At 63.7% G+C, this 50,678-nt stretch carries 48 protein-coding genes and 1 tRNA gene; 16 read left to right on the forward strand and 33 right to left on the reverse strand.

Features of this window, described 5'->3' with window-relative positions; all coding sequences use genetic code 11:
* A partial coding sequence (locus V7D69_RS06135; protein WP_333605351.1) for an ATP-grasp domain-containing protein occupies positions 1 to 419 on the reverse strand: 419 nt, incomplete at its 3' end.
* Positions 420 to 576: 157 nt separating this feature from the next.
* Here V7D69_RS06135 and V7D69_RS06140 point away from each other — a divergent pair.
* Positions 577 to 1,371 carry a 3'(2'),5'-bisphosphate nucleotidase CysQ gene (locus tag V7D69_RS06140; RefSeq protein WP_333605352.1) on the forward strand — a complete coding sequence of 265 codons (795 nt, stop codon included), beginning with the start codon at positions 577 to 579 and terminating at the stop codon, positions 1,369 to 1,371.
* Between the two features lie 71 nt (positions 1,372 to 1,442).
* Here V7D69_RS06140 and V7D69_RS06145 read toward each other — a convergent pair whose 3' ends face one another.
* Positions 1,443 to 2,117: an OmpA family protein gene (locus V7D69_RS06145; protein ID WP_333605353.1), complete on the reverse strand. Its 675-nt coding sequence runs from the start codon at positions 2,115 to 2,117 to the stop codon at positions 1,443 to 1,445.
* A 192-nt stretch (positions 2,118 to 2,309) separates the two neighbouring features.
* Between V7D69_RS06145 and V7D69_RS06150 the strand changes: the two genes are divergently transcribed.
* Positions 2,310 to 3,644: a hemolysin family protein gene (locus tag V7D69_RS06150; RefSeq protein ID WP_324062650.1), complete on the forward strand. Its 1,335-nt coding sequence runs from the start codon at positions 2,310 to 2,312 to the stop codon at positions 3,642 to 3,644.
* Positions 3,645 to 3,699: 55 nt separating this feature from the next.
* On the opposite strand, the gene V7D69_RS06155 is transcribed toward V7D69_RS06150, so the two are convergent.
* The 9 genes from V7D69_RS06155 to V7D69_RS06195 form a co-directional block, all read right to left on the reverse strand.
* Positions 3,700 to 4,116 carry a DUF3035 domain-containing protein gene (locus tag V7D69_RS06155; protein WP_324062632.1) on the reverse strand — a complete coding sequence of 139 codons (417 nt, stop codon included), beginning with the start codon at positions 4,114 to 4,116 and terminating at the stop codon, positions 3,700 to 3,702.
* 4 nt (positions 4,117 to 4,120) lie between these two features.
* Positions 4,121 to 4,636 (reverse strand): signal peptidase II, encoded by a 516-nt coding sequence (gene lspA / locus V7D69_RS06160; RefSeq protein WP_333605354.1) that lies wholly within the window; start codon positions 4,634 to 4,636, stop codon positions 4,121 to 4,123.
* Positions 4,633 to 7,830: an isoleucine--tRNA ligase gene (locus V7D69_RS06165; RefSeq protein WP_324062635.1), complete on the reverse strand. Its 3,198-nt coding sequence runs from the start codon at positions 7,828 to 7,830 to the stop codon at positions 4,633 to 4,635. The genes lspA and V7D69_RS06165 overlap by 4 nt, the downstream gene beginning before the upstream one ends.
* A gap of 173 nt (positions 7,831 to 8,003) precedes the next feature.
* Positions 8,004 to 8,936, reverse strand: a complete 933-nt coding sequence (locus tag V7D69_RS06170) for a bifunctional riboflavin kinase/FAD synthetase (protein WP_324062638.1) — start codon at positions 8,934 to 8,936, stop codon at positions 8,004 to 8,006.
* Positions 8,933 to 9,433, reverse strand: a complete 501-nt coding sequence (locus V7D69_RS06175; RefSeq protein WP_324062640.1) for a dihydrofolate reductase — start codon at positions 9,431 to 9,433, stop codon at positions 8,933 to 8,935. The genes V7D69_RS06170 and V7D69_RS06175 overlap by 4 nt, the downstream gene beginning before the upstream one ends.
* A gap of 13 nt (positions 9,434 to 9,446) precedes the next feature.
* Positions 9,447 to 10,505, reverse strand: a complete 1,059-nt coding sequence (locus tag V7D69_RS06180) for a 5-(carboxyamino)imidazole ribonucleotide synthase (RefSeq protein WP_324062642.1) — start codon at positions 10,503 to 10,505, stop codon at positions 9,447 to 9,449.
* Positions 10,506 to 10,511: 6 nt separating this feature from the next.
* Complete coding sequence (gene purE, locus V7D69_RS06185; RefSeq protein WP_324062644.1) at positions 10,512 to 11,003, reverse strand: 5-(carboxyamino)imidazole ribonucleotide mutase; 492 nt, start codon at positions 11,001 to 11,003, stop codon at positions 10,512 to 10,514.
* A 1-nt stretch (position 11,004) separates the two neighbouring features.
* Entirely contained in the window at positions 11,005 to 11,691 is a 687-nt protein-coding gene (gene gpmA, locus V7D69_RS06190; RefSeq protein WP_324062646.1) for a 2,3-diphosphoglycerate-dependent phosphoglycerate mutase, read from the reverse strand.
* Positions 11,692 to 11,730: 39 nt separating this feature from the next.
* Positions 11,731 to 11,898, reverse strand: coding sequence for a hypothetical protein (locus V7D69_RS06195; RefSeq protein WP_324062647.1), 168 nt, complete (start codon positions 11,896 to 11,898; stop codon positions 11,731 to 11,733).
* Between the two features lie 109 nt (positions 11,899 to 12,007).
* On the opposite strand from V7D69_RS06195, the gene V7D69_RS06200 reads away from it, so the two are divergent.
* Positions 12,008 to 12,082, forward strand: a tRNA-Thr gene (locus tag V7D69_RS06200).
* Between the two features lie 37 nt (positions 12,083 to 12,119).
* Here V7D69_RS06200 and V7D69_RS06205 read toward each other — a convergent pair.
* Genes V7D69_RS06205 through V7D69_RS06215 form a run of 3 tightly spaced genes read right to left on the reverse strand, consistent with a single transcriptional unit; the run spans position 12,120 to position 16,642 of the window.
* Positions 12,120 to 12,848 (reverse strand): VOC family protein, encoded by a 729-nt coding sequence (locus V7D69_RS06205; protein WP_333605355.1) that lies wholly within the window; start codon positions 12,846 to 12,848, stop codon positions 12,120 to 12,122.
* Between the two features lie 12 nt (positions 12,849 to 12,860).
* A complete protein-coding gene (locus V7D69_RS06210) occupies positions 12,861 to 14,348 on the reverse strand; it encodes an amidohydrolase (protein ID WP_333605356.1) in 1,488 nt (495 codons plus the stop codon).
* An 11-nt stretch (positions 14,349 to 14,359) separates the two neighbouring features.
* A complete protein-coding gene (locus tag V7D69_RS06215) occupies positions 14,360 to 16,642 on the reverse strand; it encodes a TonB-dependent receptor (RefSeq protein WP_324064648.1) in 2,283 nt (760 codons plus the stop codon).
* A 201-nt stretch (positions 16,643 to 16,843) separates the two neighbouring features.
* Here V7D69_RS06215 and V7D69_RS06220 point away from each other — a divergent pair, with 201 nt between their 5' ends.
* Entirely contained in the window at positions 16,844 to 17,479 is a 636-nt protein-coding gene (locus tag V7D69_RS06220) for a lytic transglycosylase domain-containing protein (RefSeq protein WP_324064647.1), read from the forward strand.
* 13 nt (positions 17,480 to 17,492) lie between these two features.
* Here the strand turns inward: V7D69_RS06220 and trpS are convergent, their stop codons facing one another.
* From trpS to secB, 3 genes are all read right to left on the reverse strand, one after another.
* Positions 17,493 to 18,512, reverse strand: a complete 1,020-nt coding sequence (trpS, locus tag V7D69_RS06225) for a tryptophan--tRNA ligase (protein ID WP_324064646.1) — start codon at positions 18,510 to 18,512, stop codon at positions 17,493 to 17,495.
* Between the two features lie 188 nt (positions 18,513 to 18,700).
* Entirely contained in the window at positions 18,701 to 20,278 is a 1,578-nt protein-coding gene (gene murJ / locus V7D69_RS06230; RefSeq protein WP_324061258.1) for a murein biosynthesis integral membrane protein MurJ, read from the reverse strand.
* Positions 20,279 to 20,320: 42 nt separating this feature from the next.
* The gene (secB, locus tag V7D69_RS06235; RefSeq protein ID WP_324061259.1) at positions 20,321 to 20,839 is read right to left on the reverse strand and encodes a protein-export chaperone SecB; all 519 of its coding nucleotides are present in this window, start codon (positions 20,837 to 20,839) and stop codon (positions 20,321 to 20,323) included.
* Positions 20,840 to 21,097: 258 nt separating this feature from the next.
* On the opposite strand from secB, the gene V7D69_RS06240 reads away from it, so the two are divergent.
* The 3 genes from V7D69_RS06240 to V7D69_RS06250 are packed head-to-tail and all read left to right on the forward strand — an operon-like array spanning position 21,098 to position 23,638.
* The gene (locus V7D69_RS06240; RefSeq protein ID WP_333605357.1) at positions 21,098 to 21,799 is read left to right on the forward strand and encodes a Tim44/TimA family putative adaptor protein; all 702 of its coding nucleotides are present in this window, start codon (positions 21,098 to 21,100) and stop codon (positions 21,797 to 21,799) included.
* Between the two features lie 55 nt (positions 21,800 to 21,854).
* On the forward strand, positions 21,855 to 23,060 hold the full coding sequence (mltA, locus tag V7D69_RS06245) for a murein transglycosylase A (protein WP_414690923.1): 1,206 nt from the start codon (positions 21,855 to 21,857) through the stop codon (positions 23,058 to 23,060).
* Positions 23,057 to 23,638: a Smr/MutS family protein gene (locus tag V7D69_RS06250; RefSeq protein ID WP_333605358.1), complete on the forward strand. Its 582-nt coding sequence runs from the start codon at positions 23,057 to 23,059 to the stop codon at positions 23,636 to 23,638. Before mltA ends, V7D69_RS06250 begins: the two co-directional genes overlap by 4 nt.
* A gap of 33 nt (positions 23,639 to 23,671) precedes the next feature.
* Here V7D69_RS06250 and ahpF read toward each other — a convergent pair whose 3' ends face one another.
* From ahpF to bioF, 7 genes are all read right to left on the reverse strand, one after another.
* Positions 23,672 to 25,261 (reverse strand): alkyl hydroperoxide reductase subunit F, encoded by a 1,590-nt coding sequence (gene ahpF / locus V7D69_RS06255; protein WP_333605359.1) that lies wholly within the window; start codon positions 25,259 to 25,261, stop codon positions 23,672 to 23,674.
* A gap of 126 nt (positions 25,262 to 25,387) precedes the next feature.
* Positions 25,388 to 25,954 (reverse strand): alkyl hydroperoxide reductase subunit C, encoded by a 567-nt coding sequence (ahpC, locus tag V7D69_RS06260; RefSeq protein ID WP_324062091.1) that lies wholly within the window; start codon positions 25,952 to 25,954, stop codon positions 25,388 to 25,390.
* 163 nt (positions 25,955 to 26,117) lie between these two features.
* Positions 26,118 to 27,386: an adenosylmethionine--8-amino-7-oxononanoate transaminase gene (locus V7D69_RS06265; protein WP_333605360.1), complete on the reverse strand. Its 1,269-nt coding sequence runs from the start codon at positions 27,384 to 27,386 to the stop codon at positions 26,118 to 26,120.
* Complete coding sequence (gene bioD / locus V7D69_RS06270) at positions 27,383 to 28,018, reverse strand: dethiobiotin synthase (RefSeq protein WP_324062748.1); 636 nt, start codon at positions 28,016 to 28,018, stop codon at positions 27,383 to 27,385. Before bioD ends, V7D69_RS06265 begins: the two co-directional genes overlap by 4 nt.
* Positions 28,019 to 28,023: 5 nt before the next feature.
* Positions 28,024 to 28,779: a methyltransferase domain-containing protein gene (locus V7D69_RS06275; protein ID WP_324062745.1), complete on the reverse strand. Its 756-nt coding sequence runs from the start codon at positions 28,777 to 28,779 to the stop codon at positions 28,024 to 28,026.
* Positions 28,776 to 29,396: an alpha/beta fold hydrolase gene (locus tag V7D69_RS06280; RefSeq protein WP_324062743.1), complete on the reverse strand. Its 621-nt coding sequence runs from the start codon at positions 29,394 to 29,396 to the stop codon at positions 28,776 to 28,778. The genes V7D69_RS06275 and V7D69_RS06280 overlap by 4 nt, the downstream gene beginning before the upstream one ends.
* Positions 29,393 to 30,556 carry an 8-amino-7-oxononanoate synthase gene (gene bioF, locus V7D69_RS06285; protein WP_333605361.1) on the reverse strand — a complete coding sequence of 388 codons (1,164 nt, stop codon included), beginning with the start codon at positions 30,554 to 30,556 and terminating at the stop codon, positions 29,393 to 29,395. The genes V7D69_RS06280 and bioF overlap by 4 nt, the downstream gene beginning before the upstream one ends.
* A gap of 270 nt (positions 30,557 to 30,826) precedes the next feature.
* On the opposite strand from bioF, the gene V7D69_RS06290 reads away from it, so the two are divergent.
* The 4 genes from V7D69_RS06290 (at position 30,827) to V7D69_RS06305 (ending at position 35,722) form a co-directional block, all read left to right on the forward strand.
* A complete protein-coding gene (locus V7D69_RS06290; protein WP_324062739.1) occupies positions 30,827 to 31,789 on the forward strand; it encodes a GAF domain-containing protein in 963 nt (320 codons plus the stop codon).
* A 75-nt stretch (positions 31,790 to 31,864) separates the two neighbouring features.
* Entirely contained in the window at positions 31,865 to 33,133 is a 1,269-nt protein-coding gene (locus V7D69_RS06295) for a chloride channel protein (protein ID WP_324062737.1), read from the forward strand.
* A gap of 197 nt (positions 33,134 to 33,330) precedes the next feature.
* Entirely contained in the window at positions 33,331 to 34,848 is a 1,518-nt protein-coding gene (adh, locus tag V7D69_RS06300; RefSeq protein ID WP_414690964.1) for an aldehyde dehydrogenase, read from the forward strand.
* A 145-nt stretch (positions 34,849 to 34,993) separates the two neighbouring features.
* Positions 34,994 to 35,722, forward strand: a complete 729-nt coding sequence (locus V7D69_RS06305; RefSeq protein ID WP_324062734.1) for a TorF family putative porin — start codon at positions 34,994 to 34,996, stop codon at positions 35,720 to 35,722.
* A gap of 58 nt (positions 35,723 to 35,780) precedes the next feature.
* On the opposite strand, the gene phbB is transcribed toward V7D69_RS06305, so the two are convergent.
* Both phbB and V7D69_RS06315 read right to left on the reverse strand, forming a co-directional pair.
* Positions 35,781 to 36,503 carry an acetoacetyl-CoA reductase gene (gene phbB, locus V7D69_RS06310; RefSeq protein WP_324062732.1) on the reverse strand — a complete coding sequence of 241 codons (723 nt, stop codon included), beginning with the start codon at positions 36,501 to 36,503 and terminating at the stop codon, positions 35,781 to 35,783.
* 135 nt (positions 36,504 to 36,638) lie between these two features.
* Positions 36,639 to 37,349 (reverse strand): hypothetical protein, encoded by a 711-nt coding sequence (locus tag V7D69_RS06315; protein ID WP_324062730.1) that lies wholly within the window; start codon positions 37,347 to 37,349, stop codon positions 36,639 to 36,641.
* Between the two features lie 332 nt (positions 37,350 to 37,681).
* Here V7D69_RS06315 and V7D69_RS06320 point away from each other — a divergent pair, with 332 nt between their 5' ends.
* From V7D69_RS06320 to holA, 4 genes are all read left to right on the forward strand, one after another.
* Positions 37,682 to 38,149: a DUF3576 domain-containing protein gene (locus V7D69_RS06320; protein ID WP_324062728.1), complete on the forward strand. Its 468-nt coding sequence runs from the start codon at positions 37,682 to 37,684 to the stop codon at positions 38,147 to 38,149.
* 75 nt (positions 38,150 to 38,224) lie between these two features.
* The gene (gene leuS, locus V7D69_RS06325) at positions 38,225 to 40,744 is read left to right on the forward strand and encodes a leucine--tRNA ligase (RefSeq protein ID WP_333605362.1); all 2,520 of its coding nucleotides are present in this window, start codon (positions 38,225 to 38,227) and stop codon (positions 40,742 to 40,744) included.
* Between the two features lie 29 nt (positions 40,745 to 40,773).
* A complete protein-coding gene (gene lptE / locus V7D69_RS06330; RefSeq protein WP_324062724.1) occupies positions 40,774 to 41,253 on the forward strand; it encodes an LPS assembly lipoprotein LptE in 480 nt (159 codons plus the stop codon).
* Positions 41,254 to 41,333: 80 nt separating this feature from the next.
* Entirely contained in the window at positions 41,334 to 42,380 is a 1,047-nt protein-coding gene (gene holA, locus V7D69_RS06335; protein ID WP_324062722.1) for a DNA polymerase III subunit delta, read from the forward strand.
* A gap of 35 nt (positions 42,381 to 42,415) precedes the next feature.
* Here holA and V7D69_RS06340 read toward each other — a convergent pair whose 3' ends face one another.
* Genes V7D69_RS06340 through V7D69_RS06350 form a run of 3 tightly spaced genes read right to left on the reverse strand, consistent with a single transcriptional unit; the run spans position 42,416 to position 44,242 of the window.
* Positions 42,416 to 42,934 (reverse strand): LptA/OstA family protein, encoded by a 519-nt coding sequence (locus V7D69_RS06340; RefSeq protein WP_324062721.1) that lies wholly within the window; start codon positions 42,932 to 42,934, stop codon positions 42,416 to 42,418.
* The gene (lptC, locus tag V7D69_RS06345; protein WP_324062719.1) at positions 42,931 to 43,578 is read right to left on the reverse strand and encodes an LPS export ABC transporter periplasmic protein LptC; all 648 of its coding nucleotides are present in this window, start codon (positions 43,576 to 43,578) and stop codon (positions 42,931 to 42,933) included. The genes V7D69_RS06340 and lptC overlap by 4 nt, the downstream gene beginning before the upstream one ends.
* Positions 43,579 to 43,618: 40 nt before the next feature.
* On the reverse strand, positions 43,619 to 44,242 hold the full coding sequence (locus tag V7D69_RS06350; protein ID WP_324062717.1) for a ribonuclease D: 624 nt from the start codon (positions 44,240 to 44,242) through the stop codon (positions 43,619 to 43,621).
* 90 nt (positions 44,243 to 44,332) lie between these two features.
* On the opposite strand from V7D69_RS06350, the gene ung reads away from it, so the two are divergent.
* Entirely contained in the window at positions 44,333 to 45,022 is a 690-nt protein-coding gene (gene ung / locus V7D69_RS06355) for a uracil-DNA glycosylase (protein WP_324062715.1), read from the forward strand.
* Positions 45,023 to 45,172: 150 nt separating this feature from the next.
* Here ung and V7D69_RS06360 read toward each other — a convergent pair whose 3' ends face one another.
* The 4 genes from V7D69_RS06360 to gltB all read right to left on the reverse strand — a co-directional run.
* On the reverse strand, positions 45,173 to 45,496 hold the full coding sequence (locus V7D69_RS06360) for a helix-turn-helix domain-containing protein (protein WP_324062714.1): 324 nt from the start codon (positions 45,494 to 45,496) through the stop codon (positions 45,173 to 45,175).
* On the reverse strand, positions 45,480 to 45,860 hold the full coding sequence (locus tag V7D69_RS06365; RefSeq protein ID WP_333605363.1) for a type II toxin-antitoxin system RelE/ParE family toxin: 381 nt from the start codon (positions 45,858 to 45,860) through the stop codon (positions 45,480 to 45,482). The genes V7D69_RS06360 and V7D69_RS06365 overlap by 17 nt, the downstream gene beginning before the upstream one ends.
* Positions 45,861 to 46,066: 206 nt before the next feature.
* A complete protein-coding gene (locus V7D69_RS06370) occupies positions 46,067 to 47,500 on the reverse strand; it encodes a glutamate synthase subunit beta (RefSeq protein ID WP_324061304.1) in 1,434 nt (477 codons plus the stop codon).
* 19 nt (positions 47,501 to 47,519) lie between these two features.
* A partial coding sequence (gltB, locus tag V7D69_RS06375; protein ID WP_333605364.1) for a glutamate synthase large subunit occupies positions 47,520 to 50,678 on the reverse strand: 3,159 nt, incomplete at its 5' end.

Here is a 50,678-nt window from a genome sequence, read left to right on the forward strand (position 1 = left end):
CCGCCTTCGGTGGAGGCGATCACGGCGACGCGGCCGGTCTTGCGGTCAACCAGCATCGACAGGTAATATTCCTTGGCGATATCCACGCCGTCCGTCACATAAAGACGGTTGACCTGCTTGCCCGCTTCGCCGGTCTGGATGGTGACGAGCGTGTTGCCGAGCATTTCCCTGGCGAAAGCTTCCACTTCTTCCACCGACTTGGCGAGGCGCACGCCGCCCTTGGCGTCAGCCGGCAGTTCCTTGAACTTGCCCTTGCCGCGCCCGCCGGCGTGGATTTGCGCCTTCACGACGTAGAGCGGTCCGGGCAATTGCTTGGCGGCGGCGACGGCTTCTTCAACCGTGAGCGCGGGGATGCCGGCGGGAATGCCCACACCATATTTCGCGAGCAATTCCTTGGCCTGATATTCGTGAATGTTCATCGCTGATTCGCTTTCTGCTGGCGTTTTCCTAGGTAAGGCGCGGGGGAGCCGGTATTTTGCAGCGCCGCATAAGCACATCCCCGCGTGCTTGAAAAGTCCCGTCACCCACGCAATCTCATGGGCACGCATTGCGACATCCTTCAGGAAGCCTCCATTCATGATCGATCGCCGGAAACTTGAAGCCATAGTCCGCGAAGCCGGCCGGATCGCGCTTGCCGGCTGGCCTGGCGACGGCCATGCGTTGGATCATTGGGAGAAGTCTCCGGGCAATCCCGTCTGTTCGATTGATCTCGAAGTCGATTCGTTCCTGAAACAGGAATTGCGCGCGCTTCTGCCCAAGGCCGGCTGGCTTTCGGAAGAGACGGTCGACGAGCCCGCCCGGCTTCAGGAAACGCTGGTCTGGCTGGTCGACCCCATTGACGGGACGCGCGATTTTATTCGTGGGCACGCCGGGTGGGCTGTGTCCGTGGCGTTGGTCAACGCTGGCCGCCCGGTATTGGGCTATCTTCACGCCCCAGCCCGGCGGCGCGAGGAAGGCGGCGAGTTCTGGTCCGGAGAGGCAGGGAAGGGCGCCTGGCGCAATGGCGCGCCGCTTTCCGCCAGCCGCCGCCCGGAGCTTGCCGGGGCGCGCGTCCCGGCGCGCAAGCTCGCGCCCGAGGATGCCGATCTGCGATTGGTGCATCAGCCTAATTCGATCGCCTTGCGCATGGCGATGGTGGCCGCTGACGAGGCCGATCTTCTGGCCACGCTGCGCTGGGGGTATGAGTGGGACGTCGCGGCGGCCGGCCTGATCGCTCGCGAAGCCGGCGCCGCCGTGACGGATGCCTTCGGGCGGCCGCTCGATTACAACAAGCGTGATCCGCGCGCTTTCGGCGTTCTATGCGCCTCTCCCGCCATTCATGAGGCCGCGGTGGAGCGACTGGCCGGACGGGCTGCGCAGTTTTCGGTTTGAAAATGGCATGTGAAGAAGGGGCCGACGCACTCGAAGGCCGGCCCCTTCTTCGATCCCGCGAACGCGGAAACTTACCTTGCGGCCTTGGCCTCCTCAGAGGTGACCGGCGTGATCTTGATCTCGACACGGCGATTGAGCGCACGTCCTTCAGGCGTGTCGTTGGTCGCGACGGGATAGTTCTTGCCCATGCCCTGAGTCTGAATGCGCGTCGAGCTGACGCCGCGCATGATGAGATAGCGGGCCACCGCATCTGCGCGCCGCTTTGAAAGATCCATGTTGTAGGCATCGGAACCGGTGGAATCGGTATGGCCGTAAATGTCGATCAGGCTGTTGGGATACTGGTTCATCGACTGCGCGACTTTGTCGAGCGTGGTCTGGAACGACGGACTGATAACCGTCGAATCCACCGCGAACGTTACGTCCGGTAGATTGACGAGAATGCCGTTGCCTTCCTGCGTCACATCGACGCCGGAGCCTGCAGTCTGTTCCTTCAGCTCCTTGATCTGCTTATCCATCTGATATCCGACCACGCCCCCGGCGACGCCGCCCAGGCCCGCGCCGACGATGCGCCCGGTCTTGCCGCCAATGACGCCGCCCAGCAGATAGCCGAGCCCGGCTCCGCCGATGCCGCCGATCGCCGTGCGCGACACCTTCTTCTCGCCGGTGTTGGGATCCGTGACGCAGCCGGATACCACGATCAGCGAAAGCGCTGCGGCGCTCGACATAATCAGACGCGATTTCAACATGTTCTCGTCCCTTCCCTGGTGGACATCATGGCTACGGTACGTGTGCTAGTGAACATTAACGGTCGATGGATAATGTTGTCAGAACTCGTTCAATTGACCTACGTTCCCGCCATGCCGTCAGGTTCGGGAACCGCGGCGTGGGCACAGCGGCCCTTCGCGAACGGTGCAATCTCTGCTAGCGCTGCCGGTATTGTGACGCCGTTTCCCTGGACCGACCTTTTCATCATAGCCGGGCTGATCCTGCTCAATGGCCTGTTCTCGATGTCGGAACTGGCCATCGTGTCCGCTCGTCCGGCCCGCCTCAAGCTGTCGGCTGACAAAGGCAGCAGAGCCGCGCGGACCGCGATCGATCTGGCCGCCGATCCGGGCAAGTTCCTCTCGACAGTCCAGATCGGGATAACCCTGATCGGCATTGTCGCGGGCGCTTATTCCGGCGCCAGCCTGGGTTCTCCAGTGGGGCAGCGGCTTGAGATGCTGGGTCTGCCCGCTCGCTTTGCGGACGAGTTGGGCTTCGTGCTGGTGATTATCGCCACGACTTACGCCAGCCTGGTGGTGGGTGAACTTGTGCCCAAGCAACTGGCCCTGCGTATGGCTGAGCCGGTGGCGTTGACCATGGCGCGACCGATGTTCTGGATGGCGCGAGCAATGGCGCCGTTCGTCTGGCTTCTGGACAGGTCCTCCGGCGTGATTTTGCGCCTGTTCTCGATCCGTGGCGGCGGGCAGGAGCAATTGACGGCCGAAGAACTGCACATGATCTTTGCCGAGGCGACCCGCTCCGGCGTGCTGGAGGAGGAGGAGCGGGCGATGATGGCTGGCGTGATGCGTCTTGCCGATCGTCCGGTGCGCGAACTGATGACGCCGCGCAACCAGATCGACTGGATCGATGCGGGTGCGGACGAAGTCACGCTGCGCACTAAGATCGAGGCTTCGCCGCATTCGCTGCTGCCAGTGGCGGATGAAGCATCTTCCGACAATATTGTCGGCATCGTCAAGGTGCGCGAAGTGCTGGCGGCGCTGGTCGCCGGGCGCGAGGTGAACATTCGCGCGATGATGAAGAAGGCGGAGGTCATCCCTGACCAGCTTGATGCGATGGACGCCTTGCGCAAGCTGCAGACCGCCGAAGTGGCGATGGCGGTGGTGCATGATGAATACGGGCACCTCGAAGGTCTTGTCACTCCGTCCGACGTGCTGGCCGCGCTGGCGGGCACGTTCGTCGCGCACCAGGATGAAGGCGATAAACCGATGGTCGTCGAACGCGAGGACGGTTCGCTCTTGATTTCGGGCGCGATGCCGGCCGATGCCATGGCTGACCGGTTGGACATGGCGCTGCCCGAAGACCGGGAGTTCGCCACCGTCGCCGGCTATGTGCTGGCAGTGCTCAAGAAAGTGCCTCGGGAGGGAGAGCATTTCTCTGGGCAGGGCTGGCGCTTTGAGGTCGTCGATATGGACGGCCTGCGGATCGATAAGATCCTCGTAGAGCGCGAGGAGGAAGAAGAAGATGGCGACGGGGTGAGCGGCGAGGGCTGAAACGCAAAAGGCCGGACGTTGGCCCGGCCTTTTCACGAATGATGAGGATCAGCGCTTAGCCGCCGGTGGCGGTTTGCGCGCTCTGCCCGTCTCCCTGCGGTGCGGCGAGGATCGCGCGGGTTACCTGGCCCTTGGCCACCGTGTAAGTCGAGGGATCGCCGACAGTAGAGCGAATGCCCGCGTCGGCGGTGCCGGCCATGCCGAGGGTCGACCTTTCGATATCGCTGCGCGCCTGCGGACCGCCGAACAGAGCATCGAGCGTCTGCTGCTGCAGGTTGTCGTCACCGGGGCGGGGCTGCCCTTCCTTTGGAGGACTCAGCGAGAAATCGGGCGGAACGACCAGCGGCGACTGGCGCTGCACCGCAAATTCATCCGGACGGTTGCGATTGAACAGTCCGGTGCTGCCGCAGGCGGACAACAGGACCGCGCCGGTCGAAACGAGGATAAGGGCGCCGGTTTTCTTCATGGGCATCAAATCAACTCTCCGGGGCGGGTTTCGCCGCTGCATCGGGCTTTTCGCGCGAAAGCAGGGATCGGGCAAGGATAATCAGGACGCCGATGGTGATAGCGGCATCTGCGAGGTTGAAAATCAGGAAGGGGCGGAAGCCTCCGAAATGCAGATCGGCATAATCGACCACGAAACCCTTCATGTAGCGATCGCGGATATTGCCCGCCGCACCGCCCAGGACCATGGCCAGCGCCACGATATCGCCGATCTTGCGTTCCCGCAGGATCCACACGAACACGAACACCGCGATCGCTGCCGTCATGGCCACCAATGCCCAGCGCCCCTCCGGTGATCCGGCGGTGAACATGCCAAGCGAGACACCGTAGTTTTGGACGAAGCGCAGGCTGAAGATCGGCAATATGTCGATCACGTGCTCTTCAATCCGCAGGCCATGGAGCAGCCAGCCTTTGAGAGCCTGGTCCACCACGAAGATCAGCGCGGCGATCAACAAGCCCACGATGCGGTTGCGGATGGCGAAGTTCATGCGTCCTCCGTCGCGCTGACAACATCCTCGCAGCGGCCGCATAGCGCGCCGTCTTCCGGCACTTCCGGCAAGTGGCGCCAGCAGCGGCCGCATTTGTGGTCGGATGTGGCGGTGACGGTCACGGCTTCGCCCTGCGCGCGCGTGACTGTCCCGGTGATGAACAGCTCGGCTAAATCCACATCAAGGCTTTCGGCTTCAGACGCGTCCTGCGGCACCGTCAATTCGGCGGCTAGGCTGGAGCCGATCACCTTCTCGCGGCGCAGCGGCTCGATCGCCTCGGTGACTTTTTCGCGCAAGGCGCGCAGCTTCGCCCACTTCTCCATGTCCGCCTCAACGGCGGGCACCTCGGGCCACTCCTGGAGATGGACGCTCTCGCCTTCGGGATAGCGGCTCTGCCACACTTCCTCCGCCGTGAAGACCAGCACCGGCGCGGCATAGCGCACCAGCGCGTGGAACAGCATGTCGAGCACGGTGCGATAAGCGCGGCGCTTCGGATCGGTCGGGCTGTCGCAATAGAGGCAGTCCTTGCGGATATCGAAGAAGAAGGCCGAAAGGTCTTCGTTGCAGAAATCGATCAGCGCGCGGACATAAGTGTTGTAATCGAAGTTTTCGACCGCCTGGCGCAGCGTTGCGTCCAGCTTGCCCAGCAGCGCCAGCACGTAGCGCTCCAGCTCGGGCATCTCGTCCACGCCGAGATACTCCGCTTCCTCGAACCCGTCCAGCGCGCCCAGCATGTAGCGGAAAGTGTTGCGCAGCTTGCGGTACTGGTCGGCCACGCCTTTAAGGATCTCATCGCCGATGCGATGGTCCTCGGTATAATCGACCGAGAGTGCCCATAGGCGGATGATGTCCGCCCCGTTGGTTTCCATGACCTTCAGCGGGCTGACGGTGTTGCCGAGCGACTTCGACATCTTCAGGCCCTTGGCGTCCATCGTGAAGCCGTGAGTCAGCACGGCCTTGTACGGCGCATGGCCGCGCGTGGCGCAGGATTCGAGCAGTGAGGACTGGAACCAGCCGCGATGCTGGTCAGAGCCTTCCAGATAGAGATCAGCGCGCGGCCCCGTGTGGCCTTCGGGGCGCAGGAGGTCCGGCCACTTGCCTGATTCCAGCACGAAGGCGTGAGTCGAGCCGGAATCGAACCAGACGTCGAGAATGTCCGTGACGCGCTCGTAATCCTCCGCCTTGTAGGCGGGGCCCAGGAGGTCCTGCGCGGCCTCGTCCGACCAGGCGTCGACGCCCTTTTCGCGCACGGCGACGACGATGCGGTCATTCACTGCCGGATCGACCAGGTATTCGCCGGTCTTGCGATCGACGAACAGCGTGATCGGCACGCCCCAGGCGCGCTGGCGGCTGAGCACCCAGTCAGGCCGACCTTCCACCATGGCGCCGATTCGATTGCGGCCTTTGTCCGGCACGAAGCGCGTGTCGGCGATGGCTTTGAGAGCGGTCTGGCGCAGGGTGTGGCGCTCCACCGGCGTGGCGAAGCCGGTGCCGGCATCCGGCGAGATGGCGGCCTCGTGGCGCAGCTTGATCGCCTGGTCGTCCAGCTGGGCGGTGGCGCCTTCCAGCAGCGCGCCCTTGATGAGCGCGACCATCTGGAATTTGACGCCGATCTTGCCGAGGTAATCGAAGGCCAGCGGTTCGCAGACAACGTGCTGCTCCTCGCCCACCTGCAGGATCAGGTAATCGAGGCTGCGATTGTAACCGACCGTTTCGCCGACCGAGCCGGTCACAACGATGCGCGCGCCTTCGATCTCGGGGTCATGCGGAACGTGATGGAGCGGCACCGTGCACACGGGTTCCGCGCCGGCACCGGCGCCATCGCGCGGCTTGTCCATCGGCACGAACCACTGCGGCGTGCAGCGATAAATCACTTTGGCCTTGGAACGCCACGAATGCGGGTAGGAGTGCTTGTAATCCGCCGAGGCCGCCAGCAGCCCGCCCGCTTCGCGCAGGGCGGTGCAGATCGGGCCGTCGGGCGCGTTGAACTTCGGGTTTATGACTGAGCCTTCCCCGCCCAGCCAGAGCCAGTCGGCGCGGTACTTGCCGTCCGCCTCCACCGCGAACTTGGGCGCGATGTGGTGTGATTTGCAGAGGTCGAAGTCGTCCTCGCCATGGTCGGGCGCCATGTGGACAAGGCCGGTGCCGCTGTCAGTAGTGACGAAGTGTCCGGGCAACAGCGGACGCGGTTCGGCGAAGAACCCGCCGAGATGGTGCATCGGGTGGCGGGCGATGGTGCCTTCGAGCTGGATTCCGGTAAGTAAGCGTCGACATTCACCACCACCAGCTACTAGCGAGGTGCGCTTCTCAAAATCCTCAAGCAGCGGTGCGGCAACTAGGAACCACTTTCCCACGTGTGGGAAGTTCGGGCTAATCTCTGGACCCTGGTGCGTCGCGGCGACAGCCTTAAAGAGTACGTACTCAACCTCCGGCCCAAACGCGAGCGCCTGGTTCACAGGAATCGTCCAAGGCGTGGTCGTCCAGATCACCGCATAAGCGCCGACCAACTCCGGGATCGCCGATTCCACGATCTCGAACGCCACGTCGACCTGAGTCGAGACGATATCTTCGTATTCGACTTCCGCCTCGGCCAGCGCGGTCTTTTCGACCGGGCTCCACATCACCGGCTTGGCGCCGCGATAGAGCTGGCCGCTTGTCGCGAACTTGAGCAGTTCGGAAACGATGGTCGCCTCGGCGGTGAAATCCATCGTCAGGTAGGGATTATCCCAGTCGCCGCCCACGCCAAGGCGTTTCAACTGTTCGCGCTGCACGTCCACCCAATGCCGGGCATAAGCACGGCATTCAGCCCGGAACTCGTCTGCCGGAACCTCGTCCTTATTCTTCTTTTTCTTGCGATATTCTTCTTCGACCTTCCACTCGATTGGCAACCCGTGGCAGTCCCAGCCGGGCACATAAGGCGCGTCCTTGCCCAGCAGGGTCTGCGTGCGCACCACCATGTCCTTGAGGATATGGTTAAGCGCATGGCCGATGTGCATGTCGCCATTCGCGTAAGGCGGGCCGTCATGCAGGATGAACTTTTCCCGCCCGGCGCGGGCTTTGCGGGTCTTCTCGTAAATCTTTTCCGCCTGCCAGCGCGCAAGAATGCCCGGCTCCTTCTGCGGGAGTCCGGCCTTCATTGGGAAATCGGTCTTCGGCAGGAAGACGGTGTTACGATAGTCGCGCTGTTCGGTCATGACCGGCGGGCACTAGAGCAATTGGCTTAACGTTGGAAGAGCGAGGGTTGCGTACAAACCACTCCCCGCGCGGCACGGGCGGGTAATAAAAGTTGCGGGTTGGTTGCGCGGGTCTTTCGCGCGTCAAAACGCTCCATCCGTTCGTCACGAACGGAGATAGTGATTTTCAGAGGCTAAGCCACCTCCGCCAGCACTTTGCGCGCCTTTTCGCAATCCAGCGCGATCTGCGCCGTCAACGCTTCCAGCGAATCGAATTTTGCTTCGGGCCGCAGAAAATGGTGAAAGGCGACCTCGATTTCCAGGCCATAAAGATCGCCGGAAAAGTCCAGGAAATGTGGTTCGAGCAATTCCTTGGGCGGATCGAAGTGCGGGCGCACGCCCAGGTTGGCCGCGCCCGGCACCACGCGGCCATCGGGCAAGCGCCCGGTCACGGCATAAATGCCATAACGCGGACGCAGGTAAGGCCCCAGATCGATGTTGGCGGTGGGAAAGCCGATCGCTCGGCCCAGCTTGTCGCCATGCTGCACCACGCCGCGGATGGCGAAGGGCCGTGTCAGCAGGTGCGCGGCGGCCTGACAATCTCCGGCCTTGAGCGCGGCGCGGATGCGGCTGGAGGAAATTATTCCTTCCGCATCGCTGACCGGGCCTACCGTGCGGCCGGACAAACCGAAGCGGGCTCCGATCTCGCGCAGGACCTGGGGATTGCCGCCGCGCCCCCGGCCGAAGGTAAAGTCCTCACCGGTGACGACGCCGGCCGCGCCAAGGTGCCCGGCAAGCTCCTTCTCAACCCATTCGCTTGCGCTCATGGCCGCCATCGCCTTGTCGAAATGCAACACCAGCATGGCATCTGCCCCGGCCTGGCCGAAAAGCTCCTGACGTTGATCGAGAGTGGTCAGCCGGAACGGCTCAGTCGCGGGCTGGAACAGGCGCATGGGGTGCGGATCGAATGTGGCCACGATAGCGGGCCGCCCCTCTGCCCGCGCCCACTGGATCGCTTCCCCCACCACGGCTTGATGGCCCTGGTGAAAGCCGTCGAAATTGCCGAGCGCGATCACGCCGCCGCGCAGTGCTTCAGGAATGGGATGGCGATTGTCGAGGCGAATCATGACGACAGCGGGTTTAGATCGCGCAGCAGAGTGACGAAAGCATAAGCCGGACGATCCGCTTGGGCCGCGTGTTCCTCCCGCGCTACTTCACGCCATTCCTCGCCGAGCGGCGGCATGACGGTATCCCCGGCGTAATCGGCGTGAATCTCGGTAAGCTCGATACGGTGAGCAAGGGGGAGAAAGAGCGCGTTGATCTCGGCACCCCCGATCACGGCAATTTCGCCTGCTCCGGCCAGCGCCAGCGCTTCGGCCACTGAATGGGCGATTTCGGCCCCTTGCGCTTGCCAAACACTGTCGCGCGTCAATACGATGTGGCGGCGACCGGGCAGAGGGGAAGGAAAGCCCTCGAACGTCTTGCGGCCCATAATCATGGGCTTGCCGATCGTCAGCGCCTTGAAGCGCCGGAGATCGGCGGGCACGCGCCAGGGCAGCGCCCCCTCTCGTCCGATCACGCCATTGGCGGCGCGCGCGTAAATGAGGAAGAGTTCGCGTGCCACGCTGTCCCTCGTCTCAGTCCAGCGTCAGCCGGGTGACGTGGCCCATCTTGCGCCCCGGCCGCGCTGCGGCCTTGCCGTAAAGGTGCAGGTGATTGGCCGGATCGGAAAGGATCGCCTGCCAGTCATGCGCATCATCGCCGATCAGGTTGCGCATTTCGACCGCCTTCGCAGCCAGCCCGGTGCTGCCCAGCGGCAGGCCGCAGATCGCGCGGACGTGGTTCTCGAACTGGCTGGTGACTGCGCCTTCGATGGTCCAGTGACCTGAGTTGTGCACGCGCGGCGCCATCTCGTTGAACACCGGGCCATTCGCGGTGGCGAAGAACTCCATGGTCAGCACGCCAACATAATCGAGCGCCTCCGCCGCTTTCGCGGCGAGCGCGCGCGCGGTGGGCACCTGCTCCAGCACGGCAGCGGGGGCGGGCACGGTGCTGATGGCAAGAATGCCGCCTTCGTGCACATTGTGGGCGGAATCGAAGAACCGGATATCGCCGTCCCGGCCCCGGCATAGGATGACGGAGAACTCGGCGAAGAAGGTGACGAAGCCCTCGTAGATCAGCGGCTTGGCCGGCAGTTCCAGCTTCCCGACATCGTCAGGCGTCATGACGCGCCACTGGCCTTTGCCGTCATAGCCGTCGCGGCGGGTCTTCAGAATGCCGGGCGCGCCTATCTTGGCGACGGCACTGGCGAGATCGTCGGCAGAATCGACCGGCGCGAAAGGAGCGGGCGTTCCACCCAACGCGTTGACGAAGCGCTTCTCGTTCAGGCGGTCCTGCGCCGTTTCCAACGCGCGCGGGTGCGGCAGCAGCGCCACTGCGCCCAGCGCCGCAAGCGGGCCCACCGGCACATTCTCGAACTCATAGGTCACCACCGCGCAGTCGGCGGCGAAAGCGGCCATGGCTCCGGCATCGTCCCAGCTTGCGCAAGTGAAGGCGGCGGAAACCTCGGCGGCGATCGAATCGGCTTCGGGCGCGAAGACATGGCAGCGATAGCCGAGCTGCGCTGCCGCCATCGCGATCATCCGGCCCAGCTGGCCGCCGCCCAGAATGCCGATCGTTTCGCCCGGTGCGATCATCGTCGGTCAGGATGGCCGCTCGGCCACGCCTGCAGTCTGCGTCGCGCGAAAATCCTGAAGGCGCTTCGCCAGCGCATCGTCGCTGGTGGCCAGGATCGCGGCGGCAAGCAGCCCGGCGTTGGCCGCGCCCGCTTCACCGATCGCCAGCGTCCCGACAGGAATGCCCGCCGGCATCTGCACGATCGAGAGCAGGCTATCCTGACCGGAAAGCGCCTTCGACTGGACGGGCACGCCCAGCACCGGCAAGTGCGTCATCGCGGCGACCATGCCCGGCAAGTGCGCGGCTCCGCCGGCTCCGGCGATTATCACCTTGAAGCCTTCCGCCGCCGCGCCCTTCGCAAATGCCACTAGCCGGTCAGGCGTGCGATGCGCCGAGACCACGCGCGCGTCATAAGAGACGCCCAGCTTGTCCAGCATCTCTGCGGCGCGCTGCATGGTCGGCCAATCGGATTGGCTGCCCATGACGATCGCGACCTTGGGGGCGACTGGCGCGCTCAACTCACCGCTCCGAAAGGTAATAACGGTCCAGCACCATCAGATCGTCGTCAAGATCGTAGACGATGGGCTGGCCGGTCGGGATCTCAAGCCCGGTGATCTCCGCGTCGGAAATGTTCGAAAGGTGCTTCACCAGCGCGCGCAGGCTGTTGCCGTGCGCCGCGACCAGCACTGTGGCGCCGGCTTTCAGGTGAGGCACGATCGAGCCTTCGTAGTAAGGCAGGACGCGCGCGATGGTGTCCTTAAGGCTCTCCGTCTGCGGCACGGCGATCCCGGCATAACGGGGATCGGCAGACAGATCGAACTCGCTGCCGCGTTCCAGCGGCGGGGGCGGCGTATCAAAGCTGCGACGCCAGACCTTGACCTGATCCTCCCCGTGGCGGGCGGCGGTTTCAGCCTTGTCCAGTCCGGTAAGGCCGCCATAATGCCGTTCGTTAAGGCGCCAGTCCTTGGTTTCCGGAATCCACAGCAGGCCAGCCGCTTCCAGCGCGAAATGCAGAGTCTTGATCGCGCGCGTTTGCACGGAAGTGAAGGCGACGGTGGGCAGCACGCCTTTGTCCTTCAACAGCGCCCCGGCCGCGCGTGCCTCCGCCTCGCCTTTCTCGGTCACGTCCACGTCCCACCAGCCGGTGAAGCGGTTCTCGAGGTTCCATTGGCTCTGGCCGTGGCGGAGAAGGATCAGGCGAGGCAAAGTGTGGCTCCTTATGAGCTGAACGTCAGGTCGCAGGCCCTAGCTTTCCGGGGGCGATTTGGAAAGCCTGACCGGCTCGTTATCTTCGCCGCGCCCCGCAAGGGCGCGCGCCTGCGCCTTGCGGCGGCGCAGATTTTCGCGCAGCTTGGCTGCAAGGCGCTCCTCGCGGGTCTGACTGTCATCGCCGTGGCCGGTCCGGTCGTCCATGCCCGCCGCCATGCCGTCAGCGCCGTCAAAGCGCAAGCGGCGCTTGACAATCTAGCACCGCGCGGACAATAGCCCGCGCCTGCCCCCGGATCGCCGGGCTGGCGAAGGCGCTGCTGTAGCTCAGTGGTAGAGCGCACCCTTGGTAAGGGTGAGGTCGGGAGTTCAATCCTCCCCAGCAGCACCATTTCACTGACGTTGTCGCGCGCTCGTCCTGCCGGGAATCAGCTGAGCCAAACCTTTCCTCGCGGCGTATTGAACACGAGATTGATGCTGTATCGATCGCTACCGATAACCGGCGTTCCCACGCCCAACTTGCGAAAAAGGGCGCTGAGTTCGGCCGGTCGCGGATGTGCGACGACGAAGGAATCGATGCTGGCTCCCTTGGGCGAACTCTCCGAAGGATGAGGGGAGGAATCCAGCCAATCGATAAAGAAAGGCAGGGCATCGTCGATCGGCGTGCCGGAAGCCGTCAATAGCTCCCAATTCACGGCTCCCCCATCGGGACGAACGCGGCCCATGGCGCGAGGGCCTTCGAAAGCAAAGCCCTGCGCGGTGATCGCGGCTTGCAGGGCGGCGAAGTGATCGCGGCTTCGCAAGGCATAGCTGACGATATGAGGCTTGCCGTCCTGGATCAGTTTTTCCCAAGGTCCGCCGATTCCGGCGCGGGATGGCGACAATATCTCGAAATAGGTTCCACCGCCCAAGCTGATAAGCGCGTTGTGCGTCTGCGTCCGTCCGGGAGCTATGCCGCCGGAAACGGGCTCGATCCCCGTGAGATCGGCAATGATTTTCACCCCTTCATCCAGGTCGGGCACCGCCCAGACGATATGATCCAGCGGCAGGCCCGGCGCGGCGGACGCCGCTCGAACGAACGAAGCGTTGCCAAGCACGCCGGCGCCGAGGCCCAGCCCGACCAGGCGCGAAACCTCGCGCCGCGATAGATGCGTCATGATCTTCCTTTCTCAATGATCCGTGTAATCGAGCGCCGGCTTGCGATCGCCGATCAGCGGGACATATTTGAAATCGGGCCCACGCTGTTTGATGAACTCGGCCTTGGCGGCGGCAATTTCCTCCGGACTGAGAAACAGTTCGGCGGCTGTCAGCGCCATCGTTTTGGCGGCCACCAACGCGCCCTTTTCACCGATGGGGGTGCCGCTTGCCGCTGCCGCCTGCCAGCTGTGAGGCATGGTTCCGCGCACGAAGCTTGCGGTGAACAGCGAGGCGGTGGGCGTTACCCAACTGACGTCGCCAACGTCCGACGATCCCGAATCCTTGCGTTCCGGCCCCATGGGATCGATCTGCGAAGGGTCGCTCTCCTTGATGCCGAGATTGGGATATGTGGTCAGGATCTGCTTTGCGAACGCGGCCTCGGCGGGAGAATAGCTGTAGCCGCCCACGCGCTCCAGGTTCCGCTGGACTATTCCGTTGAGCGTGTGGTTGGGCAGGGTGCCGTAAGTTCCGGAAATGATTTCCACTTCCACTTTCGTGCCGGTGGCAAGCGCCGCGCCCTCAGCCGCTTTGACCACGCGGTCCCAGATGTCTTTCACCACTGCGGTGTCATAATGGCGGACGTAATAGAAGCTCTCCGCGCTGGCGGGCACGATATTGGGCTGGCCGCCTCCTTTGGTGATGACATAGTGGATGCGCGCTTCCTGCGGGATATGTTCGCGCAGGAAATTGGTCGCAACGTCCATTACTTCCACGCCGTCCAGCGCGGAACGGCCGCGTTCCGGCGCGGCGGCGGCGTGAGCGGCGACGCCCTGGAAGCGGAACTTGCCCGAGATCATCGCGAGGAACCGGCTGGGCGTTGCGTTATTGCGATCCCCCGGATGCCAGGTGAGCGTCAGGTCAACGTCCTTGAAAAAACCGTCGCGAACCAGATAAACCTTAGAGAAGCCGCCTTCTTCGGCCGGTGTCCCATAAAGTCGGACGGTGCCCGCGATCCCGTTCTTCTGCAACCACTCCTTAAGGGCGATCGCGGCCGTCACCGATGCCGCGCCCAGCAGGTTGTGCCCGCAAGCGTGGCTCACGTTTTTCCCGGCGACAGGGCTTTCTTGCGCAACCGCCGCCTGAGACAAGCCGGGCAGGGCATCATATTCGGCAAGCAGCGCGATGACCGGGCCGCCGATCCCCGCTTCGGCGATGAAGGCTGTCGGCATGCCGCCGACACCGGACTTCACGCGAAAACCCGCCGCCTTCAATTCCTGTTGCAACAGCGCGCTGCTCTGCGTTTCCTTGAAACCGACTTCGGCCAGCGACCACACGTCGCGTGATATCTTGTCGAGGCGCGGTTCAAGCGCGGCGGTGATCGGAAGGATCGTGGCTGCCCGCGATTGCGCTGCGCCGTTGGGGGCGGAGGACGGCGCGCCGGAGGCCGGGTCCTGTGCGGAAGCCGGACTGGCCAGCGCCGTCAACAGCAATGCCAGAGCCGCGGTTTTTCGATTGTTCATTTGCATGTACCTCAGATGCCGAATTTCAGATTGACGCCAATAGTGCGCGGCGAGATCGTGGTGACTTCTTCGACATTGCTGCCCACCGCAACGCCGGCGGTCGTGCGCCCTCGCACGTCGAACAAGTTGGTCGCGAAGATGTAGGCGGCCCAGTTGTCCTTGCTTACGCCGATGCGAGCGCCGACGTCGGCATAATCGCCCATGCGCCGATAGGAGGGGGAGTCGGGTCGGAAGTCCCCATAGGATGGACCCACATAGCTAAGATCGCTGCGGACCAAAGCTCTCAATCCGCCCAAGTCCCATTCGTATTGAGCGGCGACCGAGAAGCCCGTGTTGGCGATCTGCGGTATGCGATCGCCCTTGCGTCCGCTGGCGATGACCAGATCGTTGATCTGATCGGAGGTCAGCTTGGCCGACAGCAGGTTGACGTTGGCGGAAAGCTGCAGGCCGCGGAACGGCAAGGCGACGGTTTCGATCTCGACACCCTTGACTTTGGCGTTGCCGGCATTGGTCAGGAACAGGAACGTGCCGCTATTGCCGGTGACCTGCAGATTCTTCCAGTCCGTGACATAGCCGGTCAGGTTGAACAGCAGCCGGCCGTTCAGCAGTGTGGTCTTGGCGCCCGCTTCGTAAGTCCATAGCTTGTCGGATTGATAAGGCGTGAAGGAACTGGGCAACCCGATGACCTGGTTCGCGCCGCCGGGCCGGAAACCCGAGGCCGCCTGCGCATAGACAAGTACCTCGGGGGATAGCTGATAAGCCACATTGGCCTTGTAAAGCAGGCCGTTTTCTTTCGTGCCGCGAACCGTCCAGGGCTGAACTGCGAAATTGATGAGGTCGAAGCCTTTCATGATTTCGCCGGCGACGGTGCGGCGATAATCATAATATCGGATGCCGCCGGTCACGGTCAGTCCGTCAAGCGGGCGAACAGACACCTCGCCAAAGCCGGCAACCTGCCGCAGGCGATCCCGTACCCGCCGTTTGAAATCCAGCGGTGCGTCCTCACGAAGATCGCCTGACGCATCAACCAGAATGCCACTGGATCCCACCCAGGAGGTGCGGAGCGACCAATAGGCGCCCACGGTCCAGCTCAGCAAGCCGGCGTCCTTGGATTGCAGGCGCACTTCCCCGCTGCCGTTTTTCATTGTCTGCGGGGACACATAGGCGAGCGGGGTTACGGAATCGACGTAAGCATTGAAATTCTGCATGCCTTGCGGCGTGGCACAGGTGGCGGCCGTGAAGTGGCGTCTGCAGAAAGCCGGATTGTTAAAGGCGGTAAGCAGGAAATGATTGGGGTCGCGGCGGAATGAGCTGTCGCGATCCTGATAGGACCCTGTGACGATCAGGTCGGCAAATCCCAGGTCGGCGTTGGCGGTGCCGGTGTAAAGACGGTTCTTGTCCTCGAAGTTGAGCTTGGCCAGGCTGGCCGAGATGAATTTCCCGGAACCAGGCGCCCAGACCGGGTTCGCGCCGGTGGCGTCATAGTAATGGAAGCCGAAATCCAGGGTCAGCCAGTCGGTCGGCTTGGCTCGCAGAAGCAGGCGCGCGCCCTCGGTCTCTTCCCGATTGATGCTTTCATTGCCAAGGCCCGGATTGTCGATCCAGCCTGCGTTCTTGCGGCGGAAATAGACGGCACGAATGGCCAGCCGGTCATCGACGATCGGCACGTTGACCATCGCGTTCACTTGATAGTTCTCACCGGCATAGTGCGTGGTCGAACCGATCAGGTCGACGCCGGCGGAAAGCCGTTCATCGGGCTTGCGGTAGATGATGCGTACGGCGCCGCCCATGGAGCTTGCGCCGTAAAGTGTTCCTTGCGGCCCGCGAAGAACTTCTACCCGTTCCACATCGAATAGTTGCAGATCACCCTGATTGCCGCCGGAATCGCTGGTCGTCCCCGGCGCGCCGGCAAGCGGCGCCTCGTCATAATAAATCGCCACTTGCGGTTCGCCGGGAGAACGAATGCCGCGCAGCGCGATGCGCCGCTGGCCAGGTCCGTTGTCCGTAATGACCAGGCCCGGCACCACTTTCGCCAGATCGTTAAGACCATAGACAGCGGAGTTTTCAAGCGTCGACTGGGTTACGGCATTGATGCTCGCCGGGGTTTTCTGCAGCCGCGTCTCGCGCTTCTGCGCGGTTACCGTGATATCGTTGATGCTTTCACCCTGACTTACTTCGCCCGCCGCCGGAAGAGCGCCCTCGTTAGCTTCCGTGGCTGCCGCAGGCGTTGCGGCGATTATATGGAGCAGCGGAAGAAGAGAGGCGTAACATACTGCTTTTTTGGCACTTTCCATCGATTTCCTCGGATACTGACACAAAATGTATTGTCTACTTAATTGATAGATAAATACAGTCAAGCGGCCTTGCTGCAGTCGCGAAATGTGACTGGGGCGAGACTGTGGACGCGCCACCTCCAAGTTGGGTTGCGAAGGCGACGGGCGCTTGCGGTGAAGGCAACTTGAGTGTCATGCCCCGGCCGCGGTATGGAGCGTGCGATGGTGTGGGATTCGAGATCGCGAAAGTGGGGCGGCGTGGCGGTGGCCGCAGCGCTCTTCTGCACACCCGGCGTGGCCATGGCTGATGTCATGCAGATCGGTGCAAGCGGCGCCGAATGGGTTGCCGGCGGTCCGGGCATGCTTCCCAGCGTTGCTGGCGGCGACACGGCGTCCGTGCGGGAAACGCCGCGCACGGTGGAGGCCGGACTGCTCCCGCAATCGATCACTGTCGCGCTGGATGCCGCGGGGCCATCGCGCTGGCGCGCTCGCGTGGCCGAGCTTGCGGTCAAGTATGATATCAGCCCGGCTCTGCTTGAAGCCGTGGTCTGGCAGGAGAGCCGCTGGAACGAACGCGCGCTTTCACCCGTGGGCGCGCGGGGCCTCGCTCAACTGATGCCGGGCACGGCCGCGCGAATGGGCGTTGACGCGGCCGATCCTGTGGCCAACCTGGAAGGCGGAGCACGATACTTGCGCTTGCAGCTCGATGCCTTCGGCGGCGATGTCGAAAAAGCGCTCGCCGCGTACAACGCCGGCCCTGGTCGCGTTGAGAAAGCGGGCGGCGTGCCCGATATCCGTGAGACCAGGGCTTATGTCGCCGCGATCATGGCGCGCCTGACGGACTCAGTGCGACAATAAGAGCGGCTGCGCGTCAGCCCCGCATCAGCCCCAATGCGGCATAAGTCTTTTCCAGTGTCGGGATAGCCAGGGCCCGAGCCTTTTCAGCGCCCTTGCTGAGGATCGCGTCGAGCGCCGCGCGGTCTTGGCGCAGTTCCGTGAAACGCCGATTGATCGGCGCGAGTTTTTCGACAAGCAGTTCGCCCAGCGCGGGCTTGAACTTGCCGAAACCCTCGCCGCCGAACTCGCTCAGCACTGCGGCGACCGTGACGTTCGCCATCACAGCATAAATGGAGACGAGATTCTTCGCTTCCGGGCGACCTTCCAGTCCGGCTGCCTCCGAAGGCAGCGGCTCCGGGTCCGTCTTGGCCTTCTTGATCTTCTGCATGATCGCGTCAGCGCTGTCCGTCATGTTGATGCGGCTCATGTCGGAAGGGTCCGACTTGCTCATCTTGGCGGTGCCGTCGCGCAGGCTCATGATCCGAGCCGCCTCGGGCGGAATAAAGGGCTGCGGCAGAGTAAACACCGGCGCCTCCGGACTAGCGAAATCGTTGTTGAACTTCTGCGCGATGTCGCGGCCGAGTTCGAGGTGCTGCTTCTGGTCCTCTCCCACCGGCACGTGAGTCGCCTGGTACAGCAGCACGTCGGCCGCCTGCAGCACGGGATACGTGAATAGCGCGACGCTGGCCCCTTCGCGGTTCTTTCCCGCCTTGTCCTTCCATTGCGTCATGCGGTTCAGCCAGCCCATGCGCGCCGTGCCGTTCAGCAGCCATTGCAGTTCGGCATGCTGTGGCACCTGAGCCTGATTGAACAGGATCGAGCGTTCCGGATCGATCCCGCAGGCAACCAGCGCCGCAACCATCTCGCGGGTGTTGGCGGCGAGCTCGGCCGGCACGTGAGGCATCGAGATCGCGTGCAGATCAGCGAGGAAATAAAGGCATTCGCCGCCGGTCGCCGTCGCATCGTCCTGCATTGAAACCCAGGTGCGGATCGCGCCCAGATAATTGCCAAGGTGCAGGTTGCCGGTGGGCTGGATGCCGGAGACGATACGCATCGGTGCGTCCTTCATGAAACGTGCGGGAATGGAACGCATCCGTTCAGAGCGAACAGACGATAGAAACGGTCAACGTGTGACCGAGCGCCATCGCCAAGCCGCCCGGCCGGCGCGGCGGCCATGATCCTGGAGGGGCGGGAAAGCCTGCATGACGCGTGCCTTATCACAAATCGCCGTCCATGGAAGCCTTACCCGGCGTTTCGCGAGCGCCGTCGCCGGAGAAGGGCGAGGTCGTCCTTGGTGAACGCGCCCAGTACGATCGTCGCCATTCCGTAGACAAGGCCGCCTGCAGAGACGAGCACCGCCAGCGCCAGCCCCCGGACCAGCCAGGCGCCGTGAATGTAGGGGATCATCAGATCCTGGCCAAACCACAGCGCCACGCCCATCGCCAGCGCAGCCAGCGCCAGACGCGGGGCCCGGCGCCTGAGGCGCGCATCGAGATGAAAATGCCCGCGACGCACCAGCGTCAGGTACAGCATCAGAACGTTTATGGAGGAGGCTATCGCGGTCGCGAGCGGTGGGCCCATGTGCTTCAGCGGCAGGATCAGGATGAGGTTGCCGGCCAGATTCACCACCATGGAAATCATGGCATAGCGCACCGGCGTGCTGGTATCCTGCCGGGCGTAGAAGCCGGGGGTCAGCACTTTCACCAGAATATAGCTGGGCAGACCGATGGAAAAGGCGGCCAGCGCCTGAGCGGTGCGGTGAACATCGCCGGCATCGAACTTGCCGTAGCCGAACAGGGCGGCCGCGATCGGCTCACCGCAGACGATCAGCGCAATCGCCGCGGGCAGCGTGAGCAGCAGCGCGAGTTCAAGGCCGCGGTTCTGCGTTTCCATCGCGGCTGCGTCCTCTCCCCCTCCCAACTGGCGCGAAATCGTCGGCAGCAGTACGGTGCCGAGGCCGATGCCGATCAGCCCGAGAGGGAGCTGGTTCAGGCGGTCCGCCATGTAAATATAGGTCACGGAACCGTGCGCGAGCATCGAGGCCGCAAGCGCGGTCGAGATCACCAGATTGATCTGCACCGCGCCGGCCCCGGCGGCGGCGGGCAGGATCAGCTTCAGCAGACGCTTGACGTCCCCATTCCACACCGGCAGCCGCAAGCGCATGGAAACGCCGTTGGCGCGGCAGGCCCACATCAGCCAGAGCAGCTGTAGCGCGCCCGAAACCGTGACGCCGATCGATTGGTTGCGCGCCGTCACCAACGGGTCGCTGGAATGGAAGCCCAGCAGAGCCACGATCAGCGTCAGGTTCAACAGGATCGGCGCCGCGGCGTTGACCCAGAACTTGTTGAGCGAATTGAGAATGCCGCCCAGCAGCGAGACCAGGCTGATGAGCATCAGATAGGGAATGGTGATCCGGCTCAGCGTGACGGCATAAGCGAACTGTTCGTGGGTGACCCCGTTGAACCGCCCTGACAGCAGGAAAGTGACCGGCCAGGCAAAGACCTCCAGCACCAGAGTCATGAACAGCAGCACCGGCAGCAGTACGGAAAGCGCCTGTTCTGCAAACGTTATCCCGGCCGGCAACCCCGGCCCCTCAGGGTCGGCGACCTTCTGATTGAACATCGGGATGAAGGCTGATGCAAAGGCGCCTTCGGCGAAAAGCGCGCGGAACATGTTGGGCAGGCGGAACGCGATCAGGAAAGCGTCGGACGCGAAGCTCGCGCCGATGAACCGTGCGAACAAGCTGTCGCGCACCAGGCCCAGCACGCGGCTGGCCAGCGTCAGGCCGCCCACGCCGGCAAGGGCCTTGGCGAGATTCACCGGGCGGACTTCACGGGGTCGGGCACCTTACCCGAACAGAGATCAGGCGTTGCCGGCCGGTTCGCCTTGCGCTGCATCCGCCTCTTGCTGAGCCTGGGCTTGCAGTTGCTGGACGTACAGGCCGTTGAAGTCGACCGGCTCCAGCATCAGCGGAGCGAAGCCCGCGTCGCGCACCGCGTCGGCGATGACCCGCCGGGCAAAGGGGAACAGGATGCGGGGCGCCTCGGCGAACAGGAACGCGTGAGCCTGCCCTTCGTCCAGATTGCGCATGCCCACCAGCGCGCAATAGCTCAGGTCCACCACGAAGGCCGTTCCCGCATCCGTCTTGGAGGCGCAGGTGATTTTCAGTTCCACTTCATGCACCTCGCCCTCGATGGCGCGCGCGCCGATGTTGAACTGCACATCGATCTGCGGCGCGTCCTGCCAGGAAAAGCTTTGCGGCGCGCTGGGGTTCTCGACTGAGAGATCCTTGACGTATTGGGAGATAATGCCCGCAGTCGGGGCGGTATCCTCGCCATTGCCCAGCTTGATGTCGGAAATGATGTTGCCTTCGTCGGCCATGATGCGCTTTTCCCGCGATGAATCCTGTTGTCGCCGGCGCGACTAGAGCATTTTGCCTCCGCTTGGAACACCTCTTGCACGGGAAAAAGATGAAGCGGCACCGTTGCGTCCGGCCCACGGGTCAGCGAAAAAATGGCGCGGCCCGCCCGCTCACGCGTTGTTCATTTGTAAACCGTACCTATCTCACGCTATGTTGGTGCGTTGGAGCGCGAGTCCTGAATGGCGCGAACGCACGGCGAAAGGGATGGATAAAGGGACGTGACACCGGAAATAGTGATTCTGGCCATGATCGCAGCATTCCTGGGGCTGCGGCTGTATTCCGTGCTGGGCCGTCGTGCCGAGCACGAGGAAGAGCCGATCCAGGGACGCTTTGAAGGGCGTCAGGGCCGTCCGGGCGCGCCGCGCCTCCCCGCCCAACCGCAGCCGGACACCAAGACCGAGGCCAAGGCGGAGGATCGCGCGCGCATGGAAACGGCGCCGCGCCCGCGAGAAATGCCGTTGGCGCCGCCCCCCGCGGAACGCGGCCTGGCCGAGATTGCCAGTGCGGACCGCCGGTTCGATGCGTTTGCTTTTCTCGAAGGCGCGCGCGGCGCTTATCGCATGATCCTGGAAGCATTCTGGAAGGGCGACAAAGCCGAGCTTCGGCAGCTTTGCGACGCGGATGTCTATGGCGCTTTCACCAGCGCCATAGACGCGCGCCTTGCCGCCGGCGAAACGCTCGACAACCGGCTTGTCCGGATCGAAGAATGCAGCGTGGTTGCCGCCGGCGTGGACAGCGGCGCAGCGCGCATTACCTTGCGCTTCCGCGCCGATATTGCCGCAGTGACGCGCGATGTTGCAGGGGACGTGATTGCCGGATCGCTGGATGACGCGGTGGAAGCGGTGGACGTCTGGACGTTCTCGCGGCCCCTGAATTCCCCTGACCCCGATTGGCTGCTGACCGAAACTGACGCAGGCTGACGCCGCCCGCCTAGGGCCGCCGGCAGTTTTCGCACAGGAGATCCGAATTTTGCGGATGTGGGAGGTGCCCAAGCGGCGCGAAAGCAGACCTGGGCCGCGCGGGTTCGTACCCCTCTTGCTGCTGCTTTTGCTCGGTGGATGCGCCGGGATGATCCCTCGGGGCACAACTCCCGTGACCCCGCCGGCGGAAACCGCGGTGGCTTTGGGCATCACTGCCGGACCATCGATAGCCGGTCTGTCCCTTTCCGAAAAGGATGCTGCAGCCGCATTGACGTCTTTCCGGGAAAGCTGCCCACGCGTCTCGTCACGGGTGGACGGTAGCGGCCTGACGCGCCCGGACGATTGGCGCACCGCTTGCACTGCCGCTCTCAACTGGGGCTCCGGCTCGGCGGTCCTGTTCTTCGCCAGCTATTTCGAGACTGTTCGGGTCGGCGACGGAAAGGCTTACGCGACCGGCTATTACGAGCCCGAGATCGCCGGTTCGCGCGCGCGCCTGCCGGGCCTCGACGTGCCGGTTTACAAGATGCCGCCTGACCTCGTGCGGGCCAGACCGGGCGACGCGCCTCCTCTCGCCGACGGCAGGATGCCGCTCGGACGCTATGGTTCGGATGGTAGTTTCACCGAATATTATGACCGCGCGGCGATCGAACAGGGCGCGCTGATGGGACGCGGACTGGAGATCGCGTGGGTCGCCGATCCGGTCGAGTTCTTCTTTCTCCAGGTGCAGGGTTCCGGCCGGCTGCGGGCGCCGGACGGCTCCGTGATGCGCATCGGCTACGCCGGACAGAATGGCCTGCCTTATACCGGCATCGGCGGTCTGATGCGCCAGCGCGGATTGATCGGCACCGGACCGGGGCAGTATTCCGGATCGATGCAGGGGATCGTCCAGTACATCCGCGATCATCCCGCCGAGGGTCAGGCCCTGATGGATGAGAATCGTTCCTATGTGTTCTTCAAGGAACTGACCGGTGATGGGCCGCTCGGCGCTTTGGGTGTGCCCGTGCGTTCGGGCAGCTCGGTCGCCGCAGATCCGCGTTACGTGCCGCTGGGCGCGCCGGTATGGCTCGACCTCGACCGGCGCGAGGCGGACGGCCTGTGGATCGCGCAGGATACGGGCGGCGCCATCAAGGGACCCAATCGCTTCGACACGTTCTGGGGCGCCGGCGACCAGGCGCAGGCGACCGCCGGGGGCATGAGCGGGCGCGGTGACGCGCTGGTGCTGGTGCCGAAGGGGACGCTGGCCCGCCTCGGCGCGCAATGAGACGTCCGAACCGGCGATTGACGGCCGAGGAAGCGCAAGTCTGGGCTCAGGTGACGCGCACGGTCACGCCTCTGCAAAAGGACGAACCGGAACCGCTTCCACGTGAGGCGGCCGCGCCGCAGAAAGTTGGCCCGGAGCCTCCGTCATCGCCGGTAAAAGCGAAGAAGATCAAAGGCCGAGTCCCGCCGCCGCCCGTGAAACCGGCTTTCCCCAAGGCCGGGGGAGATAGTCCACTCCACCTTGACGGATCATGGGAGAAGCGGATTGCGAAGGGCGCGCTGGTCCCCGATTTCAGCCTGGATCTTCACGGCGCGAACCTGGAAGTCGCTTATTCCCGCCTGATGAATGGCCTGGCCCAGGCCAAGGCCATGGGCGCGCGGGTGGTGCTGGTCGTCACCGGGAAGCCGCGCCCTGCTGATGCGATGGACCGGGGCGAACGCCGCGGAGCCATCCGCGCGAAAATAGCCGATTGGCTGGCGGCCAGCCCTTATGCCGAGGATATCGTTGCAGTACGCGGAGCGCACCGGCGCCACGGCGGCGCGGGGGCCATATACCTGGTGTTGAAGAGGCGGCGTTAGCGGGAGCCCTGAAGGCTCCCGCTGCCGATATTGTCAGGCCGCTTGTGCGATCTCGGCCGGAGTCTCGTTGCGGATCAGGTAATCGAAGGCCGAAAGTGCCGCCTTCGACCCCTCGCCCATAGCGATGATGATCTGCTTGTAAGGCACCGTAGTGGCATCGCCCGCCGCGAACACGCCGGGCAGATTAGTGGCGCCCTTCTCGTCGACCATGATCTCGCCCCGTGGTGAGAGCGCCAGGCCCGAGTTCTTCAGCCACTCCGTATTGGGCACCAGGCCGATCTGGACGAATACGCCTTCCAGCTCGATGTGCTTTTCCCCGCCGGTCTCGCGGTTCTTGTACGAGAGGCCGTTGACCTTCTCGCCATCGCCGGTGACCTCGGTGGTCTGGGCGGAGACGATAATTTCCACATTGCTCATCGAGCGCAGCTTGTCCTGCAGCACTTGATCGGCGCGCAGCTTCGGATCGAATTCGATCAGCGTCACGTGGCCGACGATGTTCGCCAGATCGATTGCCGCTTCCACGCCCGAGTTGCCGCCGCCGATCACCGCTACGCGCTTGCCCTTGAACAGCGGGCCGTCGCAGTGCGGGCAATAGGCCACGCCCTTGGTGCGGTATTCGGCCTCGCCCGGCACGCCCAGATTGCGCCAGCGCGCGCCTGTGGTGAGGATCAGCGACCGCGCTTTGAGCGAAGCGCCATTAGTAAAAACCACCTCGTGATAGCCGCCCAGCTCCTTCGCCGGGATCAGCTGCTCCGCGCGGGCCAGGTTCATCACGTCGATCTCATATTCCTTGACGTGCTGTTCCAGTGCGGCGGCAAGCTTGGGCCCTTCGGTGTAAGGAACCGAAATGAAGTTCTCGATACCCATGGTGTCCTGCACCTGACCGCCGAAGCGCTCGGCCGCAAGGCCAGTGGAAAAGCCCTTGCGCGCGGTGTAGATCGCGGCGGAGGCGCCGGCGGGGCCGCCACCGATGACCAGCACTTCAAAGGGATCCTTACCGGCCAGCTTGGCGGCCGCCCTGGCGTCGGCGCCCGTGTCCAGCTTGGCGAGAATTTCCTCCGCGCTCATCTTGCCAGAGGCCCACATTTCTCCATTCAGGAACACGGCAGGCACGGCCATGACGCCGCGCGCCTCAACCTCGTCCTGGAATGCACCGCCTTCGATCAGGGTAACGGTGACGTGCGGATTGTTCAGCGCGATCAGGGTCAGCGCCTGCACCACATCGGGGCAATTGTGGCACGAAAGCGAGAAGTACATCTCGAAATCGAAACTGCCCTCGAGGCTGCGAATCTGGGCCAGCACTTCTTCGGAAACCTTGGGCGGATGGCCGCCGGCCCAAAGCAGGGCAAGAACCAGCGAAGTGAACTCATGGCCAAGCGGCACCCCGGCGAAGCGCACCCAGGCGCCCGCGTCGGATGCGCGGCGAATGATGAAGCTGGGCTTGCGCGCGTCATCACCGTCGAACGTGGCGGTGACCTTGTCGGACAAGTCGGCGATCGTCGTCAGCAGTTCGCGCGTTTCGGCTGACTTGGCGTCTTGGCCCAGCGAGGCGACGAGCTCGATCGGCTCGCGCAGCATGGCGAGGTATTGGGAAAGCTGTTGCTTCAGGTTGGCGTCAAGCATCGGAAATGAGTCCTTGAGGATATGCAAGAGGAAGTGGGCGCGGCCCGGGGCTCCCTGGGGGGAGGGGGAGGGAAGGAGCCCCAGACCGCGCGCCTTTCGCGCGCAACCCGAAGAGTTGCGGCGCTGTTAGAGCTTGCCGACGAGGTCCAGCGAAGGCGCGAGGGTTTCGCTACCCTCTTCCCACTTGGCCGGGCAGACCTGGCCGGGGTGAGCGCGCACATACTGAGCAGCCTTGATCTTGCGGACCAGCTCTGCAGCGTTGCGGCCCACGCCCTCGCACGTGATTTCCATGATTTGGATCACGCCGTCGGGATCGACCACGAAGGTGGCGCGGTCAGCCAGGCCCACGCCCTCGCGCAGCACGCCGAAGTTGTTGGTCAGGTCATGGTTCTGGTCACCCAGGAAGGCATAACCGCACTTGCCGATCTTTTCCGAGGTGTCATGCCATGCCTTATGGCTGAAGTGCGTGTCGGTCGAAGCGCCGAACACTTCCACGCCCATGCCCTTCAGGGTCTCGTACTGGTCGGCCAGATCTTCCAGTTCAGTCGGGCAAACAAAGGTGAAGTCGGCCGGATAAAAGAAGAACACGGCCCACTTGCCGGCAATGTCCTTTTCGGTAACGTCGAAGAAATCCTTGCCGGCCTGGAACGCAGTGTTCTTGAACGGCTTGATGGTGCTGCCGATGATACCCATGGTCATATGCTCCCTCGATTAGGTGTTGAACTGACGAAAAGGGAGATAGGCCCCTCGCGTGACGATTTGTAGCGCGATGAATCGATTGGCCTGATCGAATGCGCCGATCACCGGGCGATGGATTGTGCGATTGCGTCGATGAGATGCGATCTGTCTGTTACGCTTAAAACGAAATCACAGCTTCCCCGATGGCATCCCATACTTGGCCCAGTTGCTCTTCGGTTATGCAGTAAGGCGGCATCACGTAGACCGTATTCCCCAGCGGCCGCAGCAGCACCCCCCGGTCGCGGAAGAAGGTCATCAGGAGCGGAGCGAGATCGTCCATATAGCCGCCTTCTCCGCGCGTTTTCAGATCCAGGGCGGCGATCGTGCCGCATTGACGCGGATTGTCGAAGTGGCAGAAGCGGCCCAGTTTCTCCAGCCAGGCGGATTGGCGGGCCGCGAGCGTGGCGATCCGGTCCAGCACCGGTTCTTCCCGCCAGATCGCCAGATTGGCGCCGGCCGCCGCGCAGGCGATGGGATTGGCAGTATAACTGGAGGAGTGGAAGAACATCCGCGCCCGGTCCGCCGACCAATGAGCCTGAAAGACGGGTTCGCTCGCCATGGTGACGGCGAGCGGTACGGCGCCGCCGGTCAATCCCTTGGAAAGGCACAGGATGTCTGGCACGACGCCGGCCTGGTCGCAGGCGAGCAGAGTGCCGGTGCGGCCCCAGCCGGTCATCACTTCGTCAGCAATGAACAGCACGCCGTGGCGCTGGCAGATCGCGTGCATGGCGGCCAGGGTTTCCGCGCCGTACATCAGCATGCCTCCGGCGCCGAGCACGAGAGGCTCCACGATCAGCGCGGCGGTCTGGCGCGCCTTGCAGAAGCTCTCCAGCGCATCCAGCGTGGCTTGCTCCGCACCGGGATGGGGGAAGGGGATGCGGGCCACATCGAACAGCAGGGGCTCGTAAGGGCGATTGAACACGCCGCGCGCGCCCACGGACATCGCGCCGATGGTATCGCCGTGATAGCTTTGTTCCATCACCACGATGCGGTGGCGCGGCTCGTTTCGGCCATGCCAGTAACCGAGCGCCATTTTCAGCGCGACTTCCACGCTGGTGGAGCCGGAATCGGAGAAGAACACCCTGGTCAGGCTCTCCGGCATGATCGCGCGCAGGTTTCGCGCTACATCCTCCGCCGGCTCGTGAGTCCAGCCCGCGAAGATGATCTGGTCCAGCTTTTGCGCCTGCTGTGCGATGGCGGCCATGATGCGCGGGTGGCAATGACCGTGCGTGGTCACCCACCAGGAAGAGATCGCGTCGACGAAGGGCTCGGCGTCTGCTGTGTGCAGCAGCGCCCCTTCGGCGCGGGCGATGAGCGGGATCGGCTCCCCGAGGCCGTGCTGCGTGAAGGGGTGCCAGATGGACGAGCCGTGATCGAAGGTGTTCATGGCGCGAAATCCTCCAACCGGAAATTCGCCGCGAAGGCGACCCGCAGCGCTTCGGGCGTCAGCGGCGCAAGCATCGGCAGACGGCCGAGCCGGTGGACTTCGCCCATGGCGCAGATCGTCGCCTCGCTGTCCTCATTCGCATCACCCACGAAGGCCACGCCCAGCATTGATACGCCGCGTCGCCGCAGAGCCTCGATCGATAACAGCGAATGATTGATGGTGCCCAGCGTCGTGCGGGCCACCAGCACCACAGGCGCCTGCCACTGTGCGAACTGGTCGGCATAAGTGATCTGACGAGTTAGAGGCACCAGCACGCCGCCGGCCCCCTCGATTACCAGCGGTCCATCGACTTGCGGGAGAGCGAGGCGAGCCGGATCAAGGACGACGCTGTCGATTTCCGCCGCCAGATGGGGCGAGCAGGGGGTGGTAAGGCGATAAGCTTCGGAAAGCATGTGATCGCTGGGTAATCCTGCCAGGCGCGCGACTCGCTCCGCGTCCGTGCCGTCCGCCTCGACCCCTGCCTGCACCGGTTTCCAGTAGTGCGCGCTCAACGCGCCCGCCAGCGCGGCGGCGAAGACGGTTTTGCCGATCCCGGTGTCCGTGCCGGTGACGATGATGGTGCGCCCGGTCATGGCCTTCACCTAGCGCGGCGCAAATGACAGGTCACCACTTCGTACGTCACTTCGCATCCGTTTCGGTCAAACGTGGCCATCACCCGGCGCAAGGCGCGCGGCGAAAGTGGGCGGTGCGCGGGATCGGCCGTGCCCGCGCCGATTGCCTTCACCGCACGCAGAAAAGCGCGCGCGTCGACATGGCGTTCGATCACGTTCTCCACGATCAATGCTTCTGGACCGAGTGCGCTGAATGCATCGACGGGCGCGAAGGAGGGTGTGCCGGCGGAAAGCCCCTCGGCCGCGTGAGCCGCCCTCCATTCCGCGAAACTACCTGGGCCAAGCGTTGAAACCAGGCAGTGTCCACCAGGCGCGAGCCATCCGGCCATCCGGTGCAGGGCCGCGGGCGCGTCGTCGAACCACTGCAGCGCCAGGCTGGAGCAGATCAGATCGAAGGAGCCTTCAGTCACGACGCCTCGCTCTCCATCGAGCACGGCGAAGCGGCGACCGGGCTTTTCTCCCAAACGTTCGCGGCATCGGTCGACCATTTCGGGGGCGATGTCCGTGACCAGCCATTCGCCGCCGATCCCGCGTGCGAGGAGCGCCTCAGTCAAAAAGCCTGTGCCGCAGCCGATCTCCAGCACACGCGGCGCAGGGGGCAGGGGAAGCGCGGCGATGCGATCGGCAAGCCTCTTTGCGACCCGGCGCTGGACAAGGGCGTGCCGATCATATTCGCGCGCGCCGGCAAAAGCGCGCGCGATCTTGCGCCGCCCCTCCGTCACGCCAATGTTTCCATGGCGCCGCGCACCGCCTGCGCGCAGAGTTCGGGCGCTTCAAGGGGTAGCAGGTGACCGGCCGCCTCGTGAAGCAGCCTGCGCACGTCGCAGCCGGAAAACACCGTGCCGCGCATGTCAGGCGGAAGGATCGGGTCGCGCCCGCCGTGCAAGGCAATCACCGGCACGCGGGGCAGGGGCGGCTGGGCATCGCGCAGGCGCAGCAGGTCGGCATGGAGCGGTGTGACTGAAATCTCCCCGAACGGTTCCTGGCAACCGCAAGCTTGGCGAAAGTCGGCCAGCACGTGGCTCGGATGCTCATCGAACCGGCGCAACATGCGATCCACCACGCGCAAGGGTACGCCCGGCTTGCCGGGGAACGCGGTAAAGCGCTCAAAGCCGTTGATCGCTACGATCCCGGCAAGCCTGGCGGGCGGATTGGCAAGCACGCGCATCGTGCCGAAGCTATGCGTAACGGCCAGGCATGGTTCTTCGATTTCGGGTCGGTCGGGCACGCCGAAATAGCCCCGGTCGTCGATCTCGCACGGCCATTGGGAGAGCAGTGCTGCAAGCGGCTGCCAGAAGTGCCGGTCGAAACCCCAGCCATGCGCGAACAGCAGTTTCATCGCGCGGCCTTGATGGCCGCCAGCAAGCCATCGACATCCGCTTCGGTGTGGCTGGCGCGCAAGACCAGGCGCAAGCGGCTAGTGCCTGCCGGTACTGTCGGGGGGCGGATGGCCGCGGCAAGAAAGCCCGCCGCTTCAAGCCTGACGGAGAGTGCCAGCGCATCCCTTTCCGGGCCGATCACCGCGGGTACGATCTGAGTCGAGGAGGCCCCGTGGTCGAATCCCAGCGCGCCAAGCCCCGCCCGCAAGCGTTCCCCCAGCGCCGCCAGATGCACGCGCTCGGCCTCCATTCCCGGCACGAGATCGAGCGCCGCGTCAATAGCGCCCAGCACTGCGGGTGGCGGCGCGGTGCTGAAGATGAAGCCGCTCGCCGCGTTGACGAGGTAATCGATCAGCACGCGCGATCCCGCGACATAAGCGCCGAAGCCGCCCAGCGCCTTGCTGAAGGTGCCCATGACAAGGTCGATCTTGCCTTCGACCTCCGCGATCAGACCGCGGCCGCCGGGGCCGAGCACGCCTGTCGCATGTGCCTCGTCAACGAATAGCGCTGCGTCGTAACGCTCAGCCAAAGCGGCAAGGCGGGACAGATCGGCGCGGTCGCCATCCATGGAGAACACGCTTTCCGTCAGGATCAGCCGCGCGGGAGCCGCCGTGCCCTTCTCCGCCAGCAGTACTTCCAAGTGATCGAGATCGTTGTGGCGAAAGCGGTGCTGCCGAACGCCGGCCATGGCGAGCCCGGCGTGCATGCTGGCGTGGATTAGCCGGTCCGCAAACACCGCGACGCCCGGCATCGCCGCCAGCAGCGCGGGAATGATCGTGGCGTTGGCTTGCCAGCCGCTGGCGAAGATCAGTGCGGCCTCAGTTCTCTTGAACGCGGCGATCTTTGCCTCAAGTTCGAGATGCGCGTCGCTCGTACCCGTCACCAGGCGCGACGCGCCCGAGCCGGCGCCGTAACGAGCAGTCCATTCGCGCGCGCGCGCAACCAGCAGCGGGTGACCGGCAAGGCCAAGATAATCGTTGCTGGAAAAATCGACCAGCTCGCGCCCCTCACGCAGAACGCGTCCGCCCGGAGCCAGCGCTGTCGCACGCAGGGCGCGCCGCTGGCCGGCGCGCTCGATCCGCGCCAGGGCGGCCTCAAGAAGGGAATCAAGCCGGCTCATCGCCGCAGCCGGTATGGCATGGCGCGCGTCTGCACAATGGCTGAGCTTGGTTTGGGAATGTCGCGTACCTTTATGCGCGTCGCCGGAGCGTCAGTCTTATGATAGCATGCCAAGCCGTCTCGTTCTCGAGACACTCGCCGCCAGGGCTTTGCGAATGATCTTTGTTCTGGATCAAGGTCGTCGCACTCCTGAGAGCGATAGGAGAGGGTGAGCCGCGGCGAAAAGGGACTGGCGTGAACGCCGGTTGGCGCGGCAGGGGATGGCTGAGGCATGGCGCGCGAAAGGTCCAATCACAGCGACAGAGTGCTTGATATCGTCCAGTCAGGCAGTGCTGCCGCGCTTTCGGCGGTGGCCGCGTCCTGGTGCCGCTCGGCCCTGCGCCATGGGTTGGACCCGGCGGGGGCCCGTCCCGGTGCGCGCATAAGTCAAGGTGAGCTTGCGGCGCTGCGCGATGCCAATGGCGAGTTGCTGGCGGTGGCCGCGCCGGTGCTGGACACTCTATTGGGTTCCGTGGGGCGGACGGGCGCTTGCGTGATCCTTTCCGATGTGGACGGAGTCGTGCTGGAAGCCTGCTCCGGCATTGCAGAGGCGGGCTTGTACGATGCGGTGGGCCTGGCGGCGGGGGGCCTGTGGAGCGAGGCGGCGGAAGGCACTAACGGGATCGGCACTTGCCTGGTTGAACAGCGGCCGGTGACGATCCTGCGTAACGAACACTTCGCCAGCCGCAATATCGGCGTTTCCTGCATGGACGCTCCGATCTTCGATCCCGACGGTCGGCTGGTCGCGGCGCTTGATGTTTCCAGCGCGCGGCCGGATCATGATGATGCGATGGCCGCGTTGATCGCAGCGCTGGTGCAGGATGCGGCACGCGCGATCGAGCGCGACTATTTCTGCCGCCGCTTCGCACAGGCGCGGATCGTACTAGCTGGAGAGAGCCGTAGCAGCGGACCTTCGCTGCTGGCGGTGGATCGCGACGACCTGGTCATCGGCGCGACCCGCACGGCCAGAAAGCAGCTTGGTTTCGGCGGGGACACCACCCTTGCGCCCCGTCCGCTGGCGGACGTGCTGGGTCAGGACGGGCCGGGCGGCTTCGAGGATGGCGAACGCACGGTGCTGCGCCAGGCCCTAGCCCGTTCAGGCGGCAACGTCGCCGCAGCTGCCCGCCTGCTGGGGATCGGCCGCGCGACGATGTACCGGCGCATGGAAAGGGCGGGAATGAGCGGCGTGCATTAAGAACCGGCGGGCAGCGCGCGCTTCTGCCTATACATGCTCGCCTTCGTCGCCCGGCATCGCTAGGTTTGGACTGACATGTCCCGCAAAGCCTCGCTCCCCACTCTCGGCCGTTTGAATGCCAAGGTTATCCAGGCCCGGATGGCCGCTGTTGTCGGCGCCGTGCTGCTCAGCCTCGTGGCTATAGCGTTCACGCGCAGCGGTGAACTGGCCCAACACCTTTTCTTCAGGTTGGATCATGCCCATCCCGGCCTGGCGCTGATCCTGACTCCGTGCGTCTTCGCAGGCGTTGCATTCGCGACGCGGCGCTGGTTTCCCGTGGCGCGCGGCTCCGGCATTCCGCAAGTCATGGCGGCGGTCGAAAAGCCGGACGAGAAGGGCTATGGCCCGCTGATATCGTTAAGGACAGCCGCAGCCAAATATGTGGGGACCATAGCCATGTTGCTGGTCGGTGGATCGGTGGGGCGAGAAGGGCCGACTGTTCAGATCAGCGCCGCCATTGTTGCCGCAATTCATCGCTTGTTCAAAGTTCCGATCACGAACGGCGTGATTATCGCGGGCGGTGCGGCGGGCATTGCCGCCGCCTTTAACACGCCGTTGGCCGGAGTGGCATTTGCCATAGAGGAACTGGCGGCCGCCTTCGAACAGCGGGTAGCGGTGTTCGTAATGGCGGCGGTAATGATCTCTGGTCTGGTAAGCTTGGGTCTGGACGGAGACTATATCTATTTCGGCATGGTCACGCAAAGCCTGCCGTTGCGCGCGATGCTGCTGGTGGCGCCGCTCGCGGGCGTGCTGGGCGGATTGGTGGGCGGCATTTTTGCACGCGCGCTGGTGTCTTTGGCATGGTCGCGCCATCCGGCTGTGGTGACGCTTCGCGCGCATCCGATCCTTCTCGCCTTCGGTTGCGGGATGGTCGTCGCCCTGGTCGGCGTGCTCAGCAAAGGCACGAGCTGGGGAACCGGATATGAAACGACCCGCATGCTGCTGTCAGGCGACACGGCGTCTCTGACCTTCGGGCCATTCAAGTTCGCGGCGACGCTGGCGACCGCCATCAGCGGCGCTCCAGGAGGTATTTTCGCACCCTCCCTGTCAGTAGGAGCAGGGCTTGGCCAACTGATCGCGCAGATGTTTCCGAGAGATGCGGCCGGCGCGATCGTGCTGTTGGGCATGATCGGCTATTTCGCGGGTGTGGTGCGAGCTCCTCTCACCGCGGTCATCATCATGACGGAAATGACTGCGGCGCGCAGCATGATCCTTCCTCTTTTCGCGACGGCCCTGCTCGCCGATTGGGTGAGCGCTGCCATTTGTCCGCAGAAGCTGTATCACGCGCTTTCCCGGCAGTTCTGACAAAAAAGGTAGCAAGGGACGCCGGGTTCTCTCAAAATCGCTTGCCGCAAGGTCTATCGCGGTGTTGTCTCGGCATTGAGACAATCCGGGCTCCTTCGTCCCGGCTCCCCCCTCCATGGGCGCGAACGAATCGCGCATGTCTGATCCGGAAGACGGACACGATGGTCCGCCCGAAGTGAGAGGATCGAGAAATGGACATGGTGGTATCCGAGCGCGCCGGTGCTCTGCAGACGCCTTTCGCCAAGACCTACGACAACTTTATCGGTGGCCGCTGGGTTGCCCCCCAGGCGGGCCGTTACTTTGACAATGTATCGCCGATCACCGGCAAGCCGGTGTGCCAAGTCGCGCGTTCCGACGCCGACGATGTGGAGCTGGCGCTCGATGCCGCGCACGCCGCCAAGGATGCTTGGGGTCGCACCAGCCCGGCGGAGCGTGCGCTGATCCTCAACCGCATTGCCGATCGCATGGAAGAGAACCTGGGCAAGCTGGCGCTGGCGGAGACCTGGGACAACGGCAAGCCGATCCGCGAGACGACCGCGGCGGACATCCCGCTGGCCATCGATCACTTCCGTTATTTCGCCGGCTGTATTCGGTCGCAGGAAGGCTCCATCGGTGAGATCGACCATGACACGATGGCCTATCACATCCACGAGCCGCTGGGGGTGGTCGGTCAGATCATTCCATGGAACTTCCCGCTGTTGATGGCCGCGTGGAAACTGGCGCCAGCGCTTGCTGCCGGCAATTGCGTGGTGCTCAAGCCTGCGGAGCAGACCCCGGCCTCCATCATGGTCTTGATGGAGGTGGCGGGCGATCTCTTGCCGCCGGGCGTGCTCAATGTGGTCAACGGTTTCGGGCTGGAAGCGGGCAAGCCACTCGCCAGTTCCAAGCGCATCGCCAAGATCGCCTTTACCGGCGAGACCACCACCGGCAAGCTCATCATGCAATATGCCAGCGAGAACCTGATCCCGGTGACGCTGGAGCTGGGCGGCAAGAGCCCGAACATTTTCTTCGCCGATGTACTGAACGAGGACGACGACTTCCTTGACAAGGCGATCGAGGGTTTCGTGATGTTCGCGCTTAACCAGGGGGAGGTCTGCACGTGTCCCAGCCGGGCGCTGATCCAGGAATCGATCTACGACAAGTTCATGGAACGCGCGTTGAAGCGCGTGGCGGCGATCAAGCAGGGCAGCCCGCTGGACCTGGAAACGATGATCGGCGCGCAGGCGTCAGCCGAGCAGCAGGACAAGATCCTGCGCTATCTCGACATCGGCCGCAACGAAGGGGCCGAAGTGCTGATCGGCGGCCATGCCGCGCAGATGAGCGGGGAACTGGCGGGCGGCTATTACATCCAGCCGACTGTGTTCAAGGGGCACAACAAGATGCGGATCTTCCAGGAGGAAATTTTCGGACCGGTGGTTTCCACCACGACCTTCAAGGACGCCGATGAGGCGCTTGCCATCGCCAATGATACCCAGTTCGGCCTTGGAGCGGGCGTCTGGAGCCGCGACATCAATACCTGCTATCGTTTCGGCCGGGCGATCCAGGCGGGGCGCGTGTGGACGAACTGTTATCACGCCTATCCCGCTCATGCGGCCTTCGGCGGATACAAGCAGTCCGGCATCGGGCGCGAAACGCACAAGATGATGCTTGACCATTATCAGCAGACAAAGAACCTGCTGGTCAGCTACAGCCCGAAGAAGCTGGGCTTCTTCTAAGGGCGCCTGCGTCCGGCGCGGGTAGCCGCGCTCTCTCCTCACTCGCCCGCGCCGGACGTTTCTCTCAAGCCTCCAACAAACACCTCAAAAGCAAATAAGGCGCGGGCCGCGCGAAGGTCTGACGCCGACAGGGAAGAATTACCTGATGAGAATGACCATTCTGGCGGCGGTGGCCGCCTGCACGATGCCGCCCGCTGCCGTCATGGCGCAGGACGCCGCCAATTATCACGACAAGACTCCGGCGGCCGAACCGCAAACGACCGTTTCGGACAGCCCCAAGCTCAGCTTCGGTCTGTCCGCCGCCACGGATTACGTCTGGCGCGGCGTCAGCCAGTCTGCCAATCACGCGGCGGTCTTCGCCACGGCGAACGTGGCCTACAAGGGGTTCTATGCCGGCGCGGGCACCGAGAATGTCGATTTTCTCGGGATCGACCAGGAATACGACTTGTGGGGCGGCTATGTCCTCAACCTGGGCGCGGCAAAGGTCGATGCAGGCTTCGTGCGATACGGTTACGTCGATTCGCCCGTGAAGATCGATACGCTGGAAGGCAAGCTGGCGCTGACAGTGCCGGTCAGCAAGGGATCGGTGACCGCCTCAGCCTATTACACCGGCGATTATTTCGGTTCCGGCAATCCAGCGCTCTATGCTGAGCTTTCGGGCAATTATCCGCTGATCGACAAGCTGAGCGTCCATGCTGCCGTCGGCCATCAGCAGATCAGCCATGTATCCGGGGATTATACCACTTGGAATGCGCGGCTTTCCTACCGGGTGCTGTCAGGTGCAACGGCTTCGGCAGGTTATTATGACACCGACCGCGCGAAAAACCGTCTCAGCCGCGCGCGGGTAGTTGGGTCGCTGGCGATCAGCTTCTGAATGCAGATCGCTGGGGAAGAGGGGCGGAGGCAGCCGATGCCGCCGCCCCATCTTTGCATCAATACATATGCTGGCCGCCGTTGATGCTCATCGTCGATCCGGTGACGAAGGCCGCGTTTTCGGAGCAGAGGAAAGCGCAGCCGCGTGCGATCTCGTAAGCGTGGCCAAGGCGGCCGACCGGAATCTTTGCGACGATTTTCTCAAGCACCGGCCCCGGCACGGCGGCGACCATGTCGGTATCGATATAACCCGGCGCTATGGCGTTTACAGTCACTCCGTATTTCGCGCCTTCCTGCGCCAGCGCTTTGGTGAAGCCGTGAATGCCGGACTTGGCGGCGGCATAATTCACTTGGCCATACTGGCCGGCCTGGCCGTTGATCGAGCCGATATTGACGATGCGGCCCCAGCCGCGGTCGCGCATGCCGGAAAAAGTCGCCTTGGCCATGTTGAAGCAGCCGCCAAGATTGATGCGCATGACCTCGTTCCAGTCATCGAAGCTCATCTTGTGCAGCACGCCGTCGCGAGTAATGCCGGCATTGTTGATGACGATGTCGACCGGACCTACTTCGGCGGCCACCCGCTCGCACCCGTCCAGGCATGCCTCATGGTCACCGACATCCCACTTGTAGGCAGGGATGCCCGTCTTCTCCATGAAGGCTCGAGCCTTCTCTTCGTTTCCAGCGTAATTCGCGACGACACTGTGGCCTCGATCCTTCAGTGCCAGCGAGATGGCTTCACCGATACCCCTGGTCCCACCGGTAACAATTGCAACGCGTGCCATGACAAGCCTTTCGCTAGTGTGCATCCGCGGCGCAGGCTAGGAAATGCAAGGTCCTTGAGCAAGGTGGACGGGCCACGGTTCGACGCAGCCAGCAAGAAATCGCGGTTGCTGATTGCGCAACCACAGTTGCCTAAATCAGAAACGGAACTGCGTGCCTACGTAGACCGCCTGGCTATCCTGCCTACCGTCCGTCAGCGGGGACAGGCGTTCGCGTTCCTGGGAATAGCGGACACCGGCGGTAACATCGAGATTCTCCGTCACGCGGTAGGCGCCGCTCAGGTCCACCTCGCCCGCCGGATCTCCAGCGAAAGTGCGCGGAGCCCGCCCGGCGGCGCGCTTCTCGTCAAGTGAAAGGCGCGTGCTGAACCGCGAATTGGCGTTGTCGGGCGCGCCGGGTTGGAGGCTGAACTTTCTGATGTCAGGCATTTCCGCCAGCGGGCGGCTGGGGGCCTGCGGGACAAGATCCTGTGCGAAGTTCTGATAACCCCGCGAAACGCCCAGGTTGAAGGCAGCGGGGGAGAAGCGCAGTCGTCCCGGCTCGCCCGTGCTCTGCGCGATCTGCGAACTGTTGTGCACGATGATCGCCTTCGCCGCCTCTGGATCGACGCGAACGGCAACGGTGACCGAACGATCCGTTCGATTGGGAGTGCCGGCCGGCGTGAACGGAAAGGGTTGCCCCTTGGCCAATGATCGCATGGCGATCACCCGCGCGAGGTTTTCCGGCGACCCCTCCGGATCCAGCGAATCGAGACGATTGGGCGGCGCTGACAGCGAGGAGAAGCTGGCAGCGGAAAAGGCGAGCACGGCGCTGGGCAGCGCAAGCACGCCCACGCTCGCGGCGAGCATCGCTCCTGCCTTCATACTGCCTCTCGACGCAATTCCGCGCTCCGAAACCATTGTCAGCCCTGTTGCCTGTTTGTCTGCCCGCCAGCACGTTCGCCCGGCCAAATCCAGCCTGGCCCGGCATACTCGCGAGACGATATTAACACAGCCTGATCGCACGGGGGAGAGGCTAACCACTGGCCTGCGCCCCTTCCCGCGACTCGGTTCAGCAGCGGTTTAGCCGGGAATGGCGAGGAACGCGCACTTGCCGCCGGTGCAACGGCGGTTATAGAGGCGTTTGATGGCAGGCTCCGGTTCCCGGCGCATGCCGGCCAAGACAGGAACTGGGAACGACAATGACAGGCACCACCGATACCGGCCTTTTCACCGCTCGCTCGCTGGTGACGGCGGCCCTTTGCGGCGTGGCGGCGCTCGCGCTGGCCGGCTGCGGCGGCAAGAAGAAGCACGTGGCAGCCGCCATGGCGCCCTCGCAGGTGACCACGATCGGTGTGAACAGCTACCTCTGGCGGGCCAGCCTTGATACGCTTTCGTTCATGCCGCTGGTCCAGTCGGACAGCGCGGGCGGCGTCATCATCACGGATTGGTATGCCAACCCGAAGAACCCCGGCGAACGGGTGAAGGTCTCGGTCATGATCCTTGACCAGGATTTGCGCGCCGATGCGCTGAAAGTGACGGCGGTGCGCGAGGTGGCGCAGGGCGGCGGCTGGGCCGCGGCGCCGGTGCAGGCTGCCACCGTGCAGAAGCTGGAAGATATCATCCTGACGCGCGCGCGTGACTTGCGCCGCAATTCCATGGGCGGTTGATCGCCAGCGCGGTTGATCTATTTCGCGGGCGGCCGCACCCAACGACAGAGTCGGCCCGCAGGAGACAAGACAGACATGACCGAGCGGTTCGATCCGGCTCAGGCAGACACGCGCTGGCAAGCGGCGTGGGACGAGGCGCAGTGCTTCAAGGCTGATGATGCGAGCGCGAAGCCGCGCAGCTATGTCCTGGAGATGTTCCCATATCCGTCAGGGCGCATCCACATCGGCCACGTGCGCAATTATACGATGGGCGATGTGCTGGCGCGCTACAAGCGGATGAAGGGCTTCGAAGTGCTTCACCCGATGGGCTGGGATGCCTTCGGCATGCCTGCCGAGAACGCGGCGATGGAAAAGGGCGTTCATCCCGGCGGTTGGACGCGCCAGAACATCGCCAACATGAAGGCGCAGTTGAAGCGCCTGGGCTTCGCGCTGGACTGGAGCCGAGAGGTCGCCACGTGCGATCCGGAATATTACGGCCACGAACAGGCGCTGTTCCTCGATCTTTATGAGGGCGGGCTCGTCTATCGCAAGGAATCGGCAGTCAACTGGGACCCGATCGACCAGACGGTGCTCGCCAACGAACAGGTGATCGACGGGCGCGGCTGGCGCTCCGGAGCGCTCGTGGAGAAGCGCAAGCTGAGCCAGTGGTTCCTCAAAATCACGGACTTTGCCGAGGAACTGCTTGAAGGGCTCTCCACGCTGGAGAAGTGGCCGGAGAAAGTCCGGACCATGCAGGAGAACTGGATCGGCAAGAGCCAAGGCTTGCAGTTTCGCTTCGCGCTGTCGAACGGCGAGGAACTGGATGTTTACACCACCCGGCCCGACACGATCTTCGGCGCCAGCTTCGTTGCGGTCGCCGCCGATCACCCGGTCGCACAGGCGGTGGCCATGGCCAATTGCGACGCGGCGAAGTTCATCGACTTGTGCAAACAGGGCGGCACCACCGCCGCCGAGCTGGAGACGGCGGAGAAGCTGGGCTTCGATACCGGCCTTGGCGCGAAGCATCCCATGACGGGCGAATACCTGCCGGTCTTCATCGCCAATTTCGTCCTGATGGACTACGGCACCGGCGCGATCATGGCGGTGCCGGGCCACGATCAGCGCGACTTTGAGTTCGCCAGCAAGTACGGCCTGCCGATCAAGCGGGTGATCGCCGCCAGCGTCAAGGAAGCGGACAAGCCCTTCGAGGGTGAAGCGGAGGCCGGAGACGGCGTATGCGTCAATTCGGGCTTCATCACCGGAATGACCGTTGCCGAGGGCAAAGCTGCCGTCATCGACCGCGCTGAAAGCCAGGGCTGGGGCGAAGGAAAAACCGTGTGGCGCCTGCGCGACTGGGGCGTTTCGCGCCAGCGCTACTGGGGCACGCCGATCCCGTTCATTCACTGCGAGATCTGCGGCGTTGTCCCGGTGCCGAAAAAGCAGCTTCCGGTGACCCTGCCTGAGGACGTCGATTTCTCAGTGCCCGGCAACCCGCTGGCCCGTCATCCCACATGGAAGCATGTCGATTGCCCGCAATGCGGCAAGCCGGCGCGGCGCGAGACGGACACGCTCGATACCTTCGTCGATTCTTCGTGGTACTTCCTACGCTTTGCCAGCCAGCCGGACGACAGACCGTTCGATCCCGCGCGGATTCGCGAATGGCTGCCTGTGGAGCAATATATCGGCGGCATCGAGCACGCGATCCTGCACTTGCTTTACGCCCGGTTCTGGACCCGCGCGCTCGCCCGCATCGGCAAGATCGAAGTGAAGGAGCCTTTCGCCAGCCTGTTCACGCAAGGCATGGTCACGCACGAGACTTACGAACGGAAGAATCCCGAGAACGGACAGCCGATCTTCTTCTCACCCGGCGAGGTCGAACGCTCCGCCGAAGGTGCGACGCTCAAGGCCGATGGCGCGCCGGTAGCAATCGGCCGCGTCATCAAGATGTCGAAGTCGAAGAAGAACGTCGTCGATCCGGATGAGATCGTCGCGACTTACGGCGCCGACGCGATCCGCTGGTTCATGCTCTCCGACAGCCCGCCCGAGCGTGATCTGCCCTGGTCGGAAGCGGGGATCGAGGGCTGCGCGCGCTACGTCCAGCGCCTGTGGCGCTTGTTCGGCCAGTACGATGCGGCAGCGGAAGGTGAGGACAAGGCGGTCGACCGCAAGGCGCATCAGACCGTTGCGGCGGTGGCCGAGGACATCGAATCGCTGGGCTTCAACAAGGCCGTTGCGCGTATTTACGAACTGACCGGCGTGATCGAGAAGGCAGCGCCTTCCGCCAGCCGTTCGGACGCGATCCGCACGCTTTTGCTGCTTGTTTCGCCGATGATGCCGCACTTGGCGGAAGAAGCCTTTACCGCCTTCGGGGCGGGCCTGATCGCCAATGCCGCCTGGCCGCCGGTCGATCCGGCGCTCTTGGTGGATGACGAGGTCACCATTGCCATCCAGGTCAAAGGGAAGCTGCGCGACACCGTGACGGTCGCCAAGGGCACCGGCAAAGAGGAGCTTGAGGCGCTTGCCCTTGCCAGCGAGAAAGTGCAGCGTGCTCTCGATGGAGCCGAAGTGCGCAAGGTGATCGTAGTGCCTGACCGTCTGGTGAATCTCGTCGCGTGAGGCGACCGCTCGTCCTTGCAGGAGCCTTGATGCTCGTGACGCCGATGCTTGCAGGCTGTGGTCTTCACCCGATGTATGCGGGCGGCGGCAACGGCGCGGTCGCGCGGGGGCTGGCTGACGTCCAGGTTTCGGCGATCGAAGGGCGCGCGGGATGGCTGGTCCGCAATGCCCTGGTGGACGAACTGGGTTCCGGCAAAGGCGGCACCGCGCCACGTTATCGGTTGGACGTGCGGCTTGACGACAAGCTTGAGGGTTTCGCCCTGCTGTCGAACGACACCATCGGCCGGGAGCGGCGCACCTTGCGGGCACGCTATCAGCTTGTGAACGTTTCAAGCGGCGAAGTCGTGCTTGACGCCACTGCCGGGTCGGACGCCGGCATTGATGTGGTCTCTTCCGACTATGCGACGATTGCTGCTGAACAGACGGCGCTGGAAAACCTCTCGAAGGATGTGGCCAGTCGCATCGTCACCAGCGTTGCCCTGCGCCTGCGCGGCGACACGGTTCAGTGACGGCGGCACGATATGGAAGGCGTTCGCTGTCCCGCCCTGAACGGGATGACGGACAGGACTGAAATCGAGGCCCCGCGTCCATGAAGGCCACTCAAAAGGACTTCGCCGGTCTTGCCGAACGGGCCGCCCGGCAGGCGCGGGTCTTCTTCTTCTGTGGGCCGGATGAGGCGGGCGCGAATGATGCGGCGGCGCGGATCGTTTCGCTTCTGCCCGAGGCCGGCGAACGGGTGGAGCTTGCGGGCGCTGACTTGCGCAAGGACCCGGTGCGGCTGGGCGACGAGGCGCGTTCCAGCTCGCTGTTCGGGTTCGCGCGCCACATATGGGTTCGCGCGCAGGGTGATGAGGCGCACGATGCCGTGCAAATCCTGTTGGAGAACGCGGTCCAGGCGTGCCCGGTGCTGATCGTCGCTACAGGGGCGACAGACAAATCGCGCACGGCCAAGCTTATCGCCGAACGGGATGGGCTGGTCGCGACGTTCTATCCCCCGGACTTGGGCGCGGTGACCGCATCGGTGCGGACGATGGCCAATGGCGCCGGTCTCAAGATGGGCAGTGAGATCGCCGAAAGGATCGCGAGAGCTTCCGGTCTTGATACCCGGCTTGCCCGTTCCGAAGTGACCAAGTTGGCGCTTTATCTTGATGCGAGCCCGGAGGCGCCCAGGCCGGTTTCGACGGCAGACCTCGACGCGGTGAGCGCCAAGACCGAGGATGACGATTTCGGGCCGCTGGTCGATGCTGTGCTCGGCGGGAAGCGCGAGGCGGTCGGGCCTGAGCTGAGGCGCATGCGCGAGCTTGGGATCAACCCGGTCGGCCTGCTGTTGGCATTCGAGCGTCGGAGCGCTCAACTCGCCGCGCTTAACGCGCGCTTGGGGCACGATCCGGATGTCAGTGCTTTCCTCAAGGCCGAAGCCGGCGCAAGGCGCATTTTCTGGAAAGATCAGCCGGCGCTGACGGCCCAGCTCAAAATCTGGCGCGGGCAGCGGCTGGAACGGCTGGCGGCCCGGCTGATCTCATTGCATCAGGCACTGCTGACCAATAGCCAGGATGCGGAACTGCTTCTGTCGGAAGGGTTGCTTACCATTGCAAGGATCGCCATCGGCGCCGCCCGGCCATCGTTTCGGTCTTGATCGCCGGTCTTGGATCAAGGCGGGAATACGTGTTTTCAGTCCTTCTTTGGAACCGTGAAAGTACCTGATACGCGCCCGCCGGATGCCGAAGAGACGCCGCTCTTGAGATCCATCACGAAGCGGCCACCGTGCAAGGTGTCACCATTGCCGCGCTTGAGCGAGGCATTTCCCGTCATGGTGATGATCCTCTGGTTGAAATCGTAAACTCCGACGTCACCGGTCGCCAGTTCGTCGTTCCGGGTCACGACCACCCCGCCGCTCGCAGTGATGCGTTGGATCTGAAGCGATCCGGCATTTGTGAAGTTGACTACGGTCTGTGCGGCGCGCAGCCGCAACTCGCCTTGACGCACATCGACATTGCCGGACAGGACGACGCGATTCTGCTTGTCCTGCAATTCAATCCGATCCGCCGAATAGTCGACCGGCGCATTGGTATCGTGCCCCGAAAAAACTTGAGCGGCCAGGCGCGGGGCGGCGGCAAAGGCGGTGGCGCCAACGAGCAGGACTGCAGCGGCAGCACGAAAGGGCAGGCGGCGCGGATGACGCAGCGTCATTTGGGTATCCTCATCTTCCCTGGGGTCATGTGCAGCCGGGCATTGCCATTCAGAACCACAGTACGGTTTTCCAGGTCGGCCGTCATCGTTCCGGCGCTGAACGTGCCTGTGGGCACAGTGCCCTGAACGCCGCCGGAGCCGACCGCGACTTTCCGTTTGACGTCCACCGAAACGTTGCTTGTCGTCATCCGGTAGCCATCAGGTGCGGAGAACTGCACCGGACCGGAGACGGCGATGTTTTCGGCATCGTAATTGTAGGCCCCGCGCGGGGCCTGAAGGCGGGCGGGACCATCATTGAGGCTCATCTGCGCGGAAAGATCGAGCATCTGGACCACCGGGACGTCTGCCGATTGCTGCACAGCGGTGCCGGCCGTCACCACAAAATCGCGGCCGCGATTATCCTGCCCTTTGTAAGCGGCGTCACTCACCTTGATGCGCTCGTTCGTCACCGCGACCTTGTGGCGATCAAGCAGGAAGCTGATCTCGCCGCGGGGCGACAATGGGACCAGGATCATGATCGCGGCGATCACGCCGATGCCGGCCGGAAGCGCCTTCGCCAGAAAGCCCACCAGCCGATCATGCGAACCGCCCGGCGTGGCGAAGTGCCGGCGGCGATTGCGGATCTGGATGGCTTTCACCGACATGATCGATCAGGCTCCGGCGTGATGCACGGCCAAGGCGGCTTCAGGCGGCTTCGTGGCTGAAGATGTCGTGGTCCGGCCAACCGGCAAGGTCAAGCTGCGCGCGCGCCGGAAGGAAGGCGAAACACGCCTCGGCAAGCCCGGTGCGTTTCTCGCGGGCGAGGCGTTCCACCAGGATTTCGTGCATGGCATGAAGATAACGCACGTCCGAAGCGGCATAATCCTTTTGCGCATCGCTAAGTTCCGGCGCGCCCCAGTCGCTGGATTGCTGTTGTTTGGACACTTCCTTGCCCAGCAGTTCACGCACCAGGTCTTTCAGACCATGGCGATCGGTGTAAGTGCGCACCAGCTTGCTGGCGATCTTGGTGCAGAACACCGGCGCGGCCATTATCCCCAGGTAATGCTGGATCGCCGCAAGGTCGAACCGGGCAAAGTGATAGAGTTTCAGCCGCTGCGGATCGCCCAGCACCGCTTTCAGGTTTGACGCGGCATAGCTGCTGTCCGGCGCGAAGCGCACCAGATGCTCATCGCCCTGTCCGTCCGATATCTGAACCAGGCAAAGGCGATCGCGCGGGGTTATCAATCCCATCGTCTCGGTATCGATGGCGACGGGTCCCGGCGCGAGGACGCCCTCGGGGAGATCTTCTTCGTGGAGATAGACAGCCATGGTTCGAAAATGCTTAGGGACTGGGCCGGTGTTTCGCAATGGGGGCGGGTCGGCGGCGCATGAATTTTGAGGGCGCAGGAATTTTCGGGCATGACTGAGGCAACAAGCGCACAGGCCGTTCCAACGAGCTGGCAGGCCGCACTGAACCCCGCACTTTCGACGGCGGAGGCACGCAGACTGGGCGGCTGGCTGAAGGCGGAAGAAGCGGCGGGGCGGCGGATCTACCCTCCGCGCGGAAACCGACTGCGCGCCCTGGAACTGACGCCGCTGGACGCGGTGAAGGTGGTGATCCTGGGCCAGGACCCTTATCATGGGCCGGGACAGGCGCATGGGCTGGCCTTTTCCGTGCTCGAGGGCGTGCGAGTTCCGCCTTCGCTGGTCAATATTTACAAGGAATTGGCGACCGATTGCGGGGTCGCCGCGCCGCTGCACGGCAATCTGGAGCATTGGGCGCGCCAGGGCGTGCTGCTGCTCAACAACTCGCTGACGGTGCAAGAAGGGCAGGCGGGTTCGCACCAGAACAAGGGCTGGGAGGCCATCACGGATGCCGCCGTTGCCGCTGTCGCCGCGAAGCAGGAGCCCTGCGTATTCCTGCTCTGGGGCAGCCATGCGCGCAAGAAGGCGGAACGCGTGGCGGGCCTGGCCAAGAGCCATCACCTGGTGCTGACCGCGCCGCACCCCAGCCCCTTGTCGGCGCATTCCGGCTTCTTCGGCTGCCGTCATTTCAGCCGGGCCAATGCGTTCCTGCGCGAGAATGGGCGAGGGGCGATCGACTGGTAGCGCAAACCCTCCTTCGGCGAAGTGTGAGAAGGGCCGGTTTTGCTGGTTGGGTATGCGGCCTGGGGGCTTTATGTCGAATTTAGGAGTTTCGCCATTATCGGCCGGCACGCCTCGATAGTCATGTGAATCGCGGTGCGCCTGATGGAGCGATCAGGCGAGAATCTGGATGCCATGCTTTTCAACAATCGACAGCAGCTTGAGCGCCGCGCCGCTTGGCTTCTTGGCTCCGGTTTCCCACTTCGCCACTGTGCTTTCGCTGGTGTTGAGATAGCGGGCAAAAACCGGCTGACTGACCTTGTTTCGCTCGCGCAACCGTTTGATTTCGTCCGGCGCGATCATTGGCGGCTTGGTCAGGCAGTTTTCATCGAAATGGCGCATCGTAGCTTTATCAATCGACCCGACACGATACATGCCAGCGGCGACGCTATGGATCGCCTCGAAGGCGTCGCTCTTGAACTTACCCTTGGCGGCCATTGCATATCTCCGTTATCTCGCGCGCTTCCAGTTCCCGCTCAATCTGATCGTCAGTCTTTTGGGCATAGAGATCAGCGAGATCGCGAAATGCCCGTAGTTCGGCATCATCGATGTTGGCGCGGTTCTTTTTGGCGAACAGATAAGTGTAAACCCAAAAGCGCCGCCCTTTTGCGAGAATGATGCTCCGATGCCTGTTCTTGTCGAGGCGCTTCTTGAACACGCCGCCACCAAGATCATCAGCCTGACCTTTTCGCACCGCGCGAATAGCCTCGCACAGTTCGTCATCTGTAATTCGTGCCTTCTGCGCCGCTTTTGCGAACCAGGCGGTCTTGAAGGTCCGCTCAGTTGCCTCGGCCTCATTCATGAGACGTAATGTGGCACTTAGTGCTATTTAATCAAGAGGGCTCTGTTTGCTGAAGGCTGGCAGCGGCGATCCCCCCTGCGTGACAATCGTTTGTTTTTCGCCAGGGTTCGCTTGCCAGGAAACGGCAGGCTCCTCACACTGATGTGAACCAAAACGAAAGGGCGCACCTTCCGGCGCGCCCCCGATCAAGCTTCCTGGCGATAACCTCAGCGCGGCAGTTCGCTTGCGCCCATTAGCGCCTCGTCGACGGAGCGGGCGCATTGGCGGCCTTCGCGAATCGCCCAGACGACCAGCGACTGGCCGCGCCGCATATCGCCGCAGGACCAGATCTTCTCGTCGCTGGTCTGGTATTTCTCGGTGTCGGCCTTCACGTTGCCGCGCGGGTCCAGTTCGACGCCGGACTGGTCAAGCATGCCGGCCTTACGCGGGCCAACGAAGCCCATGGCCAGCAGGATCAGGTCAGCCTGCAACGTGAACTCGCTGCCGGGCACCTCGTGCATCTTGCCGTCCTTCCACTCGACGCGCACGCATTCCAGGCCCTTCACGTCGTTATCGCCGACAACGCGCTTGGTCAGCACCGCCCAATCGCGCGTCGCACCTTCCTCATGGCTGGAGGACGTGCGCAGCTTGAGCGGCCAGAACGGCCAGGAGAGGCCCTTGTCCTCATGGACCGGTGGCTTGGGCATGATCTCCAGCTGCGTGACCGAAAGAGCGCCCTGACGGTTGGAGGTGCCGACGCAGTCCGAACCGGTGTCGCCGCCGCCGATGACGATGACGTGCTTGCCGGTGGCGGTGATCGATCCGCGCGGCGCGGCGCGCACTTCGTCGTCGCCGGCATTGCGCTTGTTCTGCTGCGTCAGAAATTCCATCGCGAAGCGCACGCCCGGCAGTTCGAAGCCGGGAATGTTGAGCGGCCGGGGATCTTCGGCCCCTCCTGAGAAGACCACCGCGTCGAAGTTCTCCTTGAGCGAAGCCACGGAGACCGAGACGCCGACCTCTACCGAGGTGCGAAATTCCACCCCTTCCGCCATCATCTGCACCATGCGGCGGTTGATGAGGTGCTTCTCCATCTTGAAGTCGGGGATGCCGTAACGCATCAGTCCGCCGACGCGGTCGTTCTTTTCGAACACCGTCACTGAATGACCGGCGCGGGCAAGCTGCTGAGCGCAGGCGAGGCCGGCGGGACCGGAGCCCACCACCGCCACGGACTTTCCGGTTTTCCGCGCCGGGACTTTCGGCTCGATCCAGCCTTCGGCCCAGCCCTTGTCGACGATCGCGCATTCGATCGACTTGATGGTGACCGGCTGGTCGACGATGTTTAGCGTACAGGCCGCCTCGCACGGGGCGGGGCAGATGCGGCCGGTGAACTCGGGGAAGTTGTTGGTCGAGTGGAGGACTTCCAGGGCATTCCTGAAGTCATCCTCATAGACGAGGTGGTTCCAGTCCGGGATGATGTTGTTGACCGGACAGCCGGTGTGGCAGTGCGGCACGCCGCAGTTCATGCAGCGTGACGCCTGACCCTTGAGCGTTTCGGCGGAGAGCGGAATGACAAATTCGCTGTAGTTCTTCAGTCGTTCGTCCACCGGACCGTAAGTGCGATCCTGACGGTCCAGTTCGAGGAAGCCGGTTTCCTTGCCCATGTAACGTAATACCTTCGAATTATTCAGCGGCCACGGAAGCGGCGTCCAGCCGCTCGGCCTCCAGTTGCCTGAGCGCCTTCGCATAATCGCGCGGCATCACCTTCACGAACTTGCCGATGGTGTTCGACCAGTCGTCCAGCAGCGCGCGGGCCCGGCGGGAGCCGGTGTGCAGGTGGTGGCGTTCAAGCAGGATGCGGATGCGTTCGGCGTCATGGCGCAGCATGTCGCCCATGCCCAGGTCATTGACGCCGTTGGTCCGCTGTTGCGGACGGCCGGCTCCTCCCAGTTCATCGGCGTCCTCGTCAGCCTCCGGAGAGACCTTGATGAGATCGACCATCGAGAGGTTGCACAGCTTGTCGAACTGGCCGTCCTCGTCAAAGACATAAGCGATGCCGCCGGACATGCCTGCCGCGAAGTTGCGGCCGGTCTTGCCCAGGACCATCACAACGCCGCCGGTCATGTATTCGCAGCCGTGATCGCCGCAGCCTTCGACCACCGCGATCGCGCCCGAGTTGCGAACCGCAAAGCGTTCGCCGCCGACGCCGTTGAAGAACGCCTCGCCCGAAATCGCGCCGTAAAGCACGGTGTTGCCGACGATGATATTCTTCAGTGGATCGCGGTTCACGTGAGTAGGCTGGCGCACGATCACGCGCCCGCCCGACAGGCCCTTGCCCACATAGTCATTGGCATCGCCGGTCAGGTCCATTGTAACGCCGTGAGCGAGCCAGGCGCCGAAACTCTGGCCGGCGACGCCTGTGAGCTTCACGTTGATCGTGTTGTCAGGCAGCCCCTCATGGCCGTGGCGCTTGGCCACTTCGCCTGAAAGCATCGCGCCGACCGTGCGATTGACGTTGATGATCGGCTTTTCGATCCGCACCGGCTGGCGATTCTCCAGCGCTTCAGCCGAGGCGGCGATGAGCTGGTTGTCCAGCGCGTTCTCAAGCCCGTGTTCCTGCCGCTGGCTCCAGTTCAGCGACGGGCTGTCGCCCTGCGGAGCCTGGTAGAGGATCCGGGACAGATCGACGCCCTTGGCCTTCCAGTGGGAGATCGCCTTCTTCATGTCGAGCCGGTCGACCCGGCCGACCATCTCACCGACCGTGCGGAAGCCCAGTTCGGCCATGATGGCGCGTAGTTCCTCGGCCACGAAGAAGAAGTAATTGATGACGTGCTCGGGCTGGCCGGTGAAGCGCGCGCGCAGCACCGGGTCCTGCGTAGCGACGCCGACCGGGCAGGTGTTGAGATGGCACTTGCGCATCATGATGCAGCCGGCCGCAATCAGCGGCGCGGTGGCAAAGCCGAACTCGTCAGCGCCGAGCAACGCGGCAATGGCCACGTCGCGCCCGGTGCGCAGGCCGCCGTCGGCCTGAACGCAGATGCGGCTGCGCAAATTGTTGAGCAGCAGCGTCTGCTGCGTCTCCGCCAGGCCGATTTCCCAGGGCGAGCCGGCATGCGTAAGCGATGTCAGCGGCGAAGCGCCGGTGCCGCCTTCGTAGCCGGAGATCGTCACATGGTCCGCGCGAGCCTTGGAGACGCCCGCGGCCACCGTACCGACTCCCACCTCGGACACCAGCTTGACCGAGATTCGCGCGCCGGTGTTCACGTTCTTGAGATCGTGAATGAGTTGGGCGAGATCCTCGATCGAGTAGATGTCGTGGTGCGGTGGCGGAGAAATCAGGCCGACGCCCGGCGTCGAATGCCGGGTCTTGCCGATGATCTTGTCGACTTTATGGCCGGGCAGCTGCCCGCCTTCGCCGGGCTTGGCGCCTTGGGCCATCTTGATCTGAATATCGTCGGCATTGACGAGATACTCTGTGGTCACGCCGAAACGCCCTGACGCGACCTGTTTGATGGCCGAGCGCATGGATGCGCCGTCCGGCAGGGGCGTGAAGCGCGTCGGATCCTCGCCGCCCTCGCCGGTGTTGGACTTGCCGCCGATCTTGTTCATCGCCAGCGCCAGCGTGGTGTGCGCTTCCCACGAGATCGAGCCATAGCTCATCGCGCCGGTAGCGAAGCGCTTGACGATCTCGCCGGCGGGCTCGACCTCTTCCAGCGGGATCGGCTTGGCCGCCGGCACCAATTCCATCAGCCCGCGAATGGTGAGCATCCGGGTGGACTGGTCATTGATGGTCTGGGCGAACTCCCGGTACTTGTCCGGAAGGTTCCCGCGGACGGCATGCTGAAGCAGACCGATGTTGGTGCTGGTCCAGGCATGTTCCTCGCCGCGCACACGGGCGCCGTACATGCCGCCCACGTCGAGCATGTTCGCGTAGATCGGGTTGTCGCCATAAGCCGCGATGTGGCGGCGGACGGCTTCCTCCGCGATCTCGCGCAGGCCGGCCCCTTCGATGGTGGTCGCGGTGCCGGTGAAATACTTATCGATGAAATGGCTCGACAAGCCGACCGCGTCGAAGATCTGCGCGCCGCAATAGGATTGATAGGTCGAGATGCCCATCTTGGACATGACCTTGCGGATGCCCTTGCCGATCGCGTAGACATAATTCTTGCGGGCCTGCTCGGCAGTGACCGGCAGGTTCTTGCGAACGCGGATGTCCTCGATCGTCTCGAACGCGACGTAGGGGTTGATCGCCTCCGCGCCGTAGCCCGCGAGCACGCAGAAGTGATGCACTTCGCGCGCTTCGCCGGTTTCAACGACAAGGCCGGTCTGCATGCGCAGGCCCTGACGCACCAGGTGATGGTGCACCGCCGCCGTGGCGAGCAAGGCGGGCATCGGAATGCGGCTCGGTCCCTGCGCGCGGTCGGACAGGATCAGGATGTTCTTGTCCGCCAGCACGGCCTCCGTCGCCGTCCAACACATTTCCTTGATCGCCAGTTCCAGCCCATCAGCGCCGGTGCTGGCATCCCAGGTGATATCGATCGTTTCGGTGCGGAAAGCACCATCGAGCGCAGCCTCGACCGAGCGGATCTTGGCCAGCCCCTCATCAGTCAGGATCGGCTGGCTTACTTCGAGGCGCTTGTGCGTGCCCGCATCGTGGCCAAGCAGGTTCGGGCGCGGGCCGATCATGGAAACCAGACTCATCACCAGTTCCTCGCGGATCGGGTCGATCGGCGGGTTAGTGACTTGTGCGAAGTTCTGCTTGAAATAGTCGTAAAGCAGGCGCGACTTGTTCGACAGCACCGGGATGGGCGTATCCGTGCCCATCGAGCCAATCGGATCATC

The organism is Novosphingobium sp., from assembly GCF_036733805.1.
In the GTDB taxonomy this organism is placed as follows: domain Bacteria; phylum Pseudomonadota; class Alphaproteobacteria; order Sphingomonadales; family Sphingomonadaceae; genus Novosphingobium.

Bases quoted from the DNA above. Each gene is read 5' to 3' on its own strand.
- V7D69_RS06140 (WP_333605352.1), top strand. From the start codon at position 577: ATGATCGATCGCCGGAAACTTGAAGCCATAGTCCGCGAAGCCGGCCGG.
- V7D69_RS06145 (WP_333605353.1), bottom strand. From the start codon at position 2,117: ATGTTGAAATCGCGTCTGATTATGTCGAGCGCCGCAGCGCTTTCGCTG.
- V7D69_RS06155 (WP_324062632.1), bottom strand. From the start codon at position 4,116: ATGCCCATGAAGAAAACCGGCGCCCTTATCCTCGTTTCGACCGGCGCG.
- lspA (WP_333605354.1), bottom strand. From the start codon at position 4,636: ATGAACTTCGCCATCCGCAACCGCATCGTGGGCTTGTTGATCGCCGCG.
- V7D69_RS06165 (WP_324062635.1), bottom strand. From the start codon at position 7,830: ATGACCGAACAGCGCGACTATCGTAACACCGTCTTCCTGCCGAAGACC.
- V7D69_RS06170 (WP_324062638.1), bottom strand. From the start codon at position 8,936: ATGATTCGCCTCGACAATCGCCATCCCATTCCTGAAGCACTGCGCGGC.
- V7D69_RS06180 (WP_324062642.1), bottom strand. From the start codon at position 10,505: ATGATCGCACCGGGCGAAACGATCGGCATTCTGGGCGGCGGCCAGCTG.
- V7D69_RS06195 (WP_324062647.1), bottom strand. From the start codon at position 11,898: ATGGACGACCGGACCGGCCACGGCGATGACAGTCAGACCCGCGAGGAG.
- V7D69_RS06205 (WP_333605355.1), bottom strand. From the start codon at position 12,848: ATGACGCATCTATCGCGGCGCGAGGTTTCGCGCCTGGTCGGGCTGGGC.
- V7D69_RS06210 (WP_333605356.1), bottom strand. From the start codon at position 14,348: ATGAACAATCGAAAAACCGCGGCTCTGGCATTGCTGTTGACGGCGCTG.
- V7D69_RS06215 (WP_324064648.1), bottom strand. From the start codon at position 16,642: ATGGAAAGTGCCAAAAAAGCAGTATGTTACGCCTCTCTTCTTCCGCTG.
- V7D69_RS06220 (WP_324064647.1), top strand. From the start codon at position 16,844: ATGGTGTGGGATTCGAGATCGCGAAAGTGGGGCGGCGTGGCGGTGGCC.
- trpS (WP_324064646.1), bottom strand. From the start codon at position 18,512: ATGCGTATCGTCTCCGGCATCCAGCCCACCGGCAACCTGCACCTTGGC.
- secB (WP_324061259.1), bottom strand. From the start codon at position 20,839: ATGGCCGACGAAGGCAACATCATTTCCGACATCAAGCTGGGCAATGGC.
- mltA (WP_414690923.1), top strand. From the start codon at position 21,855: ATGTGGGAGGTGCCCAAGCGGCGCGAAAGCAGACCTGGGCCGCGCGGG.
- V7D69_RS06250 (WP_333605358.1), top strand. From the start codon at position 23,057: ATGAGACGTCCGAACCGGCGATTGACGGCCGAGGAAGCGCAAGTCTGG.
- ahpF (WP_333605359.1), bottom strand. From the start codon at position 25,261: ATGCTTGACGCCAACCTGAAGCAACAGCTTTCCCAATACCTCGCCATG.
- ahpC (WP_324062091.1), bottom strand. From the start codon at position 25,954: ATGGGTATCATCGGCAGCACCATCAAGCCGTTCAAGAACACTGCGTTC.
- V7D69_RS06265 (WP_333605360.1), bottom strand. From the start codon at position 27,386: ATGAACACCTTCGATCACGGCTCGTCCATCTGGCACCCCTTCACGCAG.
- bioD (WP_324062748.1), bottom strand. From the start codon at position 28,018: ATGACCGGGCGCACCATCATCGTCACCGGCACGGACACCGGGATCGGC.
- V7D69_RS06280 (WP_324062743.1), bottom strand. From the start codon at position 29,396: ATGAAACTGCTGTTCGCGCATGGCTGGGGTTTCGACCGGCACTTCTGG.
- bioF (WP_333605361.1), bottom strand. From the start codon at position 30,556: ATGAGCCGGCTTGATTCCCTTCTTGAGGCCGCCCTGGCGCGGATCGAG.
- V7D69_RS06290 (WP_324062739.1), top strand. From the start codon at position 30,827: ATGGCGCGCGAAAGGTCCAATCACAGCGACAGAGTGCTTGATATCGTC.
- V7D69_RS06295 (WP_324062737.1), top strand. From the start codon at position 31,865: ATGTCCCGCAAAGCCTCGCTCCCCACTCTCGGCCGTTTGAATGCCAAG.
- adh (WP_414690964.1), top strand. From the start codon at position 33,331: ATGGTGGTATCCGAGCGCGCCGGTGCTCTGCAGACGCCTTTCGCCAAG.
- V7D69_RS06305 (WP_324062734.1), top strand. From the start codon at position 34,994: ATGAGAATGACCATTCTGGCGGCGGTGGCCGCCTGCACGATGCCGCCC.
- phbB (WP_324062732.1), bottom strand. From the start codon at position 36,503: ATGGCACGCGTTGCAATTGTTACCGGTGGGACCAGGGGTATCGGTGAA.
- V7D69_RS06315 (WP_324062730.1), bottom strand. From the start codon at position 37,349: ATGCTCGCCGCGAGCGTGGGCGTGCTTGCGCTGCCCAGCGCCGTGCTC.
- V7D69_RS06320 (WP_324062728.1), top strand. From the start codon at position 37,682: ATGACAGGCACCACCGATACCGGCCTTTTCACCGCTCGCTCGCTGGTG.
- leuS (WP_333605362.1), top strand. From the start codon at position 38,225: ATGACCGAGCGGTTCGATCCGGCTCAGGCAGACACGCGCTGGCAAGCG.
- lptE (WP_324062724.1), top strand. From the start codon at position 40,774: ATGCTCGTGACGCCGATGCTTGCAGGCTGTGGTCTTCACCCGATGTAT.
- holA (WP_324062722.1), top strand. From the start codon at position 41,334: ATGAAGGCCACTCAAAAGGACTTCGCCGGTCTTGCCGAACGGGCCGCC.
- V7D69_RS06340 (WP_324062721.1), bottom strand. From the start codon at position 42,934: ATGACGCTGCGTCATCCGCGCCGCCTGCCCTTTCGTGCTGCCGCTGCA.
- lptC (WP_324062719.1), bottom strand. From the start codon at position 43,578: ATGTCGGTGAAAGCCATCCAGATCCGCAATCGCCGCCGGCACTTCGCC.
- V7D69_RS06350 (WP_324062717.1), bottom strand. From the start codon at position 44,242: ATGGCTGTCTATCTCCACGAAGAAGATCTCCCCGAGGGCGTCCTCGCG.
- ung (WP_324062715.1), top strand. From the start codon at position 44,333: ATGACTGAGGCAACAAGCGCACAGGCCGTTCCAACGAGCTGGCAGGCC.
- V7D69_RS06360 (WP_324062714.1), bottom strand. From the start codon at position 45,496: ATGGCCGCCAAGGGTAAGTTCAAGAGCGACGCCTTCGAGGCGATCCAT.
- V7D69_RS06365 (WP_333605363.1), bottom strand. From the start codon at position 45,860: ATGAATGAGGCCGAGGCAACTGAGCGGACCTTCAAGACCGCCTGGTTC.
- V7D69_RS06370 (WP_324061304.1), bottom strand. From the start codon at position 47,500: ATGGGCAAGGAAACCGGCTTCCTCGAACTGGACCGTCAGGATCGCACT.